Source organism: Paenibacillus cellulosilyticus, assembly GCF_003182255.1.
Lineage (GTDB): Bacteria > Bacillota > Bacilli > Paenibacillales > Paenibacillaceae > Paenibacillus_T > Paenibacillus_T cellulosilyticus.
In genome coordinates, this window is the sequence record NZ_QGTQ01000002.1 from 526,852 (window position 1) to 573,047 (window position 46,196).

At 54.1% G+C, this 46,196-nt stretch carries 42 protein-coding genes, 1 pseudogene and 1 riboswitch (1 of these 44 running past the window's edge); of the genes and pseudogenes, 13 read left to right on the top strand and 30 right to left on the bottom strand.

Annotation, left to right across the window (positions count from 1 at the left end):
* Positions 1-392, bottom strand: partial view of an IclR family transcriptional regulator gene (locus DFQ01_RS04885; protein WP_110042744.1) — the 5' portion only. The gene continues 361 nt to the left of window position 1, outside the view; only the first 392 of its 753 coding nucleotides appear in the window; the start codon lies at positions 390-392; its stop codon lies off the left edge, out of view.
* A 248-nt stretch (positions 393-640) separates the two neighbouring features.
* Here DFQ01_RS04885 and DFQ01_RS04890 point away from each other — a divergent pair, with 248 nt between their 5' ends.
* Positions 641-1,507 (top strand): sugar phosphate isomerase/epimerase family protein, encoded by an 867-nt coding sequence (locus DFQ01_RS04890; RefSeq protein WP_110042745.1) that lies wholly within the window; start codon positions 641-643, stop codon positions 1,505-1,507.
* A gap of 114 nt (positions 1,508-1,621) precedes the next feature.
* The gene (locus DFQ01_RS04895; protein WP_110042746.1) at positions 1,622-2,491 is read left to right on the top strand and encodes a polysaccharide deacetylase family protein; all 870 of its coding nucleotides are present in this window, start codon (positions 1,622-1,624) and stop codon (positions 2,489-2,491) included.
* A gap of 405 nt (positions 2,492-2,896) precedes the next feature.
* Here the strand turns inward: DFQ01_RS04895 and DFQ01_RS04900 are convergent, their stop codons facing one another.
* Positions 2,897-3,583 carry a 3D domain-containing protein gene (locus tag DFQ01_RS04900; RefSeq protein WP_245946527.1) on the bottom strand — a complete coding sequence of 229 codons (687 nt, stop codon included), beginning with the start codon at positions 3,581-3,583 and terminating at the stop codon, positions 2,897-2,899.
* A gap of 10 nt (positions 3,584-3,593) precedes the next feature.
* Positions 3,594-3,773, bottom strand: a riboswitch (cyclic di-AMP (ydaO/yuaA leader).
* A gap of 291 nt (positions 3,774-4,064) precedes the next feature.
* On the opposite strand from DFQ01_RS04900, the gene DFQ01_RS04905 reads away from it, so the two are divergent.
* From DFQ01_RS04905 to DFQ01_RS04920, 4 genes are all read left to right on the top strand, one after another.
* The gene (locus DFQ01_RS04905) at positions 4,065-5,096 is read left to right on the top strand and encodes a mannose-1-phosphate guanylyltransferase (protein ID WP_174812549.1); all 1,032 of its coding nucleotides are present in this window, start codon (positions 4,065-4,067) and stop codon (positions 5,094-5,096) included.
* A gap of 7 nt (positions 5,097-5,103) precedes the next feature.
* Positions 5,104-6,060, top strand: coding sequence for a GDP-mannose 4,6-dehydratase (locus DFQ01_RS04910; RefSeq protein ID WP_110042748.1), 957 nt, complete (start codon positions 5,104-5,106; stop codon positions 6,058-6,060).
* A 68-nt stretch (positions 6,061-6,128) separates the two neighbouring features.
* Positions 6,129-8,291 (top strand): glycosyltransferase, encoded by a 2,163-nt coding sequence (locus tag DFQ01_RS04915; RefSeq protein WP_110042749.1) that lies wholly within the window; start codon positions 6,129-6,131, stop codon positions 8,289-8,291.
* Positions 8,288-9,634, top strand: a complete 1,347-nt coding sequence (locus DFQ01_RS04920; RefSeq protein WP_110042750.1) for a glycosyltransferase family 4 protein — start codon at positions 8,288-8,290, stop codon at positions 9,632-9,634. Before DFQ01_RS04915 ends, DFQ01_RS04920 begins: the two co-directional genes overlap by 4 nt.
* A gap of 88 nt (positions 9,635-9,722) precedes the next feature.
* Here DFQ01_RS04920 and DFQ01_RS04925 read toward each other — a convergent pair whose 3' ends face one another.
* The 4 genes from DFQ01_RS04925 to DFQ01_RS04940 all read right to left on the bottom strand — a co-directional run bounded on the left by DFQ01_RS04925 (position 9,723) and on the right by DFQ01_RS04940 (position 12,209).
* Complete coding sequence (locus DFQ01_RS04925; protein WP_110042751.1) at positions 9,723-9,935, bottom strand: hypothetical protein; 213 nt, start codon at positions 9,933-9,935, stop codon at positions 9,723-9,725.
* A 185-nt stretch (positions 9,936-10,120) separates the two neighbouring features.
* On the bottom strand, positions 10,121-10,867 hold the full coding sequence (locus tag DFQ01_RS04930) for a CAP domain-containing protein (RefSeq protein WP_110042752.1): 747 nt from the start codon (positions 10,865-10,867) through the stop codon (positions 10,121-10,123).
* 167 nt (positions 10,868-11,034) lie between these two features.
* The gene (locus DFQ01_RS04935; RefSeq protein ID WP_110042753.1) at positions 11,035-11,808 is read right to left on the bottom strand and encodes an FkbM family methyltransferase; all 774 of its coding nucleotides are present in this window, start codon (positions 11,806-11,808) and stop codon (positions 11,035-11,037) included.
* Positions 11,809-11,828: 20 nt separating this feature from the next.
* On the bottom strand, positions 11,829-12,209 hold the full coding sequence (locus DFQ01_RS04940) for a hypothetical protein (RefSeq protein WP_110042754.1): 381 nt from the start codon (positions 12,207-12,209) through the stop codon (positions 11,829-11,831).
* 137 nt (positions 12,210-12,346) lie between these two features.
* On the opposite strand from DFQ01_RS04940, the gene DFQ01_RS04945 reads away from it, so the two are divergent.
* Positions 12,347-12,973, top strand: coding sequence for a DUF1796 family putative cysteine peptidase (locus tag DFQ01_RS04945; RefSeq protein ID WP_174812548.1), 627 nt, complete (start codon positions 12,347-12,349; stop codon positions 12,971-12,973).
* Between the two features lie 164 nt (positions 12,974-13,137).
* Positions 13,138-13,689, top strand: a complete 552-nt coding sequence (locus tag DFQ01_RS04950) for a hypothetical protein (RefSeq protein ID WP_110042756.1) — start codon at positions 13,138-13,140, stop codon at positions 13,687-13,689.
* 60 nt (positions 13,690-13,749) lie between these two features.
* Here DFQ01_RS04950 and DFQ01_RS04955 read toward each other — a convergent pair whose 3' ends face one another.
* From DFQ01_RS04955 to DFQ01_RS04975, 6 genes are all read right to left on the bottom strand, one after another.
* Positions 13,750-14,973, bottom strand: a complete 1,224-nt coding sequence (locus DFQ01_RS04955) for an HNH endonuclease (protein WP_174812547.1) — start codon at positions 14,971-14,973, stop codon at positions 13,750-13,752.
* 128 nt (positions 14,974-15,101) lie between these two features.
* A complete protein-coding gene (locus tag DFQ01_RS04960; protein ID WP_110042758.1) occupies positions 15,102-16,583 on the bottom strand; it encodes an alpha-L-fucosidase in 1,482 nt (493 codons plus the stop codon).
* Between the two features lie 171 nt (positions 16,584-16,754).
* Positions 16,755-17,210, bottom strand: a complete 456-nt coding sequence (locus DFQ01_RS04965; protein WP_245946528.1) for a UPF0158 family protein — start codon at positions 17,208-17,210, stop codon at positions 16,755-16,757.
* Between the two features lie 57 nt (positions 17,211-17,267).
* Positions 17,268-17,399, bottom strand: a complete 132-nt coding sequence (locus DFQ01_RS31850; RefSeq protein WP_281271973.1) for a hypothetical protein — start codon at positions 17,397-17,399, stop codon at positions 17,268-17,270.
* Positions 17,400-17,413: 14 nt separating this feature from the next.
* Positions 17,414-17,950 carry a DUF6155 family protein gene (locus tag DFQ01_RS04970; protein WP_245946529.1) on the bottom strand — a complete coding sequence of 179 codons (537 nt, stop codon included), beginning with the start codon at positions 17,948-17,950 and terminating at the stop codon, positions 17,414-17,416.
* A gap of 186 nt (positions 17,951-18,136) precedes the next feature.
* A complete protein-coding gene (locus DFQ01_RS04975; RefSeq protein ID WP_110042759.1) occupies positions 18,137-19,420 on the bottom strand; it encodes a Gfo/Idh/MocA family oxidoreductase in 1,284 nt (427 codons plus the stop codon).
* A gap of 273 nt (positions 19,421-19,693) precedes the next feature.
* Between DFQ01_RS04975 and DFQ01_RS04980 the strand changes: the two genes are divergently transcribed.
* Both DFQ01_RS04980 and DFQ01_RS04985 read left to right on the top strand, forming a co-directional pair.
* The gene (locus tag DFQ01_RS04980; RefSeq protein WP_110042760.1) at positions 19,694-20,524 is read left to right on the top strand and encodes an AraC family transcriptional regulator; all 831 of its coding nucleotides are present in this window, start codon (positions 19,694-19,696) and stop codon (positions 20,522-20,524) included.
* A gap of 35 nt (positions 20,525-20,559) precedes the next feature.
* Positions 20,560-21,144 (top strand): thioredoxin family protein, encoded by a 585-nt coding sequence (locus tag DFQ01_RS04985; protein WP_110042761.1) that lies wholly within the window; start codon positions 20,560-20,562, stop codon positions 21,142-21,144.
* 81 nt (positions 21,145-21,225) lie between these two features.
* Here the strand turns inward: DFQ01_RS04985 and DFQ01_RS30970 are convergent, their stop codons facing one another.
* The 18 genes and pseudogenes from DFQ01_RS30970 to DFQ01_RS05075 form a co-directional block, all read right to left on the bottom strand.
* Positions 21,226-22,137, bottom strand: coding sequence for a hypothetical protein (locus DFQ01_RS30970; protein WP_174812546.1), 912 nt, complete (start codon positions 22,135-22,137; stop codon positions 21,226-21,228).
* A gap of 281 nt (positions 22,138-22,418) precedes the next feature.
* Positions 22,419-23,762, bottom strand: coding sequence for a UDP-glucose 6-dehydrogenase TuaD (tuaD, locus tag DFQ01_RS05000; protein WP_110042763.1), 1,344 nt, complete (start codon positions 23,760-23,762; stop codon positions 22,419-22,421).
* A 2-nt stretch (positions 23,763-23,764) separates the two neighbouring features.
* Positions 23,765-24,667 carry a UTP--glucose-1-phosphate uridylyltransferase GalU gene (galU, locus tag DFQ01_RS05005; protein ID WP_110042764.1) on the bottom strand — a complete coding sequence of 301 codons (903 nt, stop codon included), beginning with the start codon at positions 24,665-24,667 and terminating at the stop codon, positions 23,765-23,767.
* A gap of 698 nt (positions 24,668-25,365) precedes the next feature.
* Positions 25,366-26,553, bottom strand: coding sequence for a DegT/DnrJ/EryC1/StrS family aminotransferase (locus DFQ01_RS05010; RefSeq protein ID WP_110042765.1), 1,188 nt, complete (start codon positions 26,551-26,553; stop codon positions 25,366-25,368).
* A 75-nt stretch (positions 26,554-26,628) separates the two neighbouring features.
* On the bottom strand, positions 26,629-27,369 hold the full coding sequence (locus DFQ01_RS05015; protein WP_342769981.1) for an acetyltransferase: 741 nt from the start codon (positions 27,367-27,369) through the stop codon (positions 26,629-26,631).
* Positions 27,282-27,905 (bottom strand): sugar transferase, encoded by a 624-nt coding sequence (locus DFQ01_RS31505; protein ID WP_281271977.1) that lies wholly within the window; start codon positions 27,903-27,905, stop codon positions 27,282-27,284. The genes DFQ01_RS05015 and DFQ01_RS31505 overlap by 88 nt, the downstream gene beginning before the upstream one ends.
* A gap of 69 nt (positions 27,906-27,974) precedes the next feature.
* Positions 27,975-29,072: pseudogene (locus tag DFQ01_RS31510) on the bottom strand (glycosyltransferase family 4 protein); the annotation flags it as partial.
* Positions 29,069-30,100 carry an NAD-dependent epimerase gene (locus DFQ01_RS05025; protein ID WP_110042767.1) on the bottom strand — a complete coding sequence of 344 codons (1,032 nt, stop codon included), beginning with the start codon at positions 30,098-30,100 and terminating at the stop codon, positions 29,069-29,071. The pseudogene DFQ01_RS31510 and the gene DFQ01_RS05025, both read right to left, overlap by 4 nt.
* Positions 30,100-31,335, bottom strand: coding sequence for a glycosyltransferase family 4 protein (locus tag DFQ01_RS05030; protein WP_110042768.1), 1,236 nt, complete (start codon positions 31,333-31,335; stop codon positions 30,100-30,102). Before DFQ01_RS05030 ends, DFQ01_RS05025 begins: the two co-directional genes overlap by 1 nt.
* Positions 31,336-31,397: 62 nt before the next feature.
* Positions 31,398-32,015, bottom strand: coding sequence for an acyltransferase (locus DFQ01_RS05035; RefSeq protein ID WP_245946530.1), 618 nt, complete (start codon positions 32,013-32,015; stop codon positions 31,398-31,400).
* Positions 32,005-33,315, bottom strand: a complete 1,311-nt coding sequence (locus tag DFQ01_RS05040; protein ID WP_110042769.1) for a hypothetical protein — start codon at positions 33,313-33,315, stop codon at positions 32,005-32,007. Before DFQ01_RS05040 ends, DFQ01_RS05035 begins: the two co-directional genes overlap by 11 nt.
* Entirely contained in the window at positions 33,305-34,435 is a 1,131-nt protein-coding gene (locus tag DFQ01_RS05045; RefSeq protein ID WP_110042770.1) for a glycosyltransferase family 1 protein, read from the bottom strand. The genes DFQ01_RS05040 and DFQ01_RS05045 overlap by 11 nt, the downstream gene beginning before the upstream one ends.
* On the bottom strand, positions 34,432-35,826 hold the full coding sequence (locus DFQ01_RS05050; protein ID WP_110042771.1) for a polysaccharide pyruvyl transferase family protein: 1,395 nt from the start codon (positions 35,824-35,826) through the stop codon (positions 34,432-34,434). Before DFQ01_RS05050 ends, DFQ01_RS05045 begins: the two co-directional genes overlap by 4 nt.
* A gap of 67 nt (positions 35,827-35,893) precedes the next feature.
* A complete protein-coding gene (locus DFQ01_RS05055) occupies positions 35,894-37,252 on the bottom strand; it encodes a flippase (RefSeq protein ID WP_110042772.1) in 1,359 nt (452 codons plus the stop codon).
* On the bottom strand, positions 37,249-39,078 hold the full coding sequence (locus DFQ01_RS05060) for a polysaccharide biosynthesis protein (RefSeq protein WP_110042773.1): 1,830 nt from the start codon (positions 39,076-39,078) through the stop codon (positions 37,249-37,251). The genes DFQ01_RS05055 and DFQ01_RS05060 overlap by 4 nt, the downstream gene beginning before the upstream one ends.
* A 148-nt stretch (positions 39,079-39,226) precedes the next feature.
* Complete coding sequence (locus tag DFQ01_RS05065) at positions 39,227-39,910, bottom strand: CpsD/CapB family tyrosine-protein kinase (RefSeq protein ID WP_110042774.1); 684 nt, start codon at positions 39,908-39,910, stop codon at positions 39,227-39,229.
* Positions 39,900-40,661 (bottom strand): YveK family protein, encoded by a 762-nt coding sequence (locus DFQ01_RS05070; protein ID WP_110042775.1) that lies wholly within the window; start codon positions 40,659-40,661, stop codon positions 39,900-39,902. Before DFQ01_RS05070 ends, DFQ01_RS05065 begins: the two co-directional genes overlap by 11 nt.
* Before the next feature lie 779 nt (positions 40,662-41,440).
* Positions 41,441-42,751: a homocysteine synthase gene (locus DFQ01_RS05075; protein ID WP_110042776.1), complete on the bottom strand. Its 1,311-nt coding sequence runs from the start codon at positions 42,749-42,751 to the stop codon at positions 41,441-41,443.
* A gap of 298 nt (positions 42,752-43,049) precedes the next feature.
* Here DFQ01_RS05075 and DFQ01_RS05080 point away from each other — a divergent pair, with 298 nt between their 5' ends.
* From DFQ01_RS05080 to DFQ01_RS05090, 3 genes are all read left to right on the top strand, one after another.
* Positions 43,050-43,940: a helix-turn-helix domain-containing protein gene (locus tag DFQ01_RS05080; RefSeq protein ID WP_174812545.1), complete on the top strand. Its 891-nt coding sequence runs from the start codon at positions 43,050-43,052 to the stop codon at positions 43,938-43,940.
* A gap of 211 nt (positions 43,941-44,151) precedes the next feature.
* Complete coding sequence (locus tag DFQ01_RS05085; protein ID WP_245946545.1) at positions 44,152-45,399, top strand: glycoside hydrolase family 27 protein; 1,248 nt, start codon at positions 44,152-44,154, stop codon at positions 45,397-45,399.
* Positions 45,400-45,645: 246 nt separating this feature from the next.
* The coding region (locus DFQ01_RS05090) for an IS110 family transposase (protein WP_146216836.1) at positions 45,646-46,196 on the top strand (551 nt) is incomplete at its 3' end.

A 46,196-nucleotide genomic window follows, 5' to 3' on the forward strand; every position in this document is an offset into this window, starting at 1 on the left:
CCAGGCGAAGAAGCAAGCCGAAGCGGCGTCTTTGCTTCCTCCATTGCTAGATAGATGACCTCACGACCTTCAAGCCTAGCAAGCTGGAAAGTGGCGCCTACTGATGCGGCAGCCGTTCGCGCCTCCCGGTGGAATGCAGCTACAAAATCAAACTGTCTGAAAAACGCATTGCCAATCGCACCCGCAGTCGATCCGAGCGAGTATGTATCATCCTCGTTCTTCTCGATCCATCGAAGCGACTCCAGCGTGTACAGCAGCGAGAACATCGAGCTCTTGTTCACATCGAGCCTTCTTGCGAGATCGATCAGGCGAAGTCGTGCAGGCTCGGCCGCTACGAGAAGCATGACATCGTTCGCACGCCGAACTGCAGGAACCTGATATTTGTCCGTCAAACGGTACTAGCCTCCATTCTGGGTGGATCATTTGGTTCTGATTTGGTTTTATATACAGAACCATGGTTTTATATATTGGTATTGTATCATGGTTTTTCGGGATGGATCAATATCCATCATTGACTTTCGATTGATTGCTGCAGCATTAAGCGCGCTGAATCCTGTGTTACAATGAAGCTGTAGTCGAAATTCCAATAAATCACTGTTATTCATCATTGAATATTTCATTTCAGAAGGGATGTTACTCGATGATTTGTTCTGTCTTTACCGTTGCAACGCCAGATTTGTCACCACAAGAGCTGCTGACTGCAGCGAAGGAAGCCGGAATTAGCGCGATCGAATGGCGGTGCACACGCATTCCGGACAGCATGAAGAATGATCCGCCTTCCTTCTGGGGTAACAATCGATGCACGTTAGACCCGGATGCCTCGCCGCAATTGCTGGCTGAGCTTCGTGAAGCAACCGCTGCTCATGGACTGCGTTCGCTCGCAGTCGTCCCTTATTTGAAGTGCGGGGACCTGGAAGAAACAGAACGTATCTTGTCGGTAGCGTCTGCACTTGGCGCATCGTATATCCGACTCGGTGTGCCCGGATACAATGGCAGCCGTCCATATGGAGAATTGCTGCAAGAGGGACAAGCCTATATTCGCGAAGCTGAGAAACTGACTCGTCGTTATGGTGTCAAAGGCCTTGTTGAGACGCATCATGCTACAATCGCGCCAAGCGCCTCGCTCGCTCTTCGTCTGATCGAAGGCTGCAACCCGGAAGATATCGGCGTGCTGTATGATCCAGGCAACCTCATACATGAAGGTTTTGAGCAATACCGGATGGGTCTGGAACTGCTTGGTCCCTATCTCGCACATGTCCATGTAAAAAATGCCGGCTGGATACCTGCATCCGATAGCACGAATCCGCTTGATCCTGCATCGTGGCGCTGCGCTTGGCAGCCTGTTGCGAATGGTATCGTTCCATGGAAACGTGTTCTTGAAGACTTGAAGGCGGTCGGTTATGAAGGCGCTTTCGGTATCGAGGACTTCAGCGGTGCCTATAACAGCAGCGAAATGCTGCAATTGTTCGTTCGCCAGATGAACGCATGGTGGGAGGAACTGCAATAGGCAAGGGCAGAGACTTAACCATCGCCCGATTATATGTATAACATTGGCGTTCCACGGAGAAAACAACGAGGATTGTATTTTTTCTCCGCCCTCCGCTTGAAGGGAGAACGTCCAATGAAACAACAGTCTATAACTTGTCTGCTGATCGTCCTTGCACTTATGCTCGCCAATCCGATCGACGCTTCGGCCCAGCCGTCTGCAGCCAATCATGAAGCAGATGACCATGCAGCTATCTCGATCGAAACCAGCGACGCCATGCAATCGACAGAGCAGTACAATTCGTTCGCCCGCACACGTAAGAAGCAGCGGAAGCAGGCTGTCATGAGCTGGGTCACGCTGGAGAAGCGTTACCCAGGCGCGTTTGTCACACATGGACCTCGCAATGTACGACGTGCCGCGCTTACGTTTGACGATGTGCCGGATCCACGCTATACAGGCAAGGTGCTAGACGTGCTTGCGCGCTATAACGTGAAAGCGACTTTCTTCGTGCTTGGTTCACTCGCTGCACGTTATCCTGCGCTCGTACGCCGCATGGAGCGTGAAGGGCATACCGTGGGCAATCACTCTTACAACCATGCCGTATTCTCGCAATTGACCGCCGAACAGTATAACCGCCAAATTGCACGTACAGATGCGATTCTCGCGCCGCTCGTTGGATATAGTCCGCGGTATATCCGACCGCCTTATGGCGAGATTCGCTCGGCGCAGGTGCAGTGGGCGAAGCGCAACGGCTACGTGATTGTGAACTGGGACGTCGATTCCGTCGATTGGCGAAGCCTGCGCAGCCGTGCGGTTATTATCAACGTCCGTAAAACACTTCAGCCTGGCTCGATCATCCTCCAACACGCGGGCGGAGGCGCTACACAGGACCTGTCAGGAACCGTTGAGGCGCTGCCTGTCATCATCCGAATGCTCAAGAACAAAGGGTATGAGCTTGTAACGATCCCGGAGATGTTGGGCTCATCCGACGGTCGACGGCAGTGACTGCTTCCGCGATGTCATGGTGGAGCTGGCTGCAGAGCGGACCCGGCTCTAGCCTGTTCTAACGGACACAGCAGCTGTTATCCGGCTTGAGATGGACTCTAGCTGAACCTAACGGACTCAGACGTCGTTATTGTGCATCAACCGCCTATAGCGAGGCGACAAACAGCTAATTAAGAACGCTGAAGTCCGTTAGGAATGCCGTATTCAAAAAATGAGCAGCGTAGCGTCTCTCATGTCCATTAGGCGCGGCGAGAGCCGATTCATACCCGATGCGATAGCGCGCCTGCGTTACATAAAGGCGCCTTGGCCACTTCTCCGGCCTACACAAACAACAAGAAAGCGGAGGCGCAATATTGCACCTCCGCTTTCTTGTTGCTTTTTAGCGCGAGCCAGATGATCGATGAATCAAGATTCCAGTACGTACACCTTCACGTATTGAAAACCGAAGTTACTCACTTCAGATGCCGTGCCTGGGACGAACATGTCAATGCGATTACCTTTAATCGCGCTTCCTACATCCAGTGCCGTAGCGAGCATTCCCCCGACAGGGAGTCCCGCGAAGTCGTAGCCGACTATGTACAGCTTCGTACCCAATGGAATCTGTGATGGATCGACTGCCACTGTACCTACCTTGAGCGAATTACCGAAGTAATCAAGCCCGCCCCAACCGCCATTTTCGGCCGGATCTGCTGAATAGGCGGTGGCCGTCATCTGAATCGTTCGAGCTACGTCGTACTGCTTACCACTGACAGTCACACTGTCGTTGCTAACTGCACTTGCTGCTGTTGAAACCGACGTTGCAGGCGTAGATGCCAGCTTAAACGTATTGTTAATCGTCGGAATCGAGAGTCGCTGCCCTTCGATAATATTGTTCGGATTTACATTCGGATTAGCTGCAGCAATCTGCTGCACCGTAAGCCCGTAATATTGGGACAGCGTCCAGAACGTCGTCGTCTTCGTCGCCACGTGAACAGAAGCCGCATCGGCAGATGCCGCGGACCAAGCGATCGAAACGCCAAGAAGAGCGGCAGCGGCTGTACGAGCCCACTGCTTCAAACATTTTGAAAACGGTTTCATTGATGATTGCGTCATTAAGTTGTAATCCTCCTGTGTATACGCCTACGAGGTTAGTTGTCGGATTCGGTTAAGGAGTCACCCTACGCATAATCCAACTGGTCAAGGCCAGCTGATCTGCGATTCACCCCGAGGATTCAGCACAGCAGACTGCCTGTACTGATTTCCATGAATCTCCCCCGCACGTTAGTTTCGGCTCGCGTAAAACAATACCACATTAGACTCACCCATGAAACTGGTAAATGACGCCACAACTTGTTCAGCCTTACTCCCGCCTGCATTTCATTGAAACGTCTGTCGCTACTCTGTGATTGATTGAAATGTGTATTGTTCCGAAAAATGAAGCTGCTTGGAAGACAAAAACTCGTAAAGTCTTATCTTTGTACAAATGCCGTTGCAGGCACGATTCCTGCGTGAATACAATGGCATAGCATTTGTATATGGAAGCTGTTTGTCCCGTTACACGGACCTGGCTCGTAATTGGAGGTCGTTGCATTACATGATGAACATCATGATCATGGCCGGCGGCAAAGGTACCCGGTTCTGGCCCCGCAGCGTCAAAACGATACCTAAGCAATTCCTGTCATTCGGCTCGGGACCTACGCTCATCCAGCAGACTGTTGACCGATTCCGGCGCCTTGTGCCTGATGAACGTCTATTCATTGCAGCTCCATCCGCACACATCCCGCTCGTAACCAGCCAATTACCTTCTCTAGCCACTGAACAAATCTTCATCGAGCCGGAGCAAAAAGGGACTGCCGCGTGTATCGCTTATGCTGCCTATTCTATGCTGGCCAAAGGCGACGATCGCCCGATCGTATTCGTGCCGGCAGATCAATATGTTGCTGATGATGACGTCTACCTTGCTGCCATCGAGCGTGCGGCACAAGCTGCGTCGGCAGCAAACTCCATCGTTACGCTCGGTATCCGGCCAGATCGCCCCGATACCGGATTCGGCTACATGGAGATTGAACCCGATGAGGGCGAGATAGAAACAGACGCAGGGGACCTGCTGCATAAAGTCAAACGTTTCATAGAGAAGCCTGACGCTGCTACAGCGGAAGTGCTTATTCAGCAGCATAATGTGTATTGGAACAGCGGCATCGTCGCCTGGCGCCCCTCTTCGATCATGCATCACATTACGCAGAAAGAACCAGAACTATGGCGCCCGTTCAAAGACCATCAAGGTGATGCTGCGCTAGCCTATGCAGCGATACCCGAGCTGTCTATCGACTACGCTATTCTGGAGAAGACCGATGAGATCCGATGCATTCCGATTGATTGCGGCTGGGACGATATCGGATCTTGGGCTGCTTTTCGCCGGCACCATGTTCCAGATGCTGATGGCAATGTGGCGAAGGGAGCCATTCGGCTGTACGAGAGTGAAGGCAACACCGTCTACTCAGAGACAGAGACGCTGCTCATCGGGGTATCCGATCTTATCGTCGTCTCCACCCCACACGGCCTGCTCGTCTGTCACCGGTCCGAGGAGCCTCGCCTGAAACATTGGCTGAACGAATCATCGAGGTGATGCAAGCGTGAAGGCACTTATTACGGGCGTCACCGGCTTTGTCGGCAGCCACCTGGCATCGTATTTGCTCGGCGAAGGCATCGAGGTCGTCGGCACCTGCCGCAGGCAGCGTGACGGAAGCGTTCCACCGACAGTCGAGAACATTCGCCTAGTCGAATGCGAGCTGCGCGATAAAACGGCAGTCGAGGCCGTTATCGCTGCCGAACGTCCGGATTATTTGTTCCACCTGGCTGCACAAAGCTTCGTCCCCGCTTCCTGGGCATCGCCCGGCGACACGATTCATAACAACGTAGCAGGCCAGGTGCATTTGCTTGATGCGATCCGACGGCTTAAGCTGCCGACGAAGGTGCTCATTGCAGGCTCAAGCGAAGAATATGGCGAGGTGCTTGCCGATGAGATCCCTGTGAATGAGCACAATCCTCTCCGACCAATGAATCCATACGCCATTAGCAAGATCGCGCAAGATTTTCTCGGCATGCAATATTATCGTCAATATGGCATTCCTGTCGTCCGAATGCGGACGTTCAATCATATTGGCCCCGGGCAAAGCGAGCATTTCGTCACCTCCAGCTTTGCCAAACAGATCGCTGAGATCGAGAAAGGGCTGCGCCCGCCGGTGCTGTACGTTGGCAATCTAGACGCTCAGCGCGACTTCACTGATGTTCGCGACGTCGTTCGCGCCTACTGGTTAGCGATTCAGCATGGTGCGCCAGGTGACTGCTACAACATCGCCTCAGGCCGGAGCCATTCGATCGGTGAGTTGCTGCAGCTGTTATTATTGCTGTCCCCCATCACGGTCTCCGTTCAGCAAGACGCGGCTCGCATGCGGCCATCGGACGTTCCAATCGTCGTTGGCAATGCAGCCAAATTCACCCGTCTGACCGGCTGGACACCCGAAATCCCAATCGAAACGACGATGCAGGCTGTTCTCCACTATTGGCGTACTCTGCTCAGCCAGAGCTGACACGACACGACAGCCTGTTATGCCACATGCTTAACGGAGTTGATTCTTAAGAGGGCAGGTGAACAAACATGGCATCCCGTACAGCTAGAAGCTCATCCCGCTCCAAGACTCGTTCTTCCAGCGCGCGCAAACGATCCGTCCGATCTCGCTCTCGTTCGAGGGCATCGAAGTCTTCTAAACCTTCTAAGCTGCGGCGCAAGCGCGGCACCATTTACTCCAATCGCCGCCGACGCCGTGCGATGGGCAAACGCCGAAAGCGCACTTATGCCAAAGCAAGTCCTCCTCAGCATGTTCAACCGGCTTGGGAACGTTACGAGCGCGATCCGCAATACGGTACCTACGATCCCGGTCATGTAGATCATGCGCCAGTTATTATGGATAAGAAACCGCTGATCCGCCCCGTTACGATCATCATCCTAACATGGAATGGTCTTGACTATACGCGAAAATGTCTAGCCGCCCTTCAGCCTTCTCTGCAGGAGGGGATGACCGAGGTGCTTGTATTCGATAATGGCAGCACCGACGGTACGGTCAGCTACTTACAATCGATTCCATGGGTGAAGCTCATTCCCCACCCGATCAATATTGGTTTCGTCGCAGGCAATAACGCCGCATTGCCCTATGCACTACCGGACAGCGACATCGTCCTGCTCAACAATGATATTCTAGCCGAGCAGCACGACTGGCTGTCGAAGCTGCAAGAAACAGCCTACCAATCTCGTGACATCGGCATTGTTGGCTGCCGCCTGCACGGACCAGAGGGCCAGCTGCATCATGCGGGCACTTACATCCTGCCGGATGATCTGACAGGCCAGCAGATCGGCGGCGAGGAACATGATCTTCGCCAATACACAGGGATCCGCGATGTGCAGGGCGTTATTTTTGCAGCAGCTTATTTGAAACGGGAGCTCATCCAACGGATCGGCTTCTTGGACACTGACTATTTCTCCTACTTCGAAGATACCGATTACTGCTTGAAGGCAATCATGTCCGGCTACCGTGTCGTCTGCGACGGACGCGTCACGCTGCATCATTACCACAATACGTCTACTCGCGTGAATGGCGTCGACTTCTGGGATATGTACAACAAATCACGCGAAGTGTTCCGGCGCAAATGGGCGGTACCGCTTGAGACACGCTACGAGAGCCGCGTCAATTGGCAGTCACTTGCCTTCCTCTCCTTGTACGGGTATACGGAGACGTCGAGGAACTTGATGCTTGCACTTGATCGCAGTCACGTAAAAGTGTCTTATCGTTATGTGTACGGGCCGGGAACACCAATGCCATTCGGTGAGCCTGAGACAGGGCCGGACAACCGGATCAACTTGTTCAAGAAACGGTCGACAGCAGGTGATCGTGTCCATATCGTATATGCGCAGGGCGATGTTTTTTTCAAAAATGACGGCGACTACAAAATCGGCTACACGATGCTGGAGGTCGACGGCCTCCCTGCGGACTGGGTGCAGCAGTGCAACATGATGAATGAAGTATGGGTACCTTCTCGCTTCAATCTTCAGACGTTCCGTGACAGCGGCGTTCATGTACCGATTCAAGTTATGCCGCTCGGCGTCGACCCTGAATATTTCCACCCTCACATTCGAGGCAAACGGTTCTCCGACAAGTTCACCTTCTTGTCCGTATTCGAGTGGGGCGAGCGCAAATCGCCGGAGACGTTGTTCGAAGCATTTGGCACGGCTTTCCATGGACGGGATGATGTACTGCTTGTCTGTAAAATCATTAATAATGATCCTACCATCGACGTACCGTCCGAAATTCGCAAGCTAAGACTCGGGTCTGCCGCAGACCGTATTCTTGTGCTGCATAATGATAAAATCCCGTCGCACTGGATGGGCAGCCTGTATCGCTCCGCAGACTGCTTCGTATTGCCAACTCGCGGCGAAGGCTGGGGCATGCCGATTCTGGAGGCTATGGCTTGTGGTCTTCCGGTTATTGCGACCAACTGGAGCGCGCAGACAGAGTTCATGACCGAGTCGAACAGCTATCCGCTTCGGGTGAAACGTCTTGTCCCTGCAGAAGCAAGATGTGTTTACTACCACGGCTTCAACTGGGCGGAGCCGGATCTGAATCATCTGATCGAAATGATGCGTTATGTCGCTGACCATCCGCAGGAAGCAGCCGAGAAAGGCCGTGCCGCAGCCGCTGACATGCATAGTCGTTTCACATGGGACCATGCAGCCGCTAGAATGAAAAACCGGTTGCTGATGTTATGAGTAAGCAGGCCGCACGTCAAAGACGTAAGCGGCGGGCGGCCTCTCACGCTCGGAAGGGCTCTCGCGCTCGTTCCCGGCGCGGCATAGCAGTACGTAAGAGCGGGCGGGCACGACGCCGTTATACGAGCAGCAACCGCCGTCTGAGAGCTGGCGGCGGTTCGGCGTCTTCCCGGCATGCGCTTCAGCAGCTGCCTGTAGAGCCTCCCGCTCTGCTGCCTCCTGTGCCGGAAGGAATGCCCGGCGTACAGCTCGTCGGCTTCAACCGTTCGGACTCCGGGCTTGGCGAGGCCTGCCGCCTCCAGGCAGCCTCCCTTATAAGCGCTGCTGTCCCAACCTCGATCATGAGCTGTGATTCGTTATCGATGGGGAATGCGACGGATTTCAGTCTCGCCCATTTAGAGATTCCTACTCCCGTACACAAATGTACGATTCTGCAATTCAATCCCGACTATATGCCTCATGTGCTTGGACGTCTTGGACATCAGCTCGTGGAGCGTAAATATACGATTGGCTACTGGCACTGGGAGATGACTGATATCCCGGACAATTGGGCAGACAGCTGGCCTTACGTACGCGAAATTTGGACACCTTCCCGATTCGTACGAGATGTCATCGCTGCGAGGAGCCCTGTACCCGTCTTAACACTGCCTTACGGCATAAGCGCCCCATCAACGGGCATAGAGCCGCATACACGTGCGATGTTCGGCCTACCGGAGAACAGCTTCTTATTCCTCACGATGTTCGATACGCATAGCTTCATTGAACGCAAAAACCCGATGGGTACGCTTAACGCTTTTCTACAAGCGTTCGGAGCATTGAACCCATCGGTCGGACTCGTCTTAAAGGCCAATCATGCAGGCGCTGGAGGAGCGACATTGGAGCTGTTAAAGCAGAGGCTCGCCGGCTGCCACAATGTGTATTGGATCGAAGCGCCGATGACTCGCCAGCAAACAGCTGGCCTGATCGAATGCTGCGATGCCTATGTTTCACTGCACCGAGCCGAGGGCTTCGGCCTTGCGATTGCAGAAGCGATGGCTAAGGGCAAGCCTGTCATCGCGACGGACTGGTCCGGCAACACCGACTTCTTAAATGCTCATAACGGCTGTCCCGTTCGCTATACGCTTGTGTCTAACCCCGTAACCGTCGGCCCTTATCAAGCTGGCAGCTGGTGGGCTGAGCCCGATCTTCGCCAAGCCTCAAACCTCATGCAGCAGCTCGTAATCGACCGCAGATTGGGCCAGCGGCTCGGCGCTGCCGCCGCGCAGACGATAGCCTCTCGCTACAACCCCGCCGCTCTCGGCGCGGCTATGCGAAATCGGCTAATGGAGATTGGTGTATTGTGAGTGATGTTCCGTACATGCACAAGCCGCCTGCGTTCCATAAACGTAGGCGGCTTAAATAGTTGAATGGTCGTCAGTTGGTATTAGTCAATTAGACGATTTTAACATCTCTAATCCGCCACCATTGGAATGGCAGACGATTAGCGTATTCTAATGGATCTCCCCACTGCCTGCCGCCGTTGTCGGCCGGTTGGTATTGTACTTTTATGTACTCTATCCGATAATCAGCAGTCGGCAGAAGAAGTAACAAACGCTCGAACAAAAGCTTGCCCCAAGGGGCACGCGACTCCCAGCACACAGCCACTCACATTCGCCTCTGTCCCGCCGCCATCCCCTTCCGGGGTCCAGGGGACGGGAGTCCCCTGGGGTCCTCCCTAGCAGGGAGGATTTAGGTGGGTAGAGTTCCTGAGGATTTAGGTGGGTAGAAATTTTTAACAAAAAAAGACGCCGCAGGTACACCCTGCAGCGCCGTTCTTCATTATATAAGCATTAGCCCGTGAACTCTTGTACCCATTCGCCGTTGTAGTAACCGACGCCGATTTTCGTATAGTTCGCGCTCAGAATATTTGCTTTATGACCGGCACTGTTCATCCACGCAGTCATAACTTCTTGCGGCGTCTTCTGGCCGGATGCGATATTCTCACCTGCATACGAGTATTTCACGCCATACGAGGTCATCATATCGAATGGCGAGCCGTACGTTGGCGACGTGTGGCTGAAGTAGTTGTTAACAGACATATCCTTCGCCTTATCGTTCGCAACCGTCGTCAGAAGAGAATCACTCGTCAGGGCAGACAAGCCCGCCTTCGCGCGCTCTTGGTTCACAAGCGTCACAACTTGCTGTGCATATGCACTTGTGCTCGTGTTCGTTCCCGTACTAGTGCCCGTTCCTCCCGTCGACGTACCGGTGCTTGGATTCGTCGTCGTAGTCGTGCCGCTGCCTGTTCCCGTGCTTGGTTGCGTCGTTGTCGTCGTGCCGCTGCCCGTTCCCGTGCTCGGATTCGTTACCGTCACTGTACCTTGACCGATTTGGTTCCAAATCGAGTTCCAATCTATCGTTATCCCGTATTGGGCTGCGAGCTTGTTCAGCTCCGTGCTGTTGTTCGTTACAATGGTTTTGAACTGTGTCGGATTAATTGTAGCAGCGGAAGCTTGGCCTGCTGCTCCGATACCAGCGAACGCCATCCCAGCGATAACGGCGCCAACGACAGTCTTGCGAATATATTGCTTGTACATGCATTCGTCCTCCCGGATATAAAATGTCATTTCGAGGAAAGCATCGCGCTTCCTCTCGATGCCACTCATCTTATCACGGGGAGAGAGGACAATCATGACTCAGATACTGGAAAAGATTAGAGCATTCTCACCGAATGCTCATTGTTTTCAGACTCATTCTCATCGAATTAGCCTTTGAATGTGCAGTAAAGATCAACAACCTCGCGCCCGCCTTGGAACATCGCCATCAGCTGTTCAAAGCTGGTTAATCTTGGCGCCGTATAGTTAAAGTCGAGAATATACAGGTTTGGATACAATTTACTCAGCGCATTGTAGAGCTCGCGCGGCTCCTCGTCGAAAATGGTACGCTGTGCCGTCGGATTAAACTCGACGATCAAGTCAGGTTTATACAGAGCAATCGTTCTCTCCATCCCTTTCAGGGCTGGAACCTCCGCACCTTCCACATCCAGCTTAATCAGATCAAGCTTCGACAGCATCCGCTCTCTCGTCCAATCATCGATACGGACGCATTGGACCGTCTCCTGATGACCACGCGCTGCATGCTCGGTCGTAATATGCGACCAGCCGCCGCCAAAATCAATATAGGAGAACTGCATCTCCGTATTTTTGTCGAACACGCCAAGCTTCAGCGGTTCGATGTTCCCTCTATTATTTTGTTTTACATTATAGGTCAAGAAATTGAAATTCGCCTCTGATGGCTCAAAAGCATATACCTTGCCCTGCGACGCATAAGTGCTCATCCCGAGCGAGATCGCACCAATATTCGCACCAATGTCTAGACAAATTGCATTCGGCCGTACGATGTTGCGAAGTGCATTCATGATATGAGGCTCGTAATAGCCGCCGCCCTTCTCAATTCCTGCCAAAATCATATCCTCGTCATTCGAGCTGAGCGCATATGGATGTGAAAAATTCGGCATCCGAAGCCATGTCGTCTTCATCTCATAATCCCTCCTGATAGTTATGAAGTAGATGCCTCATACCAATAGATCGGCCCATTAATAATGGCACGTCTGCCAACCGACACTGCATTCATGTAGTACGTATAAGTTCCTGCCTGTGGAATTGCTATGTCACAATCCATTGACATCATCGCATTGGTGTGGCACATCTCCGAATCACGGAACAATTCATGGCCTCCACCTGATGACTCCCGGATGACGATCTCCATCTCGCCTAGATCAGCAGTGTGCGGCTTACTCCAGCCAATCTCGAAGGCAAGACGCACGAGACAGTTCGGCTTCTTCGTCGTTACGGTCAACTTCGCAATGGGTACCTCCCAATCAGTGAGCAGAAAAGGTACGATTTGATGCTTTTCTATCCGATAACCCGCCTTCTTCATCTTCTGCCCCTATCTCCTCTCCTCCGTAAATCAACAAACTAATCGTTCTATTATATGAACGATAGAGTTCGCCCGTACGGGCGATCAATCGCATTCATAGAATAGAGAAAGAAGATTAAGAAAGAGTGGAGATGCGCATGGAGCTTCACGAAATAGCAGGACAATACGATGCCATATTTAGTCTCGGCATGAACTGCCTCCCTGCAATTCAACTAGAACGCAACGGGATTCGGCCGTACACAGGAGTGCTGGATTGGGTAGATGTTGTCCATCTGCCGAATGTTACCCGGATGATTCGGAGCCGATTCTCCAATTTCGCCTTACAGCACAATCTGGTTTACCAAACGACACTCAACAATTTCATCCTCCTTCGAGACGTCGCCAACGACATGATTATCGTCCACGACTTCCCTTACCCTCGCAATACACCCACACATTGGCCCGACTACGATGCGTTCCGTACCAAGATGGATCGTCGGATTGCGCGTTTTTTGACCAAAGCCGCCAGCGCACGCCGCATCCTTTTTGTTCGTACAGGAGGACTGCCAGAGGAAGCACTTGAGCTGGAGCAAGCGTTAGCGTCGATTGTAACAGGAGAGTTCCACGTCCTGCTCGTGAATCACAATCCTGTTTCCACCCTCGTTGAGAACCACTGGCCGCTCCCACATACATGCGGTATCATGCTGCCGGATAACCCCGATATTTGGAGAACAAACGACTCCTATTGGCAGCAACTTTTACAAAATGTTAAATATAAACCTTAAGTGTCAGCGATCTACAATTTTTCCCATTATTCAGACCTAAGGCCTATCTTTTTTTGAGAGAATAGTGATACTATAGTTGTCAAATGAAGGAATTGGAGGGTGGACGTTCACTAAATCAAGAAGCTCGCGACAGATGATAATCGATGAAGGAAAGGAAGAATTTGATGTACAGACAAGTAGAAGACGCACACGATCTGGTGCAATTCAATAAAGTATGGGAATCTGTATGGCGTGAGAAAGGTTACGAGCTGGAATATTCCAGCAACGCACTTGCCCGCTATGTGGTCGCTTCTCCCGAAGGCCAAATTGTCGGTACATCCGAGATTAAGCCCTATGTCCTAGGTCAAAGCGCTATTGATGAGATCGCCCCTTTCGCTGAACATCCTTCCATTATTGCAAACCAAGGCAGCATCGGTGAGATCGACAAGTTCGCGCTGCTCAAGCAGTTCCGCGGGCTTCACTATTCTGGTGAGCTGGTGTCGACAGCTGTACACTGCTGCAAAACATTCAATCTTAAATACTGCGTGACGCTGCTGGAGCCTGTATTTTGCCGCGCACTTCGTGTCTCGTTTCGCGTTCCGATGGAGCAAATTGCTGAGAAAACGTTCTATAAAGGTGATTATGTCATTCCAATCGTATTCGACCTGGAGGAAATCTATCGAAATACGAATCGCTACGATTGGCTTACCCTGCCGGACCTTGCCAATGCGCGCTAACTATAATAAAATACGCCTTCATCTCCGCTGATGAAGCGGGTATGAAGGCGTATTTGTTCGTTATTCTTCTGCGTCCTCGTCCGGATCATCCGGATAAGGAAAATCGAGCTTGTCAGCTTTGAGCAGATTGCATTCGCTGCAAGCGCACACACAGTTCATCGGAGACGACAGACCACCCTTCGACTTCGGCATCACATGGTCGATCGTATCGCCGAATTGGCCGCAGTAACGGCATACATAGTTGTCCCGCTGCAGAATAAGCAGACGGAAGTCACTCTTCGTGTACAGCTTATGAATGAGCCTTGGGTGAATGATACCCGCAGCTCCTTCCTGTACCATCCGTACCGCAATGTCCTTCTCGATCTCCGTATGCCAGCGCTTGCCTGTCTCACGCCGTCCGCGAAGCCGGATCATGCCGGTCCCCTTATCATTCAGAATCGCAGCATCGAAAGTAAAAGGCCCTTTAAACGGCACGATCCGCTTGTTCGGCGGACGAACGGCTGGCCGCTTCGGTGCTTCGATTTCCGATATCGCCGTCTCACTCTCAGCGATCTGCTTGCTCTTACGCCGCTTACGCTTCCGTTTCCGTTTGCGCTTGACCGGATGCTCTTCTTCATCATGTTGATGAGCCGAGTCTTGTTCTATTTCGGTTCCTTCATCTGCTGATGTCAGGATGTGCTTGGCAGTATCGCCGCCAGTGTCTTCCTTGATGCTGGAAACCGCCACGTTTGCCGATTTCTTACTGCGGCGTCTACGTTTGCGCTTACGTTGACGCTTGCCTTGCTCGCGCTCGGCAGGTGCGTCTCCTGTAGACTCAGCAGCTAAAGCAGGATCGTGATCCTGTGCATCCGAATTCCCGCTATCCGTGCCAAGTTCGTGTTCCGTATGATCAGCCAGCTCTTCTCCAGTGGAAGGCTGCGGATCATCCGCTTCATCCAATCCCGCTGCCAGTGCAGCTTTCTTCTTCGCTCGCTTGCCGCGTCTTCGCTTCCGCTTGTGTTTGCGCTTTGGCTCTTCGGCTGCTTCAGCTTCACTGATGACATTCACACTTACGCTTGGTTCTATCCATTCGCGTTCGGCTTCGCCCTCTCGTGCAGCGGCCTGCTCGCCGTAAAGCGCTTGCGCTGCGGTCGACTCCGCAGGCCCCTCACCTAATGCACGCAGCCGCTTGCGCGAACGCAGGCAGGCGCGGCAAATACCGCGCCGCGTCTGTCGTCCCGACCGCTTCGGATAAGCTTCCGGCGGTTTTTCGACGCCGCAGCCGGCGCATTTTATATTCGACATGCCCATTTCCGCTCCGTTCCTCTATGTGCTGCATGGACAAAAGCTAGTAGAAACTTTCCTTCATGTTACCCAAAATCTGCACATATCGCAAGGAATCCATGGAAATGGGCACTGCTGTTAGTCTGACGTTACGCTGGTGTTATGCGGAATACGACCGGCAGTACACCTTCCGTTTCGACACCACGAATCGTCAATGCATCCTGCCCGCGCTCCCACTGTACATCGCCGTCCCAACCAAGTCGATCGATACGCGCGATGTCTTGCTTGAACAGACCGGCAGCTTCGCCAAGCGACTCGATGACGATATCTTCGGCACCGGGATTACGGAGTGTGATCGCGTACAGCACATGATCTTGTACCGTGAAGCGGATATCCTTGTGCGTGAATTTGTCCCGCTTGCCATCCGAGAATGCACCATCTGGCACAGCTGTCGGACCCTCCCCATAAATTGTCCAGTGCTTCGAATCATAGATCGCTTCGCCGTTTAGGGAGAGCCACTCGCCGATCGTCTCGAGCATGGCAATCTCTTCATCCGGAAGCGTGCCGTCCGCCTTCGGTCCAATGTTGAGCAGCAGCGAGCCGTTTTTGCTCACGATGTCGACCAAGTCGCTCACAATGTCTTCAACCGGCTTGTAATGCTGCTCTTTCACATAGCACCAGCTGTTATACGATACGGCCGTATCCGTCTGCCAGAATGGTTCGCGAATGCCCTTGAGCTGACCCCGCTCGACATCATAGATCGCCGTGCCCTCCGGGAAGCTTTTGTACTTGTAGTTGATCGCAACCGGCTGCTTCCGTTCTGCACCGAGGTTATAGTAATAAGAAGCGAATTGCTGTAAGTACGGCTCGAACGCATGCTGCTGAATCCACCAGTCAAAATAAACGATGTCCGGCTCATACTTATCCGCCAGCTCGCATGTACGCGCCAGCCAATCGTCTAGGTAAGCTGCATCCGGCGGAGCCAGCGCCGGATCGTGATGGTCCTCCGGCCCGGGTGCTGCCGGACCGTAGAACGATTCGAATGCCGGATCCTGCACATCTGAAGGGAACTTGCGGCCGCCATCGAAGAACCACCAGTGCTCCGCGCGGTGACTGGATACGCCGAACTTCAAACCACGAGCGCGCGCCGCGGCGCCAAGCTCCGCAATGATGTCCTTGCGTGGCCCCATCTGCACAGCGTTCCATTCCGACAACTCGCTGCCGTACATTTGGAACCCATCATGATGCTCTGCTACAGGAATGACATATCTCGCACCCGACTTCACGAATAGGTCCGCCCATTGATCCGCATTGAACTTCTCCGCTTTGAACATCGGAATGAAATCCTTGTAGCCAAAATCGGTGTGCGGCCCAAACGTCTCCGCGTGATGCTTCCACTCCGGTGTTCCCTCTTGGTACATGTTGCGCGAGTACCACTCATTATGGAAGGCAGGCACCGCGAACAAGCCCCAGTGGATAAAAATACCGAACTTCGCCCGCTCGTACCATTCCGGTACTTGGAACTGCTTCAGCGACTCCCAATTCGGCTGGAATGGCCCTTGCTCCGATACTTGTCGCGCCTGCGATAGAATGGACTGCTGTTTCGATTGCTGCTGCTCCGATAGCTTCATATCGTCTTCAAACCTCCTGCGTGCATGATAGATAATGGATAGCCTCATTATATCCACTCGTCCTATGCTTCCGACAGCAGCATTCGTTGCAGAAGGTTGTCCGATATTGATATCTGAATAAGAAATAGCCCCAGCCACGTATTATTGATCTGGGACTGCTATCTGCTTATTTTATTGTTCTGTTTCTAGCGCTAGCTGCACATTTATTTCTTCTAACCAATCGAGAATACGATCTCGATTTCGAGACTCCAGGTAACGATAGTAGCGCTCCAGCTCCGTCTTATTGGAGGACAGTTCATCTTTGAAACGTCGAAAAATTTTGCGACCGCCATTCAATATGTCGCAAAGCTCTAATCGGAGGGCAGCGTCTTGAACCGTCTCTGTGAAATCCACCATATCGCAATAGCCTTCATTCGAATCTCGCTGCGGAATCCGGAAATACGTCATATTGAATCCCTCTTCCACCAGCTCGTTTAGTTCCTCTTCCTCATCATCAACGTCGAAGTCTCGGAGCATCACAATTTCGCCTGTCTCGATGTTCAGGTACCAATCCATTCCATCCGTATGGGTATCATAGGTATCTGCCAGCTCTTTAAACTGATCTTTTGTTATTTTCAATATTTTCATAGGGACCTCCACGGCTGCCGTCGCCGCATACGCAGCATTACGTTGTTCTTCCTCCCATTATTCCCAAGTAGTACCAAACGGAATACCTCCATCCGTATACCCGGCAATAAAATAGAAATACTCGTCCCGCTCACATGCTTCCAGCAGCTCGGGCTCCCAAGCAACTCGCTTTTTTCTCTTCTTATACAAATGTATTTTCCCCTCTAGTTCCGGTCCAATTGTGCATGAAGATCATCCAATGCATCATGAAATCCCCAGCCGATCCCGCGCGTTCGGGAAACAATCGCTTCAAGTCGTTCCTTATATTCATCGAACCGCGCGCCTGTCTCGTCCTCATTCACTGCGTCGATCATATCGGCGTACATCGAGGTCATACTATAGTAGAATCGCTCATCGATATCTCCGAAGGCCAACGTAAATTCAACGCCATTCTCCACATAAATCAGCTTCAGCTCCAGACTGTACTTCTCGTTTCCAGTCAAACGCTCGAATTCCGCTATTGCACTCTTCGCTTCTTTCAAACGCAGCTTTCCATGACCACGCTTAGGAAAGAACTCGTCCTCAACCTTTTGTCGGTACTGCTCAAATAAGGGTACAACCGCTTCATCGCCAAGTATTCTGACTGCAAGGAATTTCTCCATATCTTTGCTGCTGCTATAGCATGCCTTTACCAGTTCGATGAGCTGCTCGTTCGTTAATTGCTTCAAGTGCTTGTTTAGCGCGGACTTTGTTAGCTTCATTTTGTGTTCTCCTCCGACTTCGCTGATCTTCATTTCCTGCTTAGTTAATATCACACCTGATTCTATTATATGGAATACTCTTTCTCTCTATCTACCAAAAAAAAGCCTAAAAAAGCAATTCGCTTCTTTAGGCTCTAACATTTAACCTGCCACCTATCCCTGCTGTCTTTCCTTTATCTGTACCTTCTACTTCAACAAGTCCGCCACCCGTACTGGGAGGCCGGTGCGAATCGATTGGTTCGCGGCGATGCCGGTCATGATGGACATGGCGCCGTCGACGTGCGATGCTGCGCGTTTCAGCGGGTCCGGTGCCGGTACGCCGAACAGGTCGTTCAGCAGGACAGGGTCGCCGCCGCCGTGACCGCCTGCGGCTTTCTCAAGCTCAACGGAGTAAGGCTCGCCGAACATCGGGAATACGATAATGCTCGAACCAACTGCCGCGCCTTCGAGCGCTTTGTCGCCGCCGCCGTTGACGTACGAGGTTTCAACAACCTTGAGTTCGATCCGGCCCTTGCTGCCGTTGAACGCAACGTTGAAGCCTTCCCATGGCATGTATGCATTAAGCGAGTACGTGAGGATCGCTTTGTTGCGATAACGAACCGTCACGCCCATCGTGTCTTCGATGTTGATGCCGTCGCCGAATACGCTCTGGTCGCGCTGGTAGCCGTCTTCATGCTCCGCGTCGAGGTACATCGCCTTGAGGTTCTCGTTCTGGTCGAGATGCAGCGCGAAGTGGTCTTCCTTCGCAGCTTCGCTGCCGTATGCGCGCTGATAGAATTCCGTCACGCCGCGCTTCTCCGCGTTCTCGCGGCCATAGAAGCGGAGATCGCCGAACGCGAATACCGTCTCTGGGTAGGAACCGAGCCAGAAGTTAACGAGGTCGAAGTGGTGCGTCGACTTGTGGACGAGCAGGCCGCCGCTGTTTCTTTTGTCACGATGCCATCTTCTGAAGTAGTCCGCGCCGTGCACCGTGTTGAGCAGCCATTCGAAGTGAATCGAGTTGACATCGCCGATCACGCCCGACATGATCAGCTCTCTGATGCGGGAATGGTACGAAGCGTACCGATAGTTGAACGTAACGCGCAGCTTGCGGCCTGTACGCTCGACAGCGTCCATAATTTCGCGGCATTTCTCATCGTCAACGGTCATTGGCTTCTCGCTAATAACGTCGCAGCCCGCTTCCATTGCACGAATAATATAGTGATGGTGCAGACGGTCAACCGTCGTCACGATGACAACGTCCGGCTTCTGCTCCTCGATCATCGTATCGAATGCGTCCGCACCGTAGGTAGCAACTTCAGGGTGATCATACTTCTCGCGCAGGTAACGGTTCGCCAGCGCCATTCTCGTCCGGTTAATATCACAAAATGCTAGAAACTCCGACGTCTCGCGGAAATCGCGTGCAAGCGCGCCATAGAACATTTCGCTGCGGCTGCCGCAGCCTACCAGTACGTATTTCTTCTTCGTCATTGCTTGGACCCTCCTAAAAGTGTGCGTCTGCTTCTTTCGATATTATCGAATGATCTGCAGCAAAAGCTGCATCGGAAGCAAAGGCTTAGGTTTTGCGTCTGCTAACATGCATTCGCTTTCATTACCTTCATCCTAAAGCATATATGAACCATTTTCTAATCGTATTCCGCTCAAATATTTAAGAAAGTGTGTTATTATGCTCCTAAGTGCAAGTGTTAGTGGAAAATGATATTGGCTTAAATTCCGAGTTTATTCGCGTTAGGGAGTGTCACCATGAACGAGCAATTACTGTTCGTGGAACGGATCGCGCGTCAGCACCCGTTCACGATGTCGAACCAAATGGAAGATACATTCGAAATGTATTATCTCGTCTCTGGCGGTCGGCGTTATTTCGTCCGAGATCAGACGTATGGCGTCACGCCAGGCACATTGGTGCTCATTCCACCTGGCGTCATCCATCGAACGATTGACGATCCTGATGCATCGGGACATGAACGGATTCTTGTCCAGTTCTCGCTATCGTTCCTTCAGCTTGGCATGCACGTCATGCCGCTTCACCTGGAGGCATTCCGTATGCCATCGCCGATTTTACCGTTTGATGGTGAAGATCGTATCGAAATCGAACGGCTGCTCATGCAAATGTGCGACGAGTTCACCAGCCGCAAACCCGCTCACGAGCCCATGCTGCATGCACTACTATCACAGCTGCTGCTTACGGTTGGACGCGCAATGAAACGTCATAGCGAAGATCACGCGATGCGTCCTGTTCCTGCCAACGTTACCGAAGGGCGAATTCAACCCGTCATCGACTATATTCTCAGCCACTGCGAGGAGCCGCTAGGTCTTGATGAGATTGCCCAGCAGTTTTATTTCAGCCCATCGCATCTAAGCCGGATGTTCCGGCGGTCGACTGGCTTCACCTATTCCGAATTCGTACAGCTTGTCCGTATTCGGCGCGCACAGGAACTACTTCGCACAACCGACCAGAAGGTGCTTGAGATCGCGGAAGCTTCGGGATTCGGGAACTTGTCCCATTTTCAACATACGTTCCGTAAGCATACTGGAATGACTCCGCTCAAATATAGGAAGGATTTACAGCGTTAGAGGTCGAATACGAATGGGAAAAGGAGGGATTCTCAATGTCATTCACCTTGCAGCTCGGGCAGCAAGCACCAGATTTCACGCTGCCTGCAACAGACGGTAATACTTATTCGCTCGCTGATTTCGCTCGTTCGCCGGTTCTCGTCGTCTTCTTCACATGCAATCATTGTCCTTATGTCGTCGGTTCAGATGAGGTGACGCGCGCAACGGCTGAGAAATATGCAGATCGCGGAGTCACATTCATTGGCATTAACAGCAACAGCGTCAATACAAAGCCACTCGATTCGTTTGAGCATATGGTGGCGCGTATGGCGGAGAAGCAGTATCCATGGCTGTACTTGCGGGATGAGTCGCAGGATGTCGCAAAATCGTATGGCGCGCTGCGGACGCCACACTTCTTCGTGTTCGACCAAGAGCGCAAGCTGGTGTACACCGGACGCGGCGTCGACTATCCGCGCGACACGGCGCGCATGACGGTCAACGACCTCGACAATGCGCTCGATGAGCTGACAAGCGGACAATCGGTATCGGTTGCATTGACGAATCCGATCGGCTGCAACGTGAAATGGGACGGACAAGACGAGCATTGGATGCCGGTTGAGGCTTGCGATCTCGTACTGTAATACGATGATTTCTTTAAAATGAAAAAGGGATATCCGTACAGCATCGGCTGCTGTCGGATATCCCTTTTCCATATTCTTGCCTTACTTGCCGACGATGCTCTTCAGCGTTGCACGACCTTCGACGATCTCTTCCTGATACCGTGTCTGCATCGGCTCCAGCAGAGCCGGATCTCCGCCGATCGCTGCAAGCTTCGCGATGGCGTCATCCATCACACTGCGATATTGGGATGTGCATGACGTGAACGCATCACTGGCTGTTTTGTACAAAACCGTCTTCTCATGCGTGGACGTCAATGTTGTAAACTGTACCGCGTAATCGGTCAGCTCCGCTTGGCATGCATTGCGCAGCTTAACGAGCGTATAGCCCGTATCGTTGTAAATCTCTTGCTCTTTCTTAATTTGCTCCAGATCATCCGATCCATTGCCGTTTCCGTTGCCATTACCGTTATTGCCGCTGTTTCCGTTGCCGTTACTATTTCCGTTACCGTTGTTGCCATTACTGTTTCCGTTATTACTATTGCCATTGCCATTGTTACTATTGCTGTTTCCGTTTCCATTGTTGCTATTGCTATTGCCGTTGCTATTGCCGTTGCTATTCCCGTTACCGTTGTTGCCATTGCTGTTTCCGTTATTACTATTGCCGTTATTGCCACTGTTGCCGTTGCTATTGCCGTTGCTGTTACCATTGCCACTGTTACCATTGCCGTTACCGTTGCCATTATTACTGTTACTATTGCCGTTACCGTTGCTTGACTTGTCCTTACTATTATCTTGCTTGTCCTCAACGCTTTGCTTTAACAGCGCAAGTGGCGACTGAACGCTCAGCTTCCCTAAGCTGAGCGATCCGAGCACAACCGAGCTGTTGGATGACGCATGATTAGACACGATCGACGCAAGTGCCGTCTTAAACGGCGAAGAGGCTTGCGCTGTCATCGCTGGTACAAGCGCGGCTGCAACAGTCAGTGCGATAATTCCGCGTATAGGTTTACGCATTGTAACCATCCTTCCTTTGAGTCGAGAGGGCGTCCGCTTCCATCGATAGCCACAACGTTTGTTCATCATTCGCTGCTATTTCAGGCTGGACGCACCCTCGCTACATCCTTGATTGCCTTGCAGCGAGTGTTGTGCCGGCCCATTGAACAACGCATATGCGACGTCGGGCATTCCAACAAACGTATGCTTTCGAACACCCCTCGTGGCGTCCAATCCCTCCAGCCCTATCCATAGCTCCTGTCGGAGACGGCAAGCTGTATAAATCGTTCACCCCCTTTCGGTCAAAAGTTAACGGATTGCCGCTCATCGTTCACGGCGCCGATCGGCCTACGGCCAATGGAGTGATAGATGAAGCCTTCCCGCTCCATCTCTTCCAAGCCGAAGCAATTGCGGCCGTCAATGATGATTGGCCTTGCCAGCAGCGTACGCACCTGAGCCAAGGACATGCTCATAACCTCGCTCCACTCCGTCAGAATGACGCAAGCATCGCAGCCAGTCACTGTCGCTTCGACCGAATCTGCATAAAGCACCTCGCTCGGCAGCAGTCGGCTCGCTGCATCGCTTGCGATTGGATCGTACGCACGCACCGATGCACCCGCACGAATCAGTTCTGGCACGATCGTGAGCGAAGGTGCCTCTCGCATGTCGTCGGTATTAGGCTTGAATGCCAGCCCAAGCACGGCAATCCGCTTGCCAGAGAGCGAACCAAGCGCTTCACGCAGCTTGTCCACAACGAGCATCCGCTGCTTCTGATTCGTTCGAATGACCGACTTCAGCAGCTCGAATTCGTAGCCGGACTTGTCGGCAATATGAGCAAGCGCATACGTATCCTTCGGGAAGCAGGATCCGCCGTAGCCGATGCCCGCTTGCAGGAATTTGCCGCCGATCCGGCTGTCCATCCCCATCCCTTCGGCCACGTCACTCACGTTCGCGCCGACCCGCTCGCAAATGTTCGCGATGGCGTTAATGAACGAGATTTTCGTAGCGAGGAAAGTGTTCGCCGCATACTTGATCATCTCTGCGCTTTCGAGATCGGTCATGAAGACCCGCGTGTTGAACGGTGCATGCAGCTCCGCAATTTCCTTTGCCGCCGCAAAGCTGTCCGAGCCAACTACGGCACGGTCCATGTTCATGCAGTCCGACAGAGCGGAGCCTTCACGCAGAAATTCCGGGTTCGACACGACATCGAATGTCGCCCATGGCGCCATCTTGTTCGCTTGTACGACTTCGCGCACAAGCTCGCCAGTACCGACAGGCACGGTGCTTTTGTTCACGATAATCTTATAGCCGTTCAAATGCTCGCCGACCTTCTTCGCAGCCGACATCACATACCGCATATCCGCTTCGCCCGTCTCCGACATCGGCGTGCCAACTGCAATATAGACGATGTCCGACGCTTCGATCGCCGCGCCAACATCCGTTGTGAAGTGCAGGCGGCCCTGCTCTTTATTGCGCGCCACCATCTCCTCCAGCCCCGGCTCATAGATCGGCACGACGCCGCTTTGCAGCAGGTTGATTTTACGCTCGTCGACATCGCAGCAGATAACCCGGTTACCTACCTCCGCAAAGCAAGAGCCCGATACGAGTCCGACATATCCCGTTCCGATTACCGTAATGTTCCGCATCGTTATTTCGCCACCTTATTCAGAATGGAAAAATGCTTATCGTATACCTGTTGGACGTATTGGAGCACATCGTTCTGCAGGTCTTCCCGCTGCAGCGCAAAGTCGAGCGTCGCGCGAATGAACCCGAATTTGTCGCCGACATCGTAGCGGACGCCATCGAAGTTGTAAGCGAGCACCGTCTTGCGGTCATTCAGCTTCTTGATCGCATCGGTCAGCTGGATTTCTCCGCCTGCGCCAGGCTCTTGATTCTCGAGAATTTCGAAGATATCCGGTGTCAGCACATACCGACCCATAATCGCGTAATTGGACGGCGCCGCTTTGCGAGACGGCTTCTCGACGAGTCCGTCAAGGAAGAAGACCGACGGTTCAATCGATGATCCGCGTGGGGCGATAATGCCGTATTTGGATACGTCATCGTCGCTGACTCGCTGTACGCCCACGATTGAAGAAGAATAGCGTTCGTATACGCGGATCAACTGACCAAGGCACGGCTCGTCCGATTGTACGATATCGTCGCCAAGCAAGACGGCGAACGGCTCGTCGCCAACGAAGCTGCGTGCGCACCAGATGGCGTGACCAAGACCACGCGGCTCTTTTTGACGAATATAGTGGATGTTCGCCATATCCGAGATACGCTGAATTTGCTCCAACTCTTTGGACTTGCCTTTCTTAGACAGTGCATCCTCAAGCTCGAACGTTTTATCAAAATGATCCTCGATCGCCCGCTTACCGCGGCCGCTGACAATCAGAATATCCTCAATGCCAGAGGCGATTGCCTCCTCGATTATGTATTGAATCGTCGGCTTGTCGACGATGGGAAGCATCTCCTTCGGCTGTGCTTTCGTTGCGGGCAGGAACCGCGTGCCGAGGCCGGCTGCTGGAATGATCGCTTTGCGCACTTTCATGGGAAGATCCCCCTTAGTTGGATTAGATAATAGATTTCGCGTATGTGCCCGACGGTAGGTGCACTTTTGCACCTTCGCAGTCCGATTCGGTGTGCTAGGCGACGCGTAGGTGCACTTTTGCACTTACATGGACCGATTCGGCGCGCTTAGCGACGCGTAGGTGTATTTTTGCACTTACGTGAGGCGGCTCGCCGCATTGGGCCGATCGTAGGTGCACTTTTGCACTTACGTGAACCGATTCGATGCACTCGGAGACGCGTAGGTGCATTTTTGCACTTACGTGAGGCGATTCGGTGCACTCGGCGACGCGTAGGTGCACTTTTGCACTTACGTGAGGCGATTCGGTGCACTCGGCGACGCGTAGGTGCACTTTTGCACTTACGAGAACCGATTCGCCGCACTCGGAGACGCGTAGGTGTATTTTTGCACTTACGTGAGGCGGCTCGGTGCATTGGGCCGATCGTAGGTGCACTTTTGCACTTACGTGAACCGATTCGATGCACTCGGAGACGCGTAGGTGTATTTTTGCACTTACGTGAGGCGGCTCGCCGCATTGGGCCGATCGTAGGTGCACTTTTGCACTTACGTGAACCGATTCGATGCACTCGGCGACGCGTAGGTGCATTTTTGCACTTACGTGAGGCGATTCGCCGCATTTGGCCCTTCTTTTAATATAGAAACGAACGGGTCCAGTCGAGTTAACCGCTATGCGCGGCAAGCACGCTTGCAAGTTTGCGGCTGTCCGCCAGATGGCTGTGAATGCAATCGATAACCCGATTCTGCTGCTCGATCGTCAGCGACGAGCCGGACGGCAAGCAGATGCCCCGGGCAAAAAGCTGATCAGACACGCTGCCCTGCGGCAAGTCCGTGTGCGGGTAATAAGCACATTCGCGAAGCAGCGGCTGCAGATGCATCGGCTTCCACACCGGCCGCGCTTCGATATTCGCTTCCATTAGCGCATGGACCAACGCTTCTGGCGTCGTGCCCGTCGCATCCGGGTCGAGTGTCATCGCCGTTAGCCAGCGAGTCGATCGACCATAGGGCGCTTCCGGCATGAAGTCGATACCCTCAATGCCAGAGAATGCTGCCACATAACGTTCGAAGATCGCCCTTCTCGCTTCAATGCGACTGTCCAGCACCTGCAGCTGCCCCCGGCCAATACCGGCCAGTACGTTGCTCATCCGGTAGTTGAAGCCGAGCTGCGAATGCTCGTAATGCAGGGCCTGATCCCTCGACTGCGTCGCCCAGAACCGGGCAAGCTTCAGCGCCTCAAGATCTTGACCGATCAGCATGCCGCCGCCGGAGGTCGTCATAATTTTGTTTCCGTTGAAGGAATAGATGCCGAACCGCCCGAATGTGCCGCTCGCAGAGCCTTGGTATGTCGCGCCAAGCGATTCCGCAGCATCTTCCACGATCGGAACGCCATATTGCTCGCACAACTCGGTAATTGCTGCCATGTCTGCGCTCTGTCCATACAAGCTGACGACGATGACTGCCTTCGGCATCCGACCTGCACGACGCGCATCCTCCAGCGCGCGCTGAAGTGCTGCTGGCGACATGTTCCAGGTCGTTTCGTCAGCGTCAATGAAGACAGGTACTGCGCCTTCGTACAGTACAGGATTGACGCTTGCGATGAACGTCAGCGACGAGACGAATACGATGTCGCCTCGTCCCACGCCTAGCAGTCGGAGCGCTAGATGAATAGCCGCCGTACCGGAGGAGAGCGCCACTGCGCCCTGTGCCCCGACATAAGAAGCAATCTCTTGCTCGAACGCATCAACATTGGGACCAAGCGGTGCGATCCAATTGCTCGCGAACGCTTCCGCGACGAAGCCCGCTTCTGCCTCCCCGATATGAGGCGGCGATAAGAAGATGCGTTGGTTCATGAATAATCCCTCCATTTTCTTCACGAAAATAAATGCCGCTCTGTTGCGAAATCCTACAGCGATTCACCGCTATCGCTAGCCGTGCTGCGTAATCGCCCGTGCCGGAACGCCGACGGCGGTCGTTGCATCAGGTACGTCGCGAATGGCGACACCGCCTGCACCGAGGACCGACCAGCGCCCTAACCGAACGCCGGGGATCAGGACAGCCCCGCTCCCAACATGTGCGCCCTCCATGACCGAAGCCGCGCCGGCCAGCGTTCCGTTCGGCGAGACATGTGCGAACGGACCAACAATGGCGTCATGCTCGACGACGGCGCCGGAGTTCACGATCGCGTGAGCGCCAATGACCGCGCCAGGCCCGATAACGGCGCCAGGCATGACAACCGCGCCCGGTCCAAGCCGCACGTCGCCGGCTACATGCGCCCCGGGATGCACCAGCGCCGCATAGCTGAGGTCCGCAAGGCCAAGCCGTTCTGCGATCGCTCGCCGGGTCTTGTTGTCGCCGATGCCGATCACGACCTGTGCGGCGGGTTCATCCTCCAGCATGAGCGGCACTGCGTTGATCGGGCCGTATGGCAGGCCAGCGCATAAGGTGACTTCCGCATACCGGTCGTCGGCGATAGCCGTTAGCCGATATTGCGGCGACACGCGAACGATTTCCATGAGCACGCGGCCATGGCCGCCCTGCCCGATCACGATAATGGGCCGTTTCTCCGAGTAATGATGCATCACCATGGCACACCGCCTGCTTCTCGTTCGCCCGTGAAACGGCTCATCGTCGCCTTGCCTGGCTGCGCAATGCCTTCCCGCTTCCATACTTTAGCTGCGGTCATGGCCAAAATGCGGAGATCCAACCCAAAGGACTGACGATCGACATAGTCGACATCGAGCTTAAACTTCTCGTCCCAAGACAGTTCGTTGCGGCCATTCACCTGCGCCCAGCCCGTAATGCCGGGCCGCACATCGTGGCGGCGTCCCTGCTCTTCGGTATAAAGCGCTAGATATTCCATCAATAGCGGTCGAGGCCCGACGAGGCTCATCTCCCCCCGAATCACGTTGAGCAGCTGCGGCAGCTCGTCGAGACTGAGCTTGCGGAGCAATCTGCCGAAAGCCGTAAGCCGCACTTCGTCTGGCAGCGGCTGCCCGGACGCATCCGTCGCATCCGTCATCGTACGGAACTTATGCATCATGAACGGCATGCCATGCCTTCCCGGACGCTTCTGACGGAACAACACGGGCGATCCAAGCTTCAGCCTGACGAGCAGTGCGACGATTCCATACACCGGCAGTAATGCAACAAAAGCAGGTACACTGACCGCCAGATCGAAGGCCCGCTTCGCTGCGGCACGCAGCCGATTTCGCAGCCCCCGCGCTCTTTGCGTTCTTCTGGCCGTCTCTCGGTACATGCGCAGCAGACGCTGCACGACGATCGACTCCGTGAAAGCTGACGCGATTCGAGCTCTTCCCGCCGCACCAAACTGACTGCGCTTGCTCTCGGAAAGCATGACCTCAGCGAGAGCTTCAGCCAGCTTATCTGCGTTCCGATATTCCGCAAGAAGCCCTGTCTCGCCGTGCACCACTAGTTCCTTGGTGCCGGGCACATTCGTAGCGACAACCGGCTTGCCCAGCGCCATCGCTTCCATGATGGAGCGTGGAATTCCTTCCTTCTCCGATGTGAGAGCGACGGCATCCGCCATCGCAAGCCAAGGGACGATCGAAGGCTGCTGGCCGACAATGACTACGTCCTCCGTCAGGCCGTCCGCTTGCAATCTTTCCCGAACTTGTCCCTCCAGCGGGCCCTGACCGGCAAGCACCGTCGTCCAGTTAAGCTTGCCTTCCCGCTTTACCAGCTTCAGCGCATCCAGCAGCAGACCGTGATCCTTAACTGGCTCAAACCGAGCAGCGACGAAGAGGAGCGGCTTTTCCGCCGCCAAACCATACGCTTCCTGCAGATGAGCCAATCGCTCCTCGTCAACCCTGGCAGCAGCATCATCAAGCCTGTCGAGATCGACACCGTTGCCTTCTGTATAGACAGGCCGCCAAGGCGCCAGCTTACGAAGCGCCTCCGCGTCTGCCCCATTCTGCGAAGCTAGTGCGTCACAGAACAGCGCAGCCACCTTCTCGAGCGTGCGATAAAGCCAATAAGCAGGCTTCGACTGACCCTCGTAAAAAGGCAGGCCATGGCTCGTATGCATCACGACGGGTACGCGCGCCAGCTTGGCCGCAACTCGCCCGATCAAGCCCGCTTTGGCTGTATGGGTATGGACGACGTCGAAGCGTTCTTTCCGGAACAAACGATACATGGCGATGATAGAGGCCAAATCCGCCAACGGCTTGATCGAGCGCTCCATCGCGATGTGCTCCCATCGGAACGGATAGGCTGCACGAACGCTGGGACTCGTGCCTTCCGCCGAAGTAATGAACGTCACGTCCCAGCCTTCCTGCTGCAGCAGACGCAGCTTGTCGCCCATAATGTGGTGGCTGATGCCGGAGGTGCATATATGGGCGATTCGGCTCATGATGAAACCACCTTCTGTAATGAAATACCGTAATACGACTTGTACCAGTCGACGAACCGACCGATGCCCTCTTCGATCGTCGTTACAGGGCGGAAATCGATAGCAGCTGACAGGTCGTCGATATCAGCGAATGTTGCCTGCACATCACCGGGCTGCATGGGCATATATTCAATCCGAGCTTTGCGTCCAAGCGCATCCTCGATCGTCTTGATAAAGGTCATCAGCTCTACAGGCCGATTGTTGCCGATGTTATAAATCTTATATGGCGCGTAACTGGAGCCCGGATCAGCCTTGAGGCGATCCCATGCTGGATCCGGCTGCGGCACTTTGTCGATCAATCGGCGGATGCCTTCCACGATGTCGTCAATATAAGTGAAGTCGCGCAGCATGTTGCCGCCATTGAATACTTGAATCGGCTGCCCTTCCGCAATACGCTTCGTGAAGCTGAAGTAAGCCATATCGGGACGGCCCCAAGGTCCGTATACCGTGAAGAACCGAAGTCCTGTCGTCGGCAATCCGTACAAGTGGCTGTACGTATGCGCCATCAGCTCATTCGCTTTCTTGGTTGCCGCGTATAGGCTGACAGGATGATCGACGTTATCATGCACGGCAAAAGGCATTTTTTCATTCGCCCCGTATACCGAGCTCGACGAAGCATAGATCAGATGCTGTACGCCGAGCTGGCGGCAAGCCTCCAACACATGCCCGAACCCCGTCAAATTCGATTCCAGGTAGGCAAAAGGATTCGTCAGGCTGTAACGTACGCCAGCCTGCGCCGCCAAATGGATAACCGTCGTCACGCCTTCTGCCTTCATCAAGGCAAGCAGCGGTTCATATTCGGCCACATCAAGCTCTCGTCCGGTGAAACCTGTCCGCCTCATCAGAGCGGCGTACCGATCATGCTTCAGACCAACGTCATAATAGTCGTTGAAATTATCGATACCGATGACTCGTTGGCGCTCGTCCAGCAGTCGATGGCATACATGCGAGCCGATGAAGCCGGCCGCTCCCGTTACTAGAATCGCCATTACGCATTCACTCCTTCGGTTCGTAATTCAGATAAGGCGTCGCCGCTTCGAACGTAATGGCCGAATGCCCGCCAGAACACATGCCGCTTCAGATCAAGCCGTTCTTTCGTATAAGCACCCGCGAGGCTGAAATTGCGCTCTGCCTGTTCGCCCCGCCAATCAGCGCTAGAAGCTGAACGAACAAGCTGTCTAGCCAGCGCAGCGGCTTGACCTGGACGATGCAGGCAATTCTCGTCCAGCAGCTCAGGGATGCCGCCCGCTGTCGAACCCAACGTCGGGCAACCGCGGCTCATCGCTTCGATGGTGGCGCGAGGCAGCCCCTCTTGGAAGCTTGGCTGCACGTATACATCGATGCCATCCAGCCATTCATGCACCGCCGAGCCGCTTGGTAGCACACCGTCGAAGGAAACGATCTCGCCGATGCCCAGCTTGTCCGCAAGCTGCTGCCAGCGAGCCGGGTCGCCATCGCCAAGCACCCGGAACGAGATGGCTTCCGGCAACTGCGGACGCGCGATGCTGATCGCCCGCAATGCAATGTCAATTCCTTTGGATCGGCCGTTAAGCGAACCGATGAGGCCGATGGTGAATGGACCATTGCCACCATTGCCGCCTTGAATACGGGCGAGCCGCCGCTGCAGCACCTCTTCACCTACGGGTGGCAGCTCCACGTTGGAGCACGAAGCCGTGCGGCCTCGCGGACAAGGGTATCTTTCCTGCAAGAATCGCTCGGTCACGTAAACCGCGAACGGCGCATGCTTCACGAGCCTGCGGTTTTTCCACAGCGCTAACGGGGCATACAGCTTGCCTTGCAGACTGCCGTAATTCCACAAGCCGTCCCATGCGCAGGCTACCATCTCCACTGCATATGGCTTGCCTAGACGTTTGGCGATGCGAATCGCCTCCGCCCCAATCTCACTTGGCATGCGTGCAATGACGGCATCCGCCTCACGGATTTTGTCCGTCAATGTATGCTCGACATAGCCTCTTTTCGTCAGCTTGTTAACCGGGTTGCTAAGTGACGGCAGTACGACGAAATCGACGTTTGGCCCACTCGACAGCGTCTTGCCCGACATATCCGCATCGGTAGAGGTCCGCTTGCCCCTGCAGGCGACCGTCAATCGGTCGAACACGTTCAAATACCGTTCCCACACCGTGTAAGGCAGCTTGCCACCGGAATAAAACTTGCCTGATTCATTGAAATAAAACGTATGGTCATGCGCCCAGACAACATGCATCACGTAACCCTCCTTAAAGTCAATTGCTTCTTCATTTCTGCCGCGTGAACATTACTCACTACTCACTCCGCAGCTGCAGCCGCGACAGGATGTACCTGCTCCGCGCGGCTGATTGTCTTCACTACCCGTGCAGGAACACCCGCTGCCAGCGTGCCTGCCGGAACCGATTTGGTGACGACTGCGCCCGCAGCGACGATGGATCGGCTGCCGATGCTTGCCCCGGCCAGAATACGGCAGCCGCAGCCAATCCAGACGTCGCGACCGATTGATATCGCAGCGCCCGTCACGGGATTATCTCGAATCGTCAACGATTCGTCGCTCCATGTATGCTGGAACGAGACGATCGAGCTTTGATGCGCGATCGATACCTCGTCCTCAATCGTTAAGCCTCCATAGGCATCCACGTAGCATTGCTTATGGATGCTCACGTTGGACCCGATCGACATTCGCTCGGGATACCGAAGCTCAACCGCTCGGCCGATCAAGACGTTGTCTCCGCACCGATGAGCCAATTTGCGGAGCAGGCAGTACCGCAGCGCTGTGCCGGGCAAATCAGGCAGCAGGTCGCTGAGCGTCCACATCCATTTCTGAAGCGGCCTCGGAACGAGACCCAGCAGCTTTTCTACGAATCGGAGCACGGGACGGAATCGACTGAAAGCCTCTCTCCCTCTACCTTTCAATGGCTGCACCTCCTTCGTGTTCAGTCCCGCCTTTTGGCGGCAGCAGCCGATCGAAGAGGATCGCGTTCGATGATTTTGACAGAATCTTCAGACGTTTCAAGATGGACAAGCCTCCGCTCCAGGCTAATGTGTACGCGCATATCGTATAGATGAGCGGGATAACCGGCAGTTTCTTCCGCACCATGTTGTCGCCGATCGTCCCAAGACCGTATTCCAGCGATCGTCCCGTGACCGTTACGTACCCGACCAGCACAAGCGCACAGGCATAAGTGAACATGAGGACGAACGCAATCGTATAGAACGGCCGTGTCTCCTTGCGCCGAGCGAACTGATAGACTGAAGCGATAAGCACAATCGTCATAAGCAGCGCCTCGGCTGTCCGCAGCATCAGCTCTGGCTCCCAATTGCTGAGATTGATAGGGTTCGGACTTATAAAAAGAAAGATCGTAAGCATCCCTGCATTGATTATTCCGAGCGGGCCGATCTGCAGCACGATAATCGCACAAGCCACAGCCATGACGCCAATGGCAGCTATTAGACGACGCGAGTACAGCCAATAAAAACATAGCGTATACACGATCGCATAATCTCGCAGCCCGGTCGCATAAGCGATAATGACGATGAAGAGCAGCCATTTGCGGCGAAGCATCAGGCTAGCACCATACAACCCGAGCAGAACGCAGGTCACGTCCTTCGCGAACAACGAAGACATGTACATGAGTGACGGACTTGCCAGCAGTGTGAAAATAAGCGTCCGGTCGAACGTCTCCTTGCCCCCCTCTGGAAGCTGGTAGGCGAAATAACGATCGTTCAGCTGGTACGCGCTGTTCACAGTCAGCATGAGCAGAACGGTGTTCAACCATATGATTGCGAGCGGATCTTCAAGCTGCAGCCATTTGTAGAACGGCATATACAGCAGCCCGAACACGGGATAAGCCGAAATGTTCATCCACTGTGTCTGAAAATGCTCCATCGCGTACGGCAGAAACTGCGACAGCCGCTCGAATCCCGTTACCTGCTCGTAATAGTGAATTTCATCCGGCCCCGCCAGCGGGTCCGTCGTAATCGCATAGCTCAGCTTGCCGACGAGCATGATGATGAATCCCGTCATCAGCGCCAGCGGCGCATGGGGCCATCGAAACAAAGCGAACATCGGCAGCAGCAGCGCGAAGAACGCAACGAGCGCCATCCGAACATCCCATTCGAACAGCCACCGTCCCGTAATCGGCAAAACGATGATGTAGACGAGCAGCAGCATTTGCCTGACTGTTGAGCGGGACGCCGCATAATCAACCTTCATACATTCGCTCCAACTCCGCCGTCGCGACGCGAATGTCATAGCCATGCTGCCCGAGCGCGAATTCCCGTTCATTCCAAGTCGGAACACCTTCATGCATGCCTACTAGGCCGTCCATGGCTTCCGCCCATCGCTGCGGCGATTCATCCGTTCCGAGCTTTTGCAGCATTCCGAGCGACAGATCCGCTTCCTTCGGCACACTGCTAGAGACAAGGCACGGAACGCCTGCGGCTTGCGCCTCAATCAGCACGATGCCAAGACCTTCGTACAGCGAAGGCAGGACGAACGCATCCAGCGTGCCAAGCAGCTCCGGGATATCGCTGCGCAGACCGAGAAACCGTACGCGCTCCTCTAGCCCGAGCGCCTTAGCCTTGCGCTCCATCTCCGGACGAAGCGGGCCATCCCCTGCCAGCAGCAGTCTTGCATTCGGACGGATGAGAACGAATTGAGCGAACGCATCCAGCAGCAGTGCATGGTTCTTCTGCGGACTGAATCGTCCGATATGCCCGATCAAGCAATCATCTTGCTCTGCGCCGAATCGGCTGCGGAGCAGCGTTCGGTCAATCGGGAGCGCTGCGAACGGAGACAGCGGAATCGCATTTGGAAATACGTCAACGCGTCCGTCATGCCAGCATTGCCGTCCAAACAACGATTCGCACGCGTCTCTGGAGCAGCCCAGCATGCGAGTCGCGTTGCGGCGCATGAGTACCCGCATATACATGCGATAAATTCGACGCTGCAGCGATGTCTGCTTGCTGTCGTTCGTATTGTGGCTGTGACCGATGCGGACTGGAATGCCCAGCCCTTTCGCCAGCTTGAGGATGTAGCCGCTGAACCCGAATACATGGCTGTGAATCGCATCGTAAGACCCATTGCGCCTTACGTTCTCCTCGAAGGTACGGCGGAATGCGGCAAGTCCTTGGCTCGGCGGCGGCTGAACGAACAGCTTGCCGCCGAGTTCACGAATTTCATCGTCATAGAACGCTGGCTCCGAGGATTGCACCGCAAAATGGAATTCGTACTGACGTCGATCGATATGCCGATACACATTCATCAGCAGCGACTCGATGCCGCCGGGATGCATTTTGCCTACGACATGCAGCACTTTGCGTTTATTACTCATGGCAGTATGCTCCCGATATGCTCGAACAGCTCCCGCTTCTTCCGTTCCAAGACAGGAGGGAACGCGTCCGGCAGCTGCCCATCGAGGGCGATCTTACCAAACGTTCTTTCGGCAGGAATTCGGAAGTCGATCAGCTGCTCCGCCAAATTCAGCTCGGCAAAAATATGTTCCAGCTTCCGGTCCCAGATAATGCCGTGCGTCGGCTTGCCCAGCGAGATCGCCGGGATGCACGCATGCAGCCGCTGCGCGATCACCACATCGCAGTCTGCAATGCTGTCCATCAGCTGCGCAACGGTTGCGGGATAATGGATCACCGTCGTATGCGGCACGTCTGTGCACCTGGGCTTGACGTACTGCTCCACGAACGCATTGTCGGATGCCGCTCCATTCGTGAACAGCCGCACCTCGCAGCCTCGCGCTGCCAGCGTCTCGGCGGCACTTTGCCACCAAGCGGCACAAGCCTCCCGCTCCCATCGATAGGGACAGTGGCGGTTCATCTCATTAGGGTCCATAATGCCGAGCCCGACGATAGGGCGCCTGCCCGAGCCACTCTTAGGCCAGGTATTCGCATTCGCAGGCTTCACCGTATGTGCTGCGGAACGTCCAGCTATATGTCCCATCGCCTGCGGCAGGCCCACTGCCGGCAGACCAAACGTCTCCGGCGTATAGAGTGCGGGGTCGGCCAGCGCTACTGTCTTCGCGGATAGCGATGCATCCATGCCCAGCAGGAAGCTGCGCGAATCCTCGTCGCGCACCGCAATCGTCGTTGCATATCGGCATGCGCCAAGCAGCCAGCGTGTTGCCTGGCGACTCCAAGGCCCACGCGCTCCGACGAGCAGCAGATGCAGCGGCTTGCGCTGACGCTTGGCCTCAGCCGCGATGCGGCGCACCGCAAGCGGGAATGTCCAGTACGTATCGATGAGCAGATGGCCGCCGCCGATGAATACCGCATCCGCTTGCGCTACCGCCTTCCGCAGCGGCTCATTCAGCTTGGCATTGCGGCGTCTGTCGAGCCAATATGCCTTCCAACGCCTTAACGTATCCGGTGTCATCCGCTTGGATGTCCCTGACCCGTTCAGTTGTATCCGGACATCCGATTGGGAAACAGCTAGTTGAGGCCGTCCCACGGCCGCCTCTTCTCTTGTCTTCTTCGGCAGCTGTCCCGCCGTCGAAGGCGAAGATAAGGTTTCCGCGCCAGCCGCCACCGGCAGCCGCGCCGAATCCGCTGCGGCCAGATGGCTCTCTTCAGCCTCCCAATGTCCATGCAGCAGATCGAAATGAATGACGCGATGGGCTCCCCGCATCGCGATCAGCCGGTTCAACGTCAAGGCGATTAGCCCGTCCCCCAAATTCGGCGATTGCGGAACGCCCGCAAGCAACACGGTTTTCATTGCTGTCGCACCTCTCCTCTGTCTGTATTAATGCCTGCGGTTCACATGACCGCTCGACGCATTGTAGTTAGTCCTTCCTGCTCCGCACCGGCCAAGCCATCGTCTGGATTCCGAGCTGCCGCTTGACGATCACGACCATTGCCGTGTTCCACATTGCCACAGACAATGAGGCTGCAATCGCTCCGCCGACCATTCCCATTGTCGGGATAAGCGCTGCGTTAAGCAGCGCATTGACGATCGCTGCGGCAATCAACACCTTCGTAAGCGAGGATGTACGTCCTGTCATCGTCGCCACTGTGCCGTTCTGCCCGCAGAACGAGCTGTACAATTGGCCTGCAGCTAGAATGAGCAGCGGCACATAAGCATCGTGGAACGCCGGGCCGAAAAAGCCGAGCACCCATCTTCCACCAATGGCAAGGCCTGCGAAAACGACTGCCGCGAACAAAAATCCTGCGCGGCCAGACGTTTCGCATACCCGCTGCAGCCCCTTCATATCGCCCCGGGCATACGTCTCGGATACGAGCGGCGACGCTGTCATGTTAATGGCTGTAAACATGAACGACACGAGCGATGCCAAACGGACTGCCGCAGAGAAAATACCCGTTGATGTCTCATCGATCATTACGCCCATCATGAGCACATTCAGCTGTCCAAGCACAAGGTACATCCCCGCATTGATCATGAGCGACGTCGAAATTCGAAGCCACCCTTTCGTCTCATAGCGCGGCGCGAGACCCGACGTATGCGGCAGTAGACGCTTACGAAGGACAACCGCTCCGATCACATAAGAGAGGATGACGGATACGGCGAATGACAACATCGCTGTTCCAGCGTCAGCCTTCCATCCAAGTGATGCAGCGGCGGCAAGCGAGCCGATTGTTAGAATCGGGCGAATGATTTTCTCCGGCATCTGCGCAAACAGCACATCCTTGAGTGCTTGCAGCGCGCTTTGCCGAAGCGTCGCCAGCGTCAGCAGCGGCACGGTCGCGAAGCCTGCTGCATAGGTCACCGTACGCTCGGACATTTCACCTCCCGATTGTACGAGGACGACAGCGATTCCAATAACAGCCGCCGCGGATGAAAGCGCTAGTCCGAACTGATTGCCTCGGCGGAGCAGCCCGGTAAGCAGCGCCCACTCCCCTTTCGCCCGATAAGCCGCCGCCATGCGCACGATCGTCGTATCGAAGCCGAGCTTGGCTGGGAATACAACGAATGTCGTAATCGTCGTAACGAAAGCGAACAAGCCGTATCCCTCCGCTCCCAACATACGTGCCAGCGCGACCTGCATGAGCATGGACAGCCCCATTCCCGCGGAATTGATCAGGAAGCTGATGCTGCCTCCGCGGGCAAGACGCTTGCGCATCGAGTTCGTCCCATCGGCACGAGGCAAGTTCGCCGCTTGCGCCTGCTGCGCTTCCGCACTCATGAGACGTTGGAATACGTCGGCACGAGATGCTTCAGTACCGCGCGGATTGCTTCAGGCTCATGGGCGATAACCTGTTCCAGCTTGCGAATCTCGAATTCAAGCTCCGTTCGATTCAACTGAACCGGCTTCCCGATGAAGATCCGGTCATGCATCGTGGACGTAAGTCCTTCCTCGCTTGTCAGCAGCTCTTCATACAGCTTCTCGCCTTCTCTTATGCCAGAGAAACGGATATCGATATCGACATTCGGCTCGTAACCGGATAGGCGGATCAAGTCGACGGCAAGATCGTAGATTTTGACCGGCTTGCCCATATCGAGAATGAACACTTCCCCGCCTTTGGCGAAAGCGCCGGCTTGAATGACCAGCTGTACAGCTTCTGGTATCGTCATAAAATATCGCACCATCTCCGGGTGCGTTACCGTAACAGGTCCCCCTTTGGCGATCTGATCCTTGAACCGCGGAATGACACTGCCTCGGCTGCCAAGTACGTTGCCGAACCGAACCGCGACGAACTTCGTCTTGCTGTGCTTGTCCAAGCTTTGAATAAACATCTCTGCGATTCGCTTCGTCGTTCCCATGACACTTGTCGGGTTAACCGCCTTATCGGTCGAGATCAGCACGAAGCGTTCTGCGCCATAGATGTCCGCGCACTCGGATACGTTCTTCGTGCCCAGCACATTGTTCTTGATTGCCTCCGCCGGATTGCGTTCCATCAGCGGTACATGCTTGTGAGCCGCCGCATGGAAGATAACCTCGGGCCGATAGGCCTGGAACACTTCCTCAATCCGCTCGCGATCTTGTACGTCCGCAATGACCGTTTCAATCGGCAGCGACGGGAACAGCGCCCTCATTTCCATCTCGATCGAGTAGATGCTGTTCTCGCCATGGCCAAGAAGCAGCAGCCGATCCGGCGCGAACGGTGCAATCTGTCGGCACAGCTCGGAGCCGATGGAGCCGCCAGCACCGGTCACGAGTACAACCTTGCTGCTCACATAACCTGCGATATGCTCCAGGTCGGTCCTGATTGGATCACGTCCCAGCAAGTCTTCCACCTGTACGTCACGGACCCGAAAGGCACCGCTGCGGTTATCGATCATTTCCTGCAAATCAGGCACGATCTTCAGCTTCGCCTTCGTCTTCTTGCAAATATGGACGATTTCAGAAATTTGGGTCTTCGATACGGATGGCATTGCGATAATAATGTCGTCGATATGGCGCGATTCACTTACACATGGAATGTCTCGTCTGCCACCAAACACGGGCAGGCCGAGCACATGCATCCCTTGCTTGTAGGGATCGTCGTCTATGAAGCCAACAGGCGTCATAAGCATGCCGTCATTTTGCAGCATATCGCGAGCGATCAGCGTTCCGCAGTTGCCCGCTCCGATAATGAGCGTCTTGCGGCCATTGGCTGGCTTGCGCGCACCAAACTTGTGGCAGAATGCCCGCCATGCAAGGCGAGGCCCCGCAGCCACCGCGACCATGCCAAGCGCATGGTGCGTAAGCAGCAGCACCGGAAGCGCCCGACCTTCCGCCAGCGAAAAAAGTACGTAAGGCACAGCTGCTGCAGCGACTGCTGCTTTAATCAGCGATACCGCTTCCTCGATGCCGGCATATTGCCAAATGCGCCGGTGCAGCCGAAGCCCTACCATGCACCAGCCGCCTATCAGCGCTGAGACCGCCGCGTAGAGGAGCCACTGCCAATCGCCTGCCTTCCACACCGTCATCCCGGTGCTGGCCATCAGCTTCTGCGCACCATACAGGCTAAGCAGTACAGCTGCCAAGTCCCAGGCCACGAACAATTTCATCCGAAGAGTCCCGAACATCATGTCCCTCCTAAACTTTTGTGGGAATATGCAATCCAAATTGGATTGCATGAAGCAAAAGTAGCATCGAAAGCATCAACTAAACTTTTGTGAGTATACGAAATCCGAATTGAATTGCTGAGAACAAAAGCAGCAGCAAAGCCGCCGCTTACTTTTGCTCGCTATATTCGTAGTAAGAATACCCTTCCTTCGGAGGTGTTCCGTTTAACGCCACACCAACGATTCTTGCTTTTACGAGCAGCAGCGCTTCTCGTGCCTTCACCGCTTCTCGACGTTTCGCCCCTCGGGCGTTGACGACGAGAAGTACGCCGTCACACCGCGTCGCCATAATTTGCGCATCGCTGACAGCGAGTACTGGCGGCGTATCAATCAGCACCACATCATAGTGCTCTCGCAGCTGCTCCAGCAATCGATCCATCCGCGACGCATCCAGCAGCTCGGACGGATTCGGCGGTACCGGACCTGACGTCAGCACATGCACGTTTTTGATACGGGTCGATTGGACCGCTTCTGCCCATTCCGCCTGACCGGATAATACCTGAGACAGACCGCTGCGGTTTGACACCGAAAACGTCTGATGAACGGTTGGCTTGCGCATATCACAATCGAGCAGCAGCACACGCTGTTCTGCTTGTGCATAAACCGTGGCCAAATTGACCGCGGTCGTCGATTTGCCCTCTTTTGCGCCAGCCGAAGTGATCATGAGCACCTTCAGCGCTTTCTCGGACTCTGAATATTTCAAGTTCGTGCGCAGCTTGCGGTACGCTTCCGATATCGGCGACATCGGATTCGTGTCGGCAATGATGGATCGCATTTTGGAATTAGGAGACACGCGCTACACCTGCCTTTGTATCTTTCTCCTGCGGCGGCTGACTCCGCTGCTTCGGCGTTATGTCCCCTTGCTTCATGTACGGCACGGATACGAGCGCTGGGAGCATCAAGTAATGCTGCACATCATCTTCCGTCCGGATGGAATCATCGAAGTAATCGAGCAGCAGCACCAGACCAATACCGAGCAGCACCGAAACGACTGCCCCGATTGCCATATTGAGCGCAATATCCGGCTTAACTGGAGATGGCATTTTGTCCGCGTCAGCCATGTCCAGCAGGTACACGTTGTCGACCTTCATGATTTTCGGGATTTGCAATTGGAACACTTGGGATACACTGTTGACGATCTTTGCCGCCCGCTTGTAGTCCGTGTCTTGATAATAAAGCGTGACAACCTGCGTGCCATTCACCGAGCTGAATCGGATTCCCTTCATCAGCTGCTCGGGGGACACGTCAATATCAGGGTGCTTCTCGACAACCAGGCTCATAATGGACGGCGTTTTAATAATTTCTTTGTACGTGTTAATCAAGCTAAGATTCGTATTGATCATGTTCAAATCAAGCTGGAACCCCCCGGCCTTTGCGACCGGCGAATTAACAATGAGCTTCGTATACGCCTGATAGACCGGCTTCGTGAACCACGTACTGTATGCTCCTATGGCCGCCGTCCCTATCACCCCTATGACGAGCACGATCCACAGTTTTTTCCGAATGAGCGATACGATCAATTTCAGATCAAGTTCTTTGGTCAATCGACATTAACCTCCATCCTTTTCCATCAAGCTGCTTCATTCGATTCGACTCGATTATGTCACAACCCGTTACGGGCGAATGAGGGGACAAGGTAATATTTTCAATTAGGCATGCAAAATCAATTTATCCAACGATGGACTGCGCTTTATTTCCTAATCTTGACACATTCGATTCTAGAAATAGCATACAAAATAAACTTACCGTCTATCATTTATGCTATTATTTGTAAATAAAAATCATTTTTGCGTGAATGCAAATACGTTTGCGTTGTCCGACCTTGGAAACATTTTTTACAAAACCCCCACAAATTCCAGGAATGCCATAGCAGCACGGACTTTCGCCCGTCTAAATTGCCACGCAACGACGCAATCACAGTTGCGTGACCGCAAAGAGGGAACCACAGCTCGGGGGACTTGCGATGCACGATGGTGAGCTCTCTAGGCCATACGCCTCCTTGCCCTCCAGTGGCACCTAAATAAAGAAGCACCATCCGTACTGCGCTTTCCGTCACACATGCCACAAGTACCCGGCTTTCTCCTCATGCAGTCCTACAATCCGTCCCACACCATTACCTAAGTAGACCTATTCACTCCACAACAAGCTGCGATACATATGCTTCAGCAACCATAAATCTCAGCCTTCTGCTACAATTTCGCCACATCCTGCCATGAAAACGCCGCTCTCTCGCCTCAAAAGGTGCACCTAACGAAAAAAACGGCTCCCGCACATGGCGGAAGCCGGTATCTTTTATTCCATATATTATTCAATCACGCCGCAATTAGGTCGGTTGTCCCGCCGGCAACACGGCCGCGCTGATCGCTTGACCGAGGTCGTCGAGAATATCCTCAATCGCTTCCGTTCCGATCGACAGACGAATCAATCCTGGCGACACGCCAGCTGCCAGCTGTTCTTGTTCGGATAGCTGCTGATGTGTCGTGCTCGCCGGGTGGATAATGAGCGACTTGGAGTCGCCGACATTCGCCAGATGCGAGAACAGCTGAACGGCATTGATCAGACGGCGTCCCGCTTCGAGCCCACCACGAATACCGAATGTTAAAATCGCGCCTTGACCGCGTGGCAGGTATTTGGTCGCGAGCGCATGCGATGGATGGCTCTCAAGACCAGCATAGCTAACCCACTCGACGGACTCGTTCGCCTCGAGGAACTTAGCAACCGCCAGTGCGTTGGAGCTATGGCGCTCCATGCGCAGATGCAGCGTCTCGAGACCTTGCAGCAGCAAGAACGAGTTGAACGGCGACAGCGAAGCGCCGAGATCGCGGAGCAGCTGGACGCGCGCTTTAATGATGAAAGCAATCGGTCCGACTGCTTCCGTATATACGACGCCATGGTAGCTTGGATCCGGCTCCGTCAGGCCTGGGAACTTGTCGCTCGCGGACCAGTCGAATTTGCCGCTGTCGACGATAACGCCGCCAATCGAAGTACCGTGGCCGCCGATGAATTTCGTTGCGGAATGAACGACGATATCTGCGCCGAATTCAATCGGGCGAAGCAGGTACGGGCTCGGGAACGTATTATCCACGATGAGCGGAAGACCATTCTCGTGCGCAATCGCTGCAACAGCTTCAATATCGAGCACGTCGCCCTTCGGATTACCGATCGTTTCTGCGAAGACTGCTTTCGTCTTCGGCGTAATCGCCGCACGGAAGTTCTCCGGATCGGACGCATCCACGAATTTCACGGTGATGCCAAGCTTCTTCAGTGTGATAGCGAATAGATTATAAGTTCCGCCGTACAGGGTGGAAGAGGAGACGATCTCGTCGCCCGCGCCAGCAATATTGAAGATCGAGTAGCTGATTGCGGCTTGACCGGATGCCACAGCAAGCGCTGCTGCGCCGCCTTCGAGCGCTGCGATTCTTTTCTCGAATACGTCACTCGTCGGGTTCATGATCCGTGTATAGATGTTGCCGAATTCCTTCAAACCGAACAGATTTGCGGCATGCTCCGTATCGCGGAAGCCATAGGATGTTGTCTGATAGATTGGAACAGCCCGCGACAGCGTTGTCGGATCGATCTCTTGGCCGGCGTGTACCGCTTGTGTTTCGGGACGCCATTGTTTCTCATTGGACATGGTCATGAAAACCTCCTAATGGGTTGTGTACAGCTTGTTGACGGTATACAAAAAAAACGAAATCGCAGTGCGCCTCCTTAGGCTTTCTTCGATCTCGTTTCCAGTGCATCCGGTCAACGGGTTATATCCAATTCCATAGAACATACAAAATGGCACAAGGCCTTCCTTCATTGTCATAGACAACCATTCCGCTGTCAAGATGAATACCGATTGTTCTTATCGATTTCACAGGCTATTCTATTGTTAGTCCAATCTAAACGTGCGCCTAATCCATAAATTCCGATAGGAGGTTATGCTTTTGACAACAGCTGCTATCCGATACGGTACGTACGGCTATCGCTTCGCTGAGCAGCAGGTCGGTCCGTTGTTCCGTCCGTTTGCCGTCGGCTTCGATCGCGTTAGCGATATGAACTACGATTGGGACGGCCTGAAGCGTGTCGACGGCCCACTCTATCTGCTCCAATACACCGTTTCCGGCCGCGGTGCCATCCGAATCGGAGATACGACACACATACTCGAAGCGGGACAAGCCTTTCTCGTCGACATTCCCGGCGATCACCGCTATTATCTGCCAGAGGGAAGCGAGTACTGGGAGTTTTATTTTGCCTTGTTCCGCCAACAGCATGCGGAAGGTCTGTGGGCCGATATTATAAGGAAGCTTGGCAGCGTTCCCTCACTTCCTGTCGATAGTCCTACAGTCCGCACCCTTCGCAGCTTGTACACCGACGCCCAGCAGAATCGGCTGCAGGACGCCTATCAAGCATCCGCGGCTGTCTACCAATTGCTGATGGATCTGCTGCGCTCCGCCAGTGCCGATCATCAAGCCCGGGACAACTGGCCGGACGCTGTTCGCCGCGCAGCCGAGCTGATCGAACAAGATTGCGTCGCCTTCAGCAATCTCGACGAGATTGCCGCAGCGACAGGCGCGTCTAAGTTCCATCTGTCACGCGCCTTCACCCGCTATGTCGGCATGCCGCCAATGACCTACGTCACGAAGCTGCGAATGGAACGTGCAGCAGAGCTGCTGCGCGGCTCAACCTACCATTCATCTACGATTGCGGAGCAGCTGGGTTATTCCAGCGCCAGCTACTTCACGAAAGTATTTCACCAGTGGGTAGGCTGTACGCCGGGCGAGTTCCGCGAAGGGCGGGCAACCGCATCGATCGACCGGCTGAACATCTATACGTAAAGGCATGCCCGATCATCCAGCATATGCGCAAGATTTTACAACCCATTCGCAAGATGTTGGGATAGGCAAGCTCCTTTCTTTGCAATATGATAGGGATAATAGCATGTTACGCAGTTAAGAACAGCTGCTCCTCATGCAGCAAGAAACTATCAGAAGAGAGGTTACTACATTGACGAACCATAAGCATCATAATTATGCAGAGCTTCCGCCAATGGGCTGGAACAGCTGGGACTGCTACGGCGCAGCCGTAAATGAAGACGACGTGCGCGGCAACGCTGACTATATGGCAGCAAACCTGAAGCAATTCGGCTGGGATACGATCGTAGTCGATATCCAATGGTCGGAGCCAGGCGCGAATTCCTCCCACTATCGCAAATATGTACCGCTTGAAATGGACGAGTATTCCCGCCTCATGCCAGCGGTGAACCGTTTCCCATCCGCTGCGAACGGCCAAGGCTTCAAGCCGCTGGCGGATTATGTACACGGTCTGGGCCTGAAATTCGGCATTCACATTATGCGAGGCATTCCACGCCAAGCTGCACATGCAGATACGGCATTGCTCGGCACGACGGCAACGGCGCGTCAAATCGCGCATCCGAACTCGATTTGTCCTTGGAACACGGATATGTACGGTCTCGACGTGAACGTAGAAGGCGCGCAAGCGTATTATGACTCGCTGTTCCAGCTGTATGCTTCGTGGGGCGTTGACTACATTAAAGTCGATGACATCGCTGATTCCCGTCTGTACGGCATCCATATGGATGAGATCAAAATGATTCGCAAATCGATCGACAAATGCGGTCGCCCGATGGTGCTCAGCCTGTCCCCAGGACCAGCGCCAGTCGATCGCGCGCAAGAGCTGATCGAGAACGCGAACATGTGGCGTATCACGGACGACTTCTGGGACATCTGGCATCTGCTGCTCGACATGTTCGACCGCTGCGAGCGTTGGGCACCCCATGTTGGTCCCGGCCACTGGCCGGACTGCGACATGCTGCCGCTCGGCCACATCGGCATCCGTTCCGTTGATGGCGGCGGCGCTGACCGTATGACGCGCTTCACGCGCGACGAGCAGCGTACGATGATGTCGCTCTGGTCGATCTTCCGCTCCCCGCTCATGTTTGGCGGCGAGCTGCGCGATAACGACGACTGGACGAACTCGCTCTTGACGAACGAGGAAGTGATCCGCGTTCTGCGCGAAGGCTCCAATGCACGTCTTATCAGCCGTGAAGACGGCCGTGTTGTATGGGCTTCCGATGCAGCCGACGGCTCCCTCAACGTTGCACTGTTCAACGTTGGTGAAGAGAAGCAAGCTGTATCGGCTGAATGGTCCGCACTCGGCTTTGCGCAAGCAGGTTCGGTTCGCGACCTGTGGGAGCGCCAAGACCTCGGCTCGCTGGACAAGCTCGCATTCGAGCTTGCACCACACGCTTCGATTCTCCTGAACGTGAAAGCTTAATTACTATAATGAATAAGGCACCAGGCATGCGCTTGCTAGCGCGATTGCCTGGTGCCTTTTTGCCAAATTCAGTTGGCCTAGCACGCAAACGGTTGCCACAACGCTTATCCAGCCTTGAATGGACCATCCTCGGTTGTAAACATTCCTGTAGAGTCTAAGAATTGAGCTTGGACAAAAAAAGGAGCGCCTCGTATGATGGGGGTTGAACGGATCAATGTCCTAATACCCATCAGGAGGCGCTTAATAATGAAGTTTACTCGAAACGACGCAACTAATCAACGGATTGAACGAATTACCAATCATCACATCATCGTAGGGATCGACATTGCAAAAGATGTACACGCTGCACAAATCACAGATTTTCGCGGCCGCACGCTAACTTCACGTCACCTTTCTTTTACGAACACGAAAGAGGGCTTCGAGAAGCTATTCCATTGGTTTCGAGAAGCGAGTGCTAAACATAACAAAAGTTCATTCCTCGTTGGCATGGAGCCAACCGGCCACTACTGGCATAATCTTGCGGATTGGCTGCTAGAGCAGGGCATTGAAGTCGTGTTAGTCAATCCGGTTACCACGCATCGTAACAAGGAAAACCGTGACAACAGCCCCTCTAAAAATGACCCGAAGGATGCACTTGTCATTGCTGACGTGGTCAGCCGTGGCTACTACACGGATTACTCGCCGCAACAGCCTGTGTTTCAATGCATAAAAGCCATGATGAGTACCCGTGAATACTGGTCCGGACAGTCTACCAGTCTGGGTAATCGTATCGTGCGCTGGATCGACCTGTACTTCCC

Bases quoted from the DNA above. Each gene is read 5' to 3' on its own strand.
- DFQ01_RS04985 (WP_110042761.1), top strand. From the start codon at position 20,560: ATGTCATTCACCTTGCAGCTCGGGCAGCAAGCACCAGATTTCACGCTG.
- DFQ01_RS04945 (WP_174812548.1), top strand. From the start codon at position 12,347: ATGGAGCTTCACGAAATAGCAGGACAATACGATGCCATATTTAGTCTC.
- DFQ01_RS05060 (WP_110042773.1), bottom strand. From the start codon at position 39,078: ATGTTCGGGACTCTTCGGATGAAATTGTTCGTGGCCTGGGACTTGGCA.
- DFQ01_RS05015 (WP_342769981.1), bottom strand. From the start codon at position 27,369: ATGGAAGCGGGAAGGCATTGCGCAGCCAGGCAAGGCGACGATGAGCCG.
- DFQ01_RS04970 (WP_245946529.1), bottom strand. From the start codon at position 17,950: ATGAAGCTAACAAAGTCCGCGCTAAACAAGCACTTGAAGCAATTAACG.
- DFQ01_RS05055 (WP_110042772.1), bottom strand. From the start codon at position 37,252: ATGAGTGCGGAAGCGCAGCAGGCGCAAGCGGCGAACTTGCCTCGTGCC.
- DFQ01_RS05030 (WP_110042768.1), bottom strand. From the start codon at position 31,335: ATGCATGTTGTCTGGGCGCATGACCATACGTTTTATTTCAATGAATCA.
- DFQ01_RS05075 (WP_110042776.1), bottom strand. From the start codon at position 42,751: ATGTCCAATGAGAAACAATGGCGTCCCGAAACACAAGCGGTACACGCC.
- DFQ01_RS04930 (WP_110042752.1), bottom strand. From the start codon at position 10,867: ATGTACAAGCAATATATTCGCAAGACTGTCGTTGGCGCCGTTATCGCT.
- DFQ01_RS04975 (WP_110042759.1), bottom strand. From the start codon at position 19,420: ATGACGAAGAAGAAATACGTACTGGTAGGCTGCGGCAGCCGCAGCGAA.
- DFQ01_RS04965 (WP_245946528.1), bottom strand. From the start codon at position 17,210: ATGAAAATATTGAAAATAACAAAAGATCAGTTTAAAGAGCTGGCAGAT.
- DFQ01_RS04915 (WP_110042749.1), top strand. From the start codon at position 6,129: ATGGCATCCCGTACAGCTAGAAGCTCATCCCGCTCCAAGACTCGTTCT.
- DFQ01_RS04895 (WP_110042746.1), top strand. From the start codon at position 1,622: ATGAAACAACAGTCTATAACTTGTCTGCTGATCGTCCTTGCACTTATG.
- DFQ01_RS05010 (WP_110042765.1), bottom strand. From the start codon at position 26,553: ATGAACCAACGCATCTTCTTATCGCCGCCTCATATCGGGGAGGCAGAA.
- DFQ01_RS04980 (WP_110042760.1), top strand. From the start codon at position 19,694: ATGAACGAGCAATTACTGTTCGTGGAACGGATCGCGCGTCAGCACCCG.
- DFQ01_RS05085 (WP_245946545.1), top strand. From the start codon at position 44,152: ATGGGCTGGAACAGCTGGGACTGCTACGGCGCAGCCGTAAATGAAGAC.
- DFQ01_RS04900 (WP_245946527.1), bottom strand. From the start codon at position 3,583: ATGACGCAATCATCAATGAAACCGTTTTCAAAATGTTTGAAGCAGTGG.
- DFQ01_RS04950 (WP_110042756.1), top strand. From the start codon at position 13,138: ATGTACAGACAAGTAGAAGACGCACACGATCTGGTGCAATTCAATAAA.
- DFQ01_RS05025 (WP_110042767.1), bottom strand. From the start codon at position 30,100: ATGGCGATTCTAGTAACGGGAGCGGCCGGCTTCATCGGCTCGCATGTA.
- DFQ01_RS04935 (WP_110042753.1), bottom strand. From the start codon at position 11,808: ATGAAGACGACATGGCTTCGGATGCCGAATTTTTCACATCCATATGCG.
- DFQ01_RS05040 (WP_110042769.1), bottom strand. From the start codon at position 33,315: ATGAAGGTTGATTATGCGGCGTCCCGCTCAACAGTCAGGCAAATGCTG.
- DFQ01_RS04920 (WP_110042750.1), top strand. From the start codon at position 8,288: ATGAGTAAGCAGGCCGCACGTCAAAGACGTAAGCGGCGGGCGGCCTCT.
- galU (WP_110042764.1), bottom strand. From the start codon at position 24,667: ATGAAAGTGCGCAAAGCGATCATTCCAGCAGCCGGCCTCGGCACGCGG.
- DFQ01_RS04890 (WP_110042745.1), top strand. From the start codon at position 641: ATGATTTGTTCTGTCTTTACCGTTGCAACGCCAGATTTGTCACCACAA.
- DFQ01_RS05045 (WP_110042770.1), bottom strand. From the start codon at position 34,435: ATGAGTAATAAACGCAAAGTGCTGCATGTCGTAGGCAAAATGCATCCC.
- DFQ01_RS04960 (WP_110042758.1), bottom strand. From the start codon at position 16,583: ATGAAGCTATCGGAGCAGCAGCAATCGAAACAGCAGTCCATTCTATCG.
- DFQ01_RS30970 (WP_174812546.1), bottom strand. From the start codon at position 22,137: ATGCGTAAACCTATACGCGGAATTATCGCACTGACTGTTGCAGCCGCG.
- DFQ01_RS04955 (WP_174812547.1), bottom strand. From the start codon at position 14,973: ATGTCGAATATAAAATGCGCCGGCTGCGGCGTCGAAAAACCGCCGGAA.
- DFQ01_RS05050 (WP_110042771.1), bottom strand. From the start codon at position 35,826: ATGAAAACCGTGTTGCTTGCGGGCGTTCCGCAATCGCCGAATTTGGGG.
- tuaD (WP_110042763.1), bottom strand. From the start codon at position 23,762: ATGCGGAACATTACGGTAATCGGAACGGGATATGTCGGACTCGTATCG.
- DFQ01_RS04940 (WP_110042754.1), bottom strand. From the start codon at position 12,209: ATGAAGAAGGCGGGTTATCGGATAGAAAAGCATCAAATCGTACCTTTT.
- DFQ01_RS04905 (WP_174812549.1), top strand. From the start codon at position 4,065: ATGATGAACATCATGATCATGGCCGGCGGCAAAGGTACCCGGTTCTGG.